Origin of the sequence: Paenibacillus sp. NPDC057934 (assembly GCF_042887565.1) — a bacterium.
Taxonomy (GTDB): domain Bacteria; phylum Bacillota; class Bacilli; order Paenibacillales; family Paenibacillaceae; genus Paenibacillus_AQ.
Window position 1 is genome coordinate 115,344 of sequence record NZ_JBHVPB010000004.1, and the last position, 57,671, is coordinate 173,014.

The 57,671-nt window shown below is 48.4% G+C and carries 45 protein-coding genes (2 of these 45 cut by a window edge); 29 read left to right on the forward strand and 16 right to left on the reverse strand.

What is annotated here, in order from left to right:
- Nucleotides 1-385, reverse strand: partial view of a helix-turn-helix domain-containing protein gene (locus ACFVRY_RS10480; protein WP_387499906.1) — the beginning only. It extends 1,406 nt beyond the left edge of the window; the window shows 385 of its 1,791 coding nt (coding positions 1-385); it begins with the start codon at nucleotides 383-385; the stop codon falls past the left edge of the window.
- Nucleotides 386-662: 277 nt separating this feature from the next.
- On the opposite strand from ACFVRY_RS10480, the gene ACFVRY_RS10485 reads away from it, so the two are divergent.
- On the forward strand, nucleotides 663-1,202 hold the full coding sequence (locus ACFVRY_RS10485; RefSeq protein WP_387499907.1) for a GNAT family N-acetyltransferase: 540 nt from the start codon (nucleotides 663-665) through the stop codon (nucleotides 1,200-1,202).
- A 215-nt stretch (nucleotides 1,203-1,417) separates the two neighbouring features.
- Nucleotides 1,418-2,620, forward strand: a complete 1,203-nt coding sequence (locus ACFVRY_RS10490) for a macrolide family glycosyltransferase (RefSeq protein ID WP_387499909.1) — start codon at nucleotides 1,418-1,420, stop codon at nucleotides 2,618-2,620.
- 409 nt (nucleotides 2,621-3,029) lie between these two features.
- Here ACFVRY_RS10490 and isdG read toward each other — a convergent pair whose 3' ends face one another.
- From isdG to ACFVRY_RS10505, 3 genes are read right to left on the reverse strand one after another with little or no spacing between them, the layout of a single operon-like run.
- Complete coding sequence (isdG, locus tag ACFVRY_RS10495) at nucleotides 3,030-4,175, reverse strand: heme oxygenase (RefSeq protein ID WP_387499911.1); 1,146 nt, start codon at nucleotides 4,173-4,175, stop codon at nucleotides 3,030-3,032.
- Nucleotides 4,172-5,170 carry a FecCD family ABC transporter permease gene (locus tag ACFVRY_RS10500; RefSeq protein ID WP_387499914.1) on the reverse strand — a complete coding sequence of 333 codons (999 nt, stop codon included), beginning with the start codon at nucleotides 5,168-5,170 and terminating at the stop codon, nucleotides 4,172-4,174. The genes isdG and ACFVRY_RS10500 overlap by 4 nt, the downstream gene beginning before the upstream one ends.
- On the reverse strand, nucleotides 5,167-6,129 hold the full coding sequence (locus ACFVRY_RS10505; RefSeq protein WP_387499916.1) for an ABC transporter substrate-binding protein: 963 nt from the start codon (nucleotides 6,127-6,129) through the stop codon (nucleotides 5,167-5,169). Before ACFVRY_RS10505 ends, ACFVRY_RS10500 begins: the two co-directional genes overlap by 4 nt.
- 451 nt (nucleotides 6,130-6,580) lie before the next feature.
- Here ACFVRY_RS10505 and isdC point away from each other — a divergent pair, with 451 nt between their 5' ends.
- From isdC to ACFVRY_RS10545, 8 genes are all read left to right on the forward strand, one after another.
- Nucleotides 6,581-7,522, forward strand: coding sequence for a heme uptake protein IsdC (gene isdC, locus ACFVRY_RS10510; RefSeq protein WP_387499918.1), 942 nt, complete (start codon nucleotides 6,581-6,583; stop codon nucleotides 7,520-7,522).
- A 21-nt stretch (nucleotides 7,523-7,543) separates the two neighbouring features.
- Nucleotides 7,544-9,613, forward strand: coding sequence for an NEAT domain-containing protein (locus ACFVRY_RS10515; protein WP_387499920.1), 2,070 nt, complete (start codon nucleotides 7,544-7,546; stop codon nucleotides 9,611-9,613).
- Nucleotides 9,614-9,706: 93 nt separating this feature from the next.
- Nucleotides 9,707-10,663 carry a heme ABC transporter substrate-binding protein IsdE gene (gene isdE / locus ACFVRY_RS10520; RefSeq protein ID WP_387499922.1) on the forward strand — a complete coding sequence of 319 codons (957 nt, stop codon included), beginning with the start codon at nucleotides 9,707-9,709 and terminating at the stop codon, nucleotides 10,661-10,663.
- A gap of 42 nt (nucleotides 10,664-10,705) precedes the next feature.
- A complete protein-coding gene (locus ACFVRY_RS10525) occupies nucleotides 10,706-11,689 on the forward strand; it encodes a FecCD family ABC transporter permease (RefSeq protein ID WP_387499924.1) in 984 nt (327 codons plus the stop codon).
- On the forward strand, nucleotides 11,679-12,461 hold the full coding sequence (locus tag ACFVRY_RS10530) for an ABC transporter ATP-binding protein (protein ID WP_387499926.1): 783 nt from the start codon (nucleotides 11,679-11,681) through the stop codon (nucleotides 12,459-12,461). Before ACFVRY_RS10525 ends, ACFVRY_RS10530 begins: the two co-directional genes overlap by 11 nt.
- Nucleotides 12,462-12,748: 287 nt before the next feature.
- A complete protein-coding gene (locus ACFVRY_RS10535) occupies nucleotides 12,749-13,120 on the forward strand; it encodes a hypothetical protein (protein ID WP_387499928.1) in 372 nt (123 codons plus the stop codon).
- A 126-nt stretch (nucleotides 13,121-13,246) separates the two neighbouring features.
- Entirely contained in the window at nucleotides 13,247-16,408 is a 3,162-nt protein-coding gene (locus tag ACFVRY_RS10540) for an S-layer homology domain-containing protein (protein WP_387499931.1), read from the forward strand.
- 249 nt (nucleotides 16,409-16,657) lie between these two features.
- Nucleotides 16,658-16,885 carry a hypothetical protein gene (locus ACFVRY_RS10545; protein ID WP_387499933.1) on the forward strand — a complete coding sequence of 76 codons (228 nt, stop codon included), beginning with the start codon at nucleotides 16,658-16,660 and terminating at the stop codon, nucleotides 16,883-16,885.
- 295 nt (nucleotides 16,886-17,180) lie between these two features.
- Here ACFVRY_RS10545 and ACFVRY_RS10550 read toward each other — a convergent pair whose 3' ends face one another.
- Complete coding sequence (locus ACFVRY_RS10550; RefSeq protein WP_387499935.1) at nucleotides 17,181-17,576, reverse strand: VOC family protein; 396 nt, start codon at nucleotides 17,574-17,576, stop codon at nucleotides 17,181-17,183.
- A gap of 490 nt (nucleotides 17,577-18,066) precedes the next feature.
- On the opposite strand from ACFVRY_RS10550, the gene ACFVRY_RS10555 reads away from it, so the two are divergent.
- Genes ACFVRY_RS10555 through ACFVRY_RS10585 form a run of 7 tightly spaced genes read left to right on the forward strand, consistent with a single transcriptional unit; the run spans nucleotide 18,067 to nucleotide 25,260 of the window.
- Nucleotides 18,067-19,689 carry an ABC transporter substrate-binding protein gene (locus tag ACFVRY_RS10555; RefSeq protein WP_387499937.1) on the forward strand — a complete coding sequence of 541 codons (1,623 nt, stop codon included), beginning with the start codon at nucleotides 18,067-18,069 and terminating at the stop codon, nucleotides 19,687-19,689.
- Nucleotides 19,686-20,675 carry an ABC transporter permease gene (locus ACFVRY_RS10560; protein ID WP_387499939.1) on the forward strand — a complete coding sequence of 330 codons (990 nt, stop codon included), beginning with the start codon at nucleotides 19,686-19,688 and terminating at the stop codon, nucleotides 20,673-20,675. Before ACFVRY_RS10555 ends, ACFVRY_RS10560 begins: the two co-directional genes overlap by 4 nt.
- Nucleotides 20,672-21,526, forward strand: a complete 855-nt coding sequence (locus tag ACFVRY_RS10565; RefSeq protein WP_387499941.1) for an ABC transporter permease — start codon at nucleotides 20,672-20,674, stop codon at nucleotides 21,524-21,526. The genes ACFVRY_RS10560 and ACFVRY_RS10565 overlap by 4 nt, the downstream gene beginning before the upstream one ends.
- Nucleotides 21,523-22,284 carry an ABC transporter ATP-binding protein gene (locus ACFVRY_RS10570; RefSeq protein WP_387499943.1) on the forward strand — a complete coding sequence of 254 codons (762 nt, stop codon included), beginning with the start codon at nucleotides 21,523-21,525 and terminating at the stop codon, nucleotides 22,282-22,284. The genes ACFVRY_RS10565 and ACFVRY_RS10570 overlap by 4 nt, the downstream gene beginning before the upstream one ends.
- On the forward strand, nucleotides 22,281-23,054 hold the full coding sequence (locus ACFVRY_RS10575; RefSeq protein WP_387499945.1) for an ABC transporter ATP-binding protein: 774 nt from the start codon (nucleotides 22,281-22,283) through the stop codon (nucleotides 23,052-23,054). The genes ACFVRY_RS10570 and ACFVRY_RS10575 overlap by 4 nt, the downstream gene beginning before the upstream one ends.
- Nucleotides 23,051-24,115: a pyridoxal-phosphate-dependent aminotransferase family protein gene (locus tag ACFVRY_RS10580; RefSeq protein ID WP_387499948.1), complete on the forward strand. Its 1,065-nt coding sequence runs from the start codon at nucleotides 23,051-23,053 to the stop codon at nucleotides 24,113-24,115. The genes ACFVRY_RS10575 and ACFVRY_RS10580 overlap by 4 nt, the downstream gene beginning before the upstream one ends.
- Nucleotides 24,112-25,260 carry an amidohydrolase family protein gene (locus ACFVRY_RS10585; RefSeq protein WP_387499950.1) on the forward strand — a complete coding sequence of 383 codons (1,149 nt, stop codon included), beginning with the start codon at nucleotides 24,112-24,114 and terminating at the stop codon, nucleotides 25,258-25,260. The genes ACFVRY_RS10580 and ACFVRY_RS10585 overlap by 4 nt, the downstream gene beginning before the upstream one ends.
- Before the next feature lie 58 nt (nucleotides 25,261-25,318).
- Here ACFVRY_RS10585 and ACFVRY_RS10590 read toward each other — a convergent pair whose 3' ends face one another.
- The 3 genes from ACFVRY_RS10590 to ACFVRY_RS10600 all read right to left on the reverse strand — a co-directional run bounded on the left by ACFVRY_RS10590 (nucleotide 25,319) and on the right by ACFVRY_RS10600 (nucleotide 30,268).
- A complete protein-coding gene (locus ACFVRY_RS10590; RefSeq protein ID WP_387499952.1) occupies nucleotides 25,319-26,038 on the reverse strand; it encodes an SDR family NAD(P)-dependent oxidoreductase in 720 nt (239 codons plus the stop codon).
- Between the two features lie 187 nt (nucleotides 26,039-26,225).
- A complete protein-coding gene (locus ACFVRY_RS10595) occupies nucleotides 26,226-27,977 on the reverse strand; it encodes a sulfatase family protein (RefSeq protein WP_387499954.1) in 1,752 nt (583 codons plus the stop codon).
- Between the two features lie 212 nt (nucleotides 27,978-28,189).
- A complete protein-coding gene (locus ACFVRY_RS10600; protein WP_387499956.1) occupies nucleotides 28,190-30,268 on the reverse strand; it encodes a serine hydrolase domain-containing protein in 2,079 nt (692 codons plus the stop codon).
- Nucleotides 30,269-30,606: 338 nt separating this feature from the next.
- On the opposite strand from ACFVRY_RS10600, the gene ACFVRY_RS10605 reads away from it, so the two are divergent.
- The 7 genes from ACFVRY_RS10605 (at nucleotide 30,607) to ACFVRY_RS10635 (ending at nucleotide 40,230) form a co-directional block, all read left to right on the forward strand.
- Nucleotides 30,607-33,393 carry a glycoside hydrolase family 3 C-terminal domain-containing protein gene (locus tag ACFVRY_RS10605; protein ID WP_387499957.1) on the forward strand — a complete coding sequence of 929 codons (2,787 nt, stop codon included), beginning with the start codon at nucleotides 30,607-30,609 and terminating at the stop codon, nucleotides 33,391-33,393.
- A gap of 63 nt (nucleotides 33,394-33,456) precedes the next feature.
- Nucleotides 33,457-33,645 carry a hypothetical protein gene (locus ACFVRY_RS10610; protein ID WP_066375425.1) on the forward strand — a complete coding sequence of 63 codons (189 nt, stop codon included), beginning with the start codon at nucleotides 33,457-33,459 and terminating at the stop codon, nucleotides 33,643-33,645.
- A 480-nt stretch (nucleotides 33,646-34,125) separates the two neighbouring features.
- Nucleotides 34,126-35,139, forward strand: a complete 1,014-nt coding sequence (locus ACFVRY_RS10615; RefSeq protein WP_387499959.1) for a LacI family DNA-binding transcriptional regulator — start codon at nucleotides 34,126-34,128, stop codon at nucleotides 35,137-35,139.
- 163 nt (nucleotides 35,140-35,302) lie between these two features.
- Nucleotides 35,303-36,226, forward strand: a complete 924-nt coding sequence (locus tag ACFVRY_RS10620) for an ABC transporter permease (RefSeq protein ID WP_387499961.1) — start codon at nucleotides 35,303-35,305, stop codon at nucleotides 36,224-36,226.
- 15 nt (nucleotides 36,227-36,241) lie between these two features.
- The gene (locus ACFVRY_RS10625) at nucleotides 36,242-37,126 is read left to right on the forward strand and encodes a carbohydrate ABC transporter permease (RefSeq protein ID WP_066375416.1); all 885 of its coding nucleotides are present in this window, start codon (nucleotides 36,242-36,244) and stop codon (nucleotides 37,124-37,126) included.
- A gap of 50 nt (nucleotides 37,127-37,176) precedes the next feature.
- Nucleotides 37,177-38,808 (forward strand): type 2 periplasmic-binding domain-containing protein, encoded by a 1,632-nt coding sequence (locus ACFVRY_RS10630; RefSeq protein WP_387499963.1) that lies wholly within the window; start codon nucleotides 37,177-37,179, stop codon nucleotides 38,806-38,808.
- 72 nt (nucleotides 38,809-38,880) lie between these two features.
- Complete coding sequence (locus ACFVRY_RS10635; protein ID WP_387499965.1) at nucleotides 38,881-40,230, forward strand: glycoside hydrolase family 30 protein; 1,350 nt, start codon at nucleotides 38,881-38,883, stop codon at nucleotides 40,228-40,230.
- A gap of 219 nt (nucleotides 40,231-40,449) precedes the next feature.
- On the opposite strand, the gene ACFVRY_RS10640 is transcribed toward ACFVRY_RS10635, so the two are convergent.
- The gene (locus ACFVRY_RS10640) at nucleotides 40,450-40,851 is read right to left on the reverse strand and encodes a hypothetical protein (protein ID WP_387499967.1); all 402 of its coding nucleotides are present in this window, start codon (nucleotides 40,849-40,851) and stop codon (nucleotides 40,450-40,452) included.
- A gap of 160 nt (nucleotides 40,852-41,011) precedes the next feature.
- Here ACFVRY_RS10640 and ACFVRY_RS10645 point away from each other — a divergent pair, with 160 nt between their 5' ends.
- The 3 genes from ACFVRY_RS10645 (at nucleotide 41,012) to ACFVRY_RS10655 (ending at nucleotide 44,175) form a co-directional block, all read left to right on the forward strand.
- Complete coding sequence (locus ACFVRY_RS10645) at nucleotides 41,012-41,713, forward strand: coiled-coil domain-containing protein (RefSeq protein ID WP_387499969.1); 702 nt, start codon at nucleotides 41,012-41,014, stop codon at nucleotides 41,711-41,713.
- Nucleotides 41,714-41,901: 188 nt separating this feature from the next.
- Complete coding sequence (locus ACFVRY_RS10650; RefSeq protein WP_387499971.1) at nucleotides 41,902-42,999, forward strand: polysaccharide deacetylase family protein; 1,098 nt, start codon at nucleotides 41,902-41,904, stop codon at nucleotides 42,997-42,999.
- A gap of 21 nt (nucleotides 43,000-43,020) precedes the next feature.
- Entirely contained in the window at nucleotides 43,021-44,175 is a 1,155-nt protein-coding gene (locus ACFVRY_RS10655) for an MFS transporter (RefSeq protein ID WP_387499973.1), read from the forward strand.
- A gap of 244 nt (nucleotides 44,176-44,419) precedes the next feature.
- Here ACFVRY_RS10655 and ACFVRY_RS10660 read toward each other — a convergent pair whose 3' ends face one another.
- From ACFVRY_RS10660 to ACFVRY_RS10685, 6 genes are all read right to left on the reverse strand, one after another.
- Nucleotides 44,420-45,751 (reverse strand): 6-phospho-beta-glucosidase, encoded by a 1,332-nt coding sequence (locus tag ACFVRY_RS10660; protein ID WP_387499975.1) that lies wholly within the window; start codon nucleotides 45,749-45,751, stop codon nucleotides 44,420-44,422.
- 5 nt (nucleotides 45,752-45,756) lie between these two features.
- Nucleotides 45,757-46,752 carry an N-acetylglucosamine kinase gene (locus ACFVRY_RS10665; protein WP_387499977.1) on the reverse strand — a complete coding sequence of 332 codons (996 nt, stop codon included), beginning with the start codon at nucleotides 46,750-46,752 and terminating at the stop codon, nucleotides 45,757-45,759.
- Between the two features lie 73 nt (nucleotides 46,753-46,825).
- On the reverse strand, nucleotides 46,826-47,815 hold the full coding sequence (locus ACFVRY_RS10670; RefSeq protein ID WP_387499979.1) for a LacI family DNA-binding transcriptional regulator: 990 nt from the start codon (nucleotides 47,813-47,815) through the stop codon (nucleotides 46,826-46,828).
- A gap of 133 nt (nucleotides 47,816-47,948) precedes the next feature.
- A complete protein-coding gene (locus ACFVRY_RS10675; RefSeq protein WP_387499981.1) occupies nucleotides 47,949-49,325 on the reverse strand; it encodes an ABC transporter substrate-binding protein in 1,377 nt (458 codons plus the stop codon).
- A 52-nt stretch (nucleotides 49,326-49,377) separates the two neighbouring features.
- A complete protein-coding gene (locus ACFVRY_RS10680; protein WP_387499983.1) occupies nucleotides 49,378-50,256 on the reverse strand; it encodes a carbohydrate ABC transporter permease in 879 nt (292 codons plus the stop codon).
- Nucleotides 50,253-51,146, reverse strand: a complete 894-nt coding sequence (locus ACFVRY_RS10685; protein ID WP_387499985.1) for a carbohydrate ABC transporter permease — start codon at nucleotides 51,144-51,146, stop codon at nucleotides 50,253-50,255. Before ACFVRY_RS10685 ends, ACFVRY_RS10680 begins: the two co-directional genes overlap by 4 nt.
- Nucleotides 51,147-51,670: 524 nt before the next feature.
- Here ACFVRY_RS10685 and ACFVRY_RS10690 point away from each other — a divergent pair.
- Both ACFVRY_RS10690 and ACFVRY_RS10695 read left to right on the forward strand, forming a co-directional pair.
- A complete protein-coding gene (locus tag ACFVRY_RS10690) occupies nucleotides 51,671-52,420 on the forward strand; it encodes a YdcF family protein (RefSeq protein WP_387500478.1) in 750 nt (249 codons plus the stop codon).
- Between the two features lie 157 nt (nucleotides 52,421-52,577).
- A complete protein-coding gene (locus ACFVRY_RS10695; protein ID WP_387499987.1) occupies nucleotides 52,578-53,675 on the forward strand; it encodes a threonine aldolase family protein in 1,098 nt (365 codons plus the stop codon).
- A 128-nt stretch (nucleotides 53,676-53,803) separates the two neighbouring features.
- Here the strand turns inward: ACFVRY_RS10695 and ACFVRY_RS10700 are convergent, their stop codons facing one another.
- A protein-coding gene (locus ACFVRY_RS10700; protein WP_387499989.1) for a S8 family serine peptidase crosses the window boundary here: on the reverse strand, nucleotides 53,804-57,671 show its 3' portion. Its footprint extends 365 nt past the window's final position; only the last 3,868 of its 4,233 coding nucleotides appear in the window; its start codon lies beyond the right edge, outside the window; it ends in the stop codon at nucleotides 53,804-53,806.

Genomic DNA, 57,671 nt, shown 5'->3' on the forward strand with positions numbered 1-57,671 from the left:
AAGGGGTCTGATATTTGATCAGCAGCAGTTTGGTCCGGTTACTATTAATACGATTGGGAAAAGTCTGCTCATTTACGATCAATGTGAGATGATTGCCGACAACGAACTGGTTAACGAAATGAGTAACATCATAACTTTCATGGCCATCGGTGTATGCTGCATAGAGAACAACCAATTGCTGAGGCATCAAAATACTGTCAATCGAGTGGCCGAGTGCAGTGGATAGTAGAGGTAGGGTGGCTGTTTCGGGCAGAGATTTTCCCGTCTCCCATTTAGAAACCGCCTGGGCACTAACGTTTAATTGCTCGGCCAGTTGTTCTTGCGATAATTGTTTTTCTTTTCGGAGCATTGAGATTCTGTTCCCGACTTTTTCGTTACTCAACATAGTTACATCTCCCAAAAAGTGTATTACGACGTCGTTACCTTTTATTATAAGAGCTTGCAATGGAAATTCCATTTATTCCAAGATGAGTGAATATAGTTTTGTTCAACCGTGGGTTGAATTTGAAAGGACCGTTGGGGTTAGGAGACACTAATGTTATGCCTATTTATTGAACACAACAGTATTTTAGGCTAGTATAAACATGAAGTTCTTGCAGACAATACGTCTATATATTGTGAATTGCTGAATCATCAGCTTTTATATAAATTGGAGGCATCATATGAGTACATTCGATGTAACTACAACAGAACGATTATTAATCAGAACGCTGGAAATGAAAGATAGAGAGGCTTTTTTTAGATATCGTGCGATGCCTGAGGTGTATAAATATCAATCATGGCGACCAGAGGATATTAATGAGGTTGAGAAGTTTATCTCAGACAATCTGGCTGTCGTACCGAATACCAGCGATTCATGGTTTCAAGTTGCTATTTGTCTGAAGGATGGGCAGCTTGTCGGTGATGTCGGCATTCATTTTATGGAGGATGGTTTTCAAGTTGAATTAGGATATACGCTTTCTCCTGAATTCCAAGGTAAAGGATATGCCTCTGAGGCAGTTCGGGCCGTGATCGATTATTTGTTCACTGGGCTGGGTAAGCATAGAATTACAGGATCAGTGGATCCTGACAATTTGAAGTCGATCAAGCTTCTGGAGAATCTGGGGTTTAGAAAAGAGGCGCATTTTATCAAAAGTTACCGAATGAATGATGCCTGGTATGATGATTGCGTTTATGCCATTTTGGCTGACGAGTGGAAGTGAATTATATGTTATTCCAGTGAGACCACCTTTGAAGGTGGTTTTTCTGCATGTTGTCAGTTTTTCGGAGGGAAAGTCCTCTCATGCGCTAAAATTTGAGATTTTTCAAGAATTGTACTATGATAAAACAAATTCCAATATTTGTTATATTGATAATATGGATGATGCCCCGTACTCTTACACAATTTAGAGAAAAGTACACCTAAGGAGTGGTAGAAATGGCGCGTGTGTTATTTATTAACGGTGGATCTGAGGGACATATCAATCCAACACTTGGGGTAGTGCAAGAGCTTATCACGCATGGAGAAGAGGTAGTTTACTTTGCTATAGAAGCTTATCAGGAGAGGATTGAGAAGACGGGCGCTTCAGTACGAACCTTTGATGACCAAAGATTTCTTAAAGCCTTTATTTCAGGTGGAAAAGATTATGTACTCGAAAGAATCAACGGCCTCTTACTTACGGCAGATATAGTGATACCAACCGTTCTTGAACAGATCGCAGGAGAGCATTTTGATTACATCATCCATGACTCCATGTTTGGTTGTGGAGGTTTACTTGCGCAAATTCTTAAGCTTCCTGCCATCAGCTCTTGTACTACTTTTGCTCAGACAAAAGAGGTATTCGATAGAACGTTGGAACAGTCTTTTACAGGGGTACCTGCACAAATAGTTCAACCTATATACGATAAATTTAATGACCTGACGGATATGGTGAAGGAAAAATATAATGTGGAGATCCTTTCTCCTTACGAAGTATTTTGTAATCCAGCACCACTTACTATTGTGTATACAACGAGGGAGTTTCAACCTTATGCAGAGGAAATCGACGAAAGCTATAAATTTGTGGGTCCATCCATTTCTTTACGATCAACACAAGAACACTTCGACCTTATGGCACTCATGGAGAAAAGTCCAATTTACATTTCCTTGGGTACTATATTCAACCAAGCCATTGATTTCTATAAGCTTTGTTTTGAGGCATTGGGGAATTCGGAGCATACGATCGTCATGTCTATTGGGAATAGGGTCCAAATTTCTGATTTAGGCGAAATTCCTAACAATTTCATCGTAAAAAATTATGTGCCACAAACGGATTTACTGAAATATACCAAATTATTTATTACCCATGGTGGAATGAACAGTACGAATGAAGGTCTCTACTATGGAGTCCCGCTAATCGTAATCCCACAAAGCGCAGATCAGCCGATCATTGCCGGACGGGTGGCTAGCATCGGAGCAGGAGTTAAATTACAAATGGAAAGCCTGACTGCCAAGCAACTACGTGAAGCCGTAGATCATGTGTTAAGTGACCCATCCTTCAAGGAAGCTGTTGCTGCTATTAGAGAACCCTTTCTAAAAGCAGGTGGGTCTCGCCAAGCTGTCGATGAGATTTTCAAATTTAAAAATCAACATCGCATCTAAGGGAGGAAGGTGATCGGATCTGAGAAAGATTGATAGTCTGTTACACGTCAGTATTGTAGGAGTCGTATTATTTGGAGGCCTATTTCTGGCTAGATACACAATAAAGAAAGAGTTTGGCGTAATAGAATTGTTTATATCATGCTTTTTCCTCGTTGTCGGCATATTTTTGATCTTTCGGAAAAGTAAAAATAATGAATCGAAATAAGGGTTCTCTTTTCCAAAAGAATGGCCGATTAATGGTTAAGAAGAATCTATAATTCCATCGTTCTATATCTCTAAAACAAGCAGGAGCGAGAGTCTAGGCCTCTAATATAAGGTCTTAGCTCCCGCTCCCCTGAATTATTACTTCAGCTCATACTGGCAATATAAAAGGCATTGGCGTGCGGGAATCCATTAGCTTATATCACGTTTAAGCACTAATCGGATTGCGAACGATTTTTACCTCGTGGAAGGAAATTGTATTAGACAAAATGTATTCCGGCGTCTCGCGGTGGGAATGGGATTCACGGAAGGCGTCGCTGCGAGTCCAGCCCTGGAAAGCTTCTTTGGATACCCAGCGCGTGCTGATCGTTACTTCATCGTATTCCGCCGGCTTCTCATTCAAGAGCACCTCAAGACCGAGAAAGCCTTCCATCTCTTCAACTTTGCCGACCTTATCAAACCGGTCAATGAGTAGTGAAGCCTGACCTTTCTTAATTTGCGAAGTATTGTTCACGATGATCATGTTACGTTCCTCCAATTTATAATAGGTTTTTGGAATAATTACTGGGTAATTCTCTACATAACTCACAGAAGCCTCAAGATCATATACTTTCTTTAAAAAGACATCGTCCAGTAATCCCCGCGGACTTCCCGCGGCCACAAGAGATCCGCGCCTTAGGGCCACCATATGATGGCTGAAAGCAACGGCCTGCGGCAGATCATGCAGTACCATCACTATTGTGATTCCGGTTCCGCGGTTGATGGATGCAAGCATGTTCATAACGTCGAATTGATGGGTAATGTCTAGAAAAGTAGTCGGTTCATCAAGAAGCAGAATGTCCGTATTTTGAGCCAGGGTCATAGCGATTCTGGCTTTTTGCTGTTCACCCCCGGATAAAGTATGGAACATGCGGTCAGCATACCTGGCAGTTCCCGTCAGCTGCAACGCATGATCGATCCATTGCTGGTCCTCGGCGTTTGCTGAGTAGTTCCAGGGACTTTGATAGGGAGAACGGCCGTAGGCTACCAGTTCGCGGACAGTTAAATTCTCTGGCACATGCTTGGACTGCGGGAGCATCGCTAGGGTGCGGGCTAATTTTCGGCGGGGGAACTTATGCAGCTCCTCACCAAGAATTCGCACTTCTCCTGACTCCGGGGCGGCAAGTCCAGCCAAGATGCGCAGTAGCGTGGATTTGCCAGAGCCATTGGGCCCGACAATCGCAGTGAGCTGTCCTGACGGAATACTAAGCTCAATATCCTTCAGCCTGAAGCCGCCGTGCGTATAATTTAGCTGACGGCATTCAATGGCCGGGTCACTTTTGATGGTGACGCTGTTATCACTGCGGGTACTCATGAAGTCAACCTCCTTCTGCGTAGCAGGTAGAGAAAGAAGGGGGCACCCACCCCGGCTAACAAAATCCCGACCGGCAGCTCCACTGGATCGAACCAAGTGCGGGCTGCCGTATCTGTGAAGACGACAAGCGCGCCGCCGCCGAGCATAGAGACTGGCAGCAGGAAGCGGTAATCTCCGCCGATTAGCAAGCGAACCGCGTGTGGAACGACCAGTCCGACAAAGCCGACCAGTCCGGCTACGCTGACGGCAGTTCCGGCGAGAAGTGCGGCCAGCAGAATAATCAGGAAGCGAGATACTTCTGCTCTTAGCCCGAGCAGCCGGGCAGAATCATCGCCGAGCAGCAGAAGATTCGCTGGTTTGATGGCCAGGAGTGACAAGACCAGCCCGATCAGGGCATACGGTGCGGCGAAACCGAGATGATGCCAGCTACGTCCGCTGAGTCCGCCGGACAACCAGGGGAGGACGGCCTGAACGCGGTCGCTGAAGACGACCATGAAGCCGTTCATCGCAGCACCGAGCAGTGCATTGATAGCTACGCCCGCCAGCACAATCTTCATAGGTGAAGCGCCGCTGTCCCAGGCCAGCAGATAGATCATGATTGCGGCGAGAAACGAGCCGAGAAATGCTCCGGCAGGTAGCAGATAACTGTACTGCGGCAGAACCACCATCGCAATGACGGCGGCCAAGCCCCCGCCGGCAGAGACGCCGATAATGCCGGGATCGGCCAAGGGATTGGACATCACGCCTTGCAGCAGCGCGCCGGACACCGCTAGGCAAGCGCCAACCAAGAGGCCGATCAGTACCCGGGGCAGCCTTAGGTCCATAATAATCAGCGACGATGTTTCCGGGCGGTCGCCCAGCAGGATGGCCCAGACTTCACCGGGTGAGATGGAGACGGAACCATAGGTCAGCCCATACAGGCAGGCCAGCAACAACAGGATAGGAGCAAGAATAAAAGCGAGAATTCTCCGGGTATTGCGTTGCTGTTTGTTCATTGCGCCTCCAACTCGGCGAATAATGATACTAGCAGCTGTAGGGCTTCAGTCACTCGTGTTCCGGGATTTGTGCCGAATAGGTCGGCGGGAAGTACGCGAACCCGGTTATGTACGACCGCATCAATGGAATTCCAGGCCGCGTTCTGCCGCATTTCCTGTTCGAAGCCTCTCTGCACTTCCTCGCCGTTGCCATGGGTCATGATAAGGATAATCTGTGGATTGGCCTCCATGACTCGTTCCGTATTCAACGTGGCATATTGCGGATAACTTTGTAGCGCTGGATAATCTGCAGCAATATTGACTCCGCCCGCAAGCTCCAGTATATTTCCGCCGAGTGAATTCGGCAGTGCCGCCATATAGGTGCCGGGAGCGCCATATACCAGCAGTACCCGCGGTTTCTCACCAGTGCGGGAGGACGCTGCGGTCTTTATCCCGGCTTCAATATCTGCGCTTAATTGCTGCGCCTCCGGTACCTTGTTCAGCATTTGGCCGAAAAGGGTGATCTGCTTTGTAATATCCGCCACCGAGTTGGCCTGGGTTAGTACCATCTTGGCTCCGATACTCTCGATAGCCGGGATATCCTTGGCATTCATCTGCGTATTGCCAAGCACCGCGTCCGCTTTGAGATAAGCGATCTTCTCCAGATCTACTTCGTGTGCCGTGCCGATCTGCATAATGTTCTCATTCCCCTTAAGCGTGGTGCCACCGCTTGAGGTTGGTTTGCCGACCAATGCTCCCCCGAGGGCGGTAATAATATCTGCCTCTCCATTACCCAGCGCCACAATATGCTGTGGCACAGAGGGGAATTTGACTTGTCTTCCTGCAAAATCAGTCAAGGTCAGCGCGGGTAAAGCTGCAGCCGCGTCAGTAACTTCCGACCGTCCCGCCGATCCACAGGCGGTGAGCAGGAGGGCGCACAAGGTTAGAAGGAGGAGAGGTGCATGCCATTGTTTGACCATGGATAACCTCCTGTTTGATTGTAGTTACCCTCATCATAAGCTTTCGGAAGAAGTAGCGAAATGAGGGACGAAAGAAAGGAAGATAATTGCTTTTCTCATCAAATGATAATGAATATCATTATCGTTGTCAAACAATATTCACATTTTCATGGCAGAATAGTGACATCCAGGTTTGGATTTCAGTGAAGAAGGCTTATTGGGAAGCGCAAAATGCGGGGTTACGCCGCTAAAATTGTATCCGTTTTGATTTGAAGAACAGAGAATTTTAAAACAAAAAATCTTAGAAGAGGGTTGACAAAGGTTAAAAAATCACATTATTATCATGTCAGCGTCCAACTTCTACATGTTTTACTGGAACATTACAAGAAATATTGGCAAATACAAGAAAAAGGGGAGCAGGGGTTGCTTTTTTTTTGCTGATAAGTTGATAATGATTATCAATGATAAATGAATGAATTTGGAAGGGAGGCAGATCGATACCGTGTCGATTCGAAGAAAATTTGGACTGGTATTCATGCTTGTACTGATGTTTGCCTACACTGTGCAGCCGTTGCTTCAGGCGTCCGCCGCTCTGGCAGAGGGGACCTATAGCGTCGATTATGTCATCAAGAAGGCTGAAGATGAATCCGTTTCCATGGCTAATGACTATTTTGAGAAGCCGGCGCAGCTGACAGTTTCCGGTGGAACGGTTAAAGTCCGCTTGCAGCTGAATCATAGCGAGTGGATCACTGAGTTCCAGGTCCCGGGCGGCAACGCCAAAGTTGTGAGCAGCAATAAGGCGGCAGATACTCGGGTTGTGGAATTTGAAATCAAAGACGTAGAAAAACCGGTGATTGCGAAGATTCATGTCACTGTGCCGTCTATTGATTACGATCATGACTACACAATCCGGTTTGTGTTTGAGGCTGGGAAATTAAAGGCGATATCACCAGTACCGGCGAAGAAACCGGCGGCAACGTCAGTGCCAACGAAGAAGCCCGCAGCAACGTCAGCGCCGGCGAAGAAGCCCGCAGCAACGCCAGTGCCGGCGAAGAAGCCTGCGGCAACGCCAGCGCCGACGAAGAAGCCTGCAGCAACGCCAGTGCCGACGAAGAAACCCGCAGCAACGCCAGTGCCGACGAAGAAACCCGCAGCAACGTCAGCGCCAGCGAAGAAGCCCGCAGCAACGCCAGTGCCGGCGAAGAAGCCGACGGCAACGTCAGCGTCGGCGAAGAAACCAGCGGCAACGCCAGCACCAACGAAGAAGCCGGCGACAGCATCAGCTCCTACGACAGCACCCGTTGTGGTAGCAGAAGAGCAAGCCGGGCCGAAGCTCATCCCAACGTTGAGTAGTGGGGCGACTGTGCTAGTTACGGCGGCAGGTTATGCGGTTTATAGAGCCAGAAAAAAATAAGTTCAAAGGGGAATGATCGTGTTGAATAAAGCAAGATTCGGATTAGTGTTAAGGATTATGGCATTCATTTTACTTATAGGATCCGTGATTCAGCCACTTGGTGGCGCGTACGCCGAAAGCCCAGGTTACAAGAACGGCCAGTATGAGCTTCCGTATTCCATCTTGAAGGATAGCACTACCAGCCCTTCTGTGATGGAGGGATTTGTCCTTAAGCCCGCTGCATTGGAAGTTAAAGACGGCAAGAACTATGTCTCTATTACAGTTACTCAGGACAAGGAAATTACCGGCCTGAAGCTGACAGCCGCAGATGGATCACTATCTGAAGGAACAGTAACTAATAAAAATGCAACTAACAACCAGAGAACAGTTAAATTCGAATTAGGTGATTTGAACTCCACGATTAAGGGATGGGTCAAGATCGAGTGGCCTGAAATCAACTATTTCAACGTGTACGACGTTGATTTCAAGTTTGATCCGAGCCAGATTCCAGCCGCTGAGCCTAAGCCCGAAACGCCTTCCGATCCGGTATTGAACGACGGACAATATACGATTGCCTATTCAGTACTACAGGCAACCGGGGACACCGAATCGTCGATGAATAAGTATTTCAGCACTCCAGCAGTGCTGACGGTAGACAAAGGACAGAAGAGCATCTCGTTTAGCGTAATTAAAGACAGCTCTACCATTCATGAAATCCAAGTCGCCGGCGATGGAACAAATCTTGTGCCGGTAACAACAGTAAGCGAGGATACAGCTGCTAATACGCGTGTGATTTCTTTTCCTGTGGAGCGGTTATCCGCTATTCTTCCCGGAACAGTCCGTGTTGTCGTAGCTTCCGCAAATTATGACAGATCGCATGCGGTGCGTTATAAATTTAATCTGGACTCCATCACAGCCGTAAGTAACGGCGGAGAAGAGACACCGACTCCAACTCCAACACCGACGCCTACACCAACACCAGGTACGGATGTTGGCGGAGGAGACGGCGGGGGAACAGCACCAGTCACTTCACCAAGCCCATCGCCAACTCCAACTCCGGGATCTTCCATCGCAGATGGTTATTACAGCATTGACTACAGTATTCTCAAGGATGGCAGCAACGAGGTATCTATGATGGATACATACGTGCAGCATCCAGGTACGCTGATTGTATCAGGCGGGCAGAAATATCTGGCTATTACACTAACGCAGAGCAAGGAAATCACTGGCTTCAACGTAGGACAGCAGTCGGTGTCTGTAATTGCTTCGGATAACACAGCTAACACTCGTACTGTGCAGTTCCCCATTAGCAACACCGGGGTCAGAGTTAAAGCATGGGTCAAAATTGACTGGCCTGAGTTCAACTACTTCCACACCTATAATGTGGATATCAAAGTAGGTAATACGGTGGGAGGCCAGACAAGCAACCCGGCTGGTCATGTTGATTCTGGCCCGGCCGCGCCAGCAGCTACACCAACACCATCGGCAACCGCAGTAGCCTCTGCTACTCCGACACCAAAGCCGACAGCAACACCAGCGGCTAATGGTGGAACGACGGGGACAGAGCAAGCAGTGCCGGTTAACCTGACTGATGTGAACGGTCACTGGGCACAAACTGCTATTGAGAAAGCAATCAAGTCCGGACTTGTCAAAGGATATGCTGATAACAGCTTCCGTCCGAACAACCCGATCAACCGGGCTGAGTTTGCTGTGTTGCTAAGCCGGGCACTGAAGCTTGAAGGCGGCGCAACGGACAGCAGTGGCTTCAGCGATGGAAGCAGCATTCCTGCCTGGGCCGCCGATGGTGTGGCACAGGTAGCTGCCCGCAAAATCATCAGCGGCTATGAAGACGGCAGCTTCCGCGCCGACCGCAAAATCACCCGCGCCGAGCTTGCGGTAATCATCGTTCGTGCACAAGGACTGAAGGTTGATCCGAATGCAGTGCCAACGTTTAGCGACATCGCCGATATTGCTGCTTGGGCACGTCCTTATATTGCAGCTGCAGAGCAAGCGGGCCTGATTAGCGGCAAAGGTGGTAATCGTTATGCGCCGGGTGAATATGCAACCCGTGCAGAGGCAGTAACGCTACTTGTGAAATTGCTGGAGCAATAAAATCCATTACACATAAGCACAGACTACCGGAGGATGCCGAATTTACGGCGTCCTTCGCAGTTTTGCAGGAAGAAAGGAGCGGACGTTCCTGTTATGAAAAAAATGATAGGGCTGATGGCCGTTTTATGCTGGGTCATCTTGATCGTGGGTTGTGCTGCAAATACGGAGAACGCAAAGCAAAAGAGTCCGGCGTCCACCCTGGCAGCCACGCAGCAACAATCAGCGGAAGTCACACCGGAGCCCACACCGGAGCCCACACCCACGGAGGAGCCGCGTATTATAGCAACTACGGTGTCAGCGACTGAGATTATGGATTTGCTCGATCTGGATCTGGTGGGGATACCGACCAGTGCGAAGAAGCTGCCGGAACGTTATGCGAATGTGGAGAAGGTCGGCAACCCCATGGGTCCAGATATGGAAAAAGTAAAATCACTCAAGCCCACTGAGGTTCTGTCGGTCACCACACTGAAATATGATCTGGAGCCGTTGTTTCAGAGCGCCGGGATTGAAGCGAACTTCCTCAACCTGACCAGCCTTGCGAAGCTGGAGGAGTCGGTAGTCCAGCTAGGGGAGAAGTATGATCGTAAGGCGCAGGCCGAGAGTGTAATTGCCCGTTATGAAAATAAAATCGTTGAAATTAAAGCGGCTATAGCTGGCAAGCCTTCGCCTAAAGTACTGATTCTGCTGGGGGTACCGGGCAGCTATTTGGTAGCGACTGAACATTCTTACATCGGTGACCTGGTGCGTATTGCTGGAGGCGTTAATATCGTCCAAGGAGAGTCGGTTGAATATTTGGCCTCCAATACGGAATATTTGCAGCAGGGCAACCCTGACGTGATTCTGCGCGCAGCACATGGAATGCCGGAAGAAGTGATTAAGATGTTCAACGAGGATTTTATTAAAAATGATATCTGGAAGCACTTCAATGCGGTTAAAAAAGACCGTGTATACGATCTGCCTGAGGAGCTATTCGGCACCACGGCGAACCTTGCAGCCGACGCGGCGCTTGGTGATTTGCTGCCGATGCTGTACCCGGAGCTTAATCAGTAGGGCAGGTGTGTATTTTAACAACAGACAGAGGATGAAGAGAACATGAAAAGATCGCTGTGGAGCTTTGCTGCTGTCTTAGTGTTGCTGCTGGCAGCAGTGCTCTGGTCAGTGCTCAGCGGCAGCTTGCAGGTTAGTTTGCTTGAACTGTTGCAGGGCTTGTTTACAGGCACCAATGAAAATGTAGCAATCATTCGCGATTTACGTTTGCCGCGCGTCATTGTGGCGTTGTTCTGCGGAGCTGCACTGGCTGTTTCCGGCGTACTGCTTCAATCTGTGATGCGCAGTCCGCTTGCTGATGCTGGGGTAATCGGTATTTCCTCAGGTGCAGGCTTTGTTTCGCTGACAATGGTTACGATTTTTCCGGCGCTGTTCTTCTGGATGCCGCTATTTGCCTTTCTGGGAGGAGCCATCGCTTGCCTATTAGTCTTCACTTTGTCTTGGAAATCAGGCCTCCAGCCTCTGAGACTGGTCTTGGTCGGGATTGCTGTGAATGCTACATTCACTGGGCTGGGGCAGTCTTTTAACTACAGGGGGAGCTATGCAGTAACGATGGTGAATATGGCGACGACTTCGATTTTTAACCTGAAAACCTGGGAAGATGTGCGGATCATTGTACTATATGGCGCGCTTGGTCTGATTCTGGCCTTACTGATTAGCCCTTGGTGCAATGTGCTGGTGCTTCAGGATAAGACGGCCCGCAATCTCGGTATGCATGTAAGCCGCGTGCGGATTGCTGTGTCGGCAGTGGCGGTCTTGCTGGCGGCAACGGCGACGGCGATTGGCGGATTGATCGCTTTTGTCGGCCTGCTGGTGCCGCATATTGCACGTCAACTCATCGGCTCTGACCATAAGGTGCTGATTCCCTTCTCGGCGCTGGCCGGTGCGCTGCTAATCCTGGTAGCTGATACGCTTGGCCGCACAGTGCTTGCACCTGTGGAGATCCCGGCTTCGATTATCATGACGGTGATCGGTGGTCCATTTCTAATCTTCCTGCTGCGTAAAGGAGAGGTGAACCATGGAGATTAAAGAACTGTCCTTCTCATATCACCGTAACAAAAAGCTGCTGGAGGAGCTGAATCTGACAATTCCTATGGGCTGCACGACTGCAATCATCGGTCCCAATGGCAGCGGTAAATCAACTTTACTTAGCGTGCTGGCTGCCAACTATACACCTTCCTCCGGTTCCGTCATTCTGGACGGGCAGGAGCTGGCCCGCCTTAAACCGCGAGAGATTGCCCGCAAGCTGGCGGTGGTGCATCAACAGAATACTGCGCCAGGTGATCTGACGGTGGAGAAGCTGGCTTCTTTCGGACGCCTTCCGCACCGTTCGCTGCTGGTACCGGAGCGTGAAGAGGACCGTGAAGCAGTGGATTGGGCGCTGGCCTGTACAGACATGCAAGATAAGCGGCTGAAGCCACTAGCCGAACTGTCGGGAGGCGAACGGCAACGGGTTTGGCTGGCGCTGGCTTTGGCTCAGCGGACACCGATTCTTTTTTTGGACGAGCCAACGACGTACCTGGATATTTTCTATCAGTATGAAATGCTTGATTTGATTCGGCGGCTGGGCAGAGAACATGGCCTGACCGTCGTGATGGTGCTGCATGATATGAACCAGGCGATTCATTACAGCGATCATCTGATTGCGATGAAGGCAGGACAGGTGGTGCTGGAAGGCCCACCGGAGGAGGTTATCACTGCGGACTCTGTCAAAGCCGTGTATGGGGTGGATGTCGTGGTAAAAAGGGAGCCGGAGACCGGGCTGTACATTGTTCCGAAAAGGAAGGATTTGAATGGATAGATTTATTATTAATTATTCAAATTTTATACAAAAAAGGGTTGACAAGGACTGGGATAAACAGGTAAGATCAACTCAATTAATTGATATTGATAATCATTATCAATTGAGAAGGCGATGAATTTACGGAAAGGCGGGATGATCTTAAGGAGTACAGGTTGAAGCTCAGCACATAATGAAGCGGCACCGCTGCTTTTGCCTAGGAAAGGTTGTTGCTCGTCGTAAAGTCCAGAGAACCAGGCAGTTAAAGCGTAAGCTCTAATATCAAATCATAGGGAGTGTGTTACTTAATGGTAAAAGCGAAGAAGACAGTATCCTTGCTGATGATGGTTGTACTTACACTGATGTTGGCCGTTCCGGCATTTGCAGCAAGCAAATCGTATCAATTCTACTACGGAGGATCCTACGATACCCATTCCAGCAGGTTTATTAGCGGGCCGGCTGAAGTGAACGGCAACGAAGTTACTATTAAGCTTAAAGGCGATTATTTCCCTTACCTGAGTGCAGAGAGTTCTACTTATTACGGTTCTTACGATGCTAGTACCGACTTGACCACCTTTACTTTTACCGCTACCAATCCAAACTCGGATATTAGTATTCAATTATACGTTTCCACCGTGTTCCACAGTCAGCTATACGATCTGGACATTCACTGGAATTAACAAAGTAGGCCAAGGGGCCGAGTACTTAAAGATTGCCATAAGGAAGAGAAGCGGGGCTCCGTTTCTTCTTCCTTCTTTTATATCAGGTACTAGAAAGGCACACTGAGAAGAGGAGAATGGGACGAAATGATGAAGTTGAAAAAATACGCAGCGCTGCTGCTGGCCTTGCTGCTCCTGGTAAATCCGTTCGATTGGGGCGCAAAGACAGCCGCGGCAGCAGGGGGGCAGAACGGTACATACGGCAATATCTTTTACCGTTATCTGATGGATAACACTTCTTCTGACTCCGCAGCGAATGTATTCCTGTATGTGGAGAATTCGGGCAAATTGACCGTGCAGAATGGCCAGGCGGTCTTCGAGCATGAGATCAAAGCAGAGAATGCAGCGCTGATCCCTTATATCGCCTTCCGTAAGCCGGGCGCGGCTAAAGCGGTTATTACCGGCAGCCATGTGCAAGGGATGGAGGGCTATCAGGAATACCAAGTAACAAGCGGCAACGATTCAGGCGGCAAGACTGTCATGTCTGTGCCAATTGCAGACATTCAGAAGCCTACGGATGTCCTGATGCATGTCATCATCAAGAACAATCCGACCTATCCAGGCCTGGATTATGATTACTGGTATAATGTGCAGCTTTGGCTGGATCCTTCCGGATTACCTGTGAATCCTGGAGACGGTGAAGGAGGAGAGCCGGGCGGCGGTGAAGGACCACCTGCAATAACACTTGTGCAACTGCAGGAACTTGTAACGGTGTCCCGTTCCGTGTACGACACTACGGTGGAAGGTACGGAATTTGGTCAATACCCGATTGGATCGCGGAGTGTGCTCTATTCGCATCTTAATCATGCGGAGGAAGTCGCGGTGCAACCAGATCCGTCTCCAGATGCTATTAAGTCTGCTTACCACGCACTCAATGTAGGACTTGTAGCGTATAAGGCTTCGGTATACACGGCTAATAAGACAGCACTGCGGTACATTATTGCTAAGGTAGAAGGTTTGTTGGCTGATCTGAAAGAGTTAGGAACGGCTGAGGGCAAGCCAGGGTATAATTTTGCGCCGGCCTCAGCAGGGGAATATGCAAAAGGGGTCTCGACCTCTCTAAACAGTGATGTTTTGAGAACAGCTGTATCGGTAATGGGGAATGACAGCGCCACGCAGACCGCGGTGGATGCATCGGTTCAAGCGCTCACAACCCGGTATAACAATAATAAAGACAGATATTATATTGCCACTACACCTGTTCCTGTCCATGTGATTGATACACTGGCGGAAACGGCGACGTTGTCTGTATATAACGCCGATTTTGGCCGCACAGCGGTTCTGCTTAAGCTCGCTTCAGGTGAATATGGTGATAAGGCGTATGCGAACCTTACGATTGTGCCCCAGGCCAAAGAAATGGTGCAATCTGTGCCGAACTTTAGAGGGGGTTTCTCTATTGACGGACTGGATTATTCGCAGGAGGCCTACCGGACTATCTCACTGAAGAACGGGCCAACAGAGACGGAGCAAGCGGTTCAGGTTACTATCCGCAGTGCTATGGGGACGGAGATGGCTGGAGCGAATTGGTTGGGTCTCTCTTATGTCCGCTATAAAGTAGGAGATGAAACCAGAGGCGTATATATCAGCTATAATACACAGCTTCTGCAAGACTTGAACAATTCGGTAGCTGCCGTTAAACAATTATTAGAGACAGCGTCAGCGCCGTCCGGCGCGGAAGAAGTATTCACCGCTGCCAAACAACAAGCCGAGCAAGCGGTGCAAGCCGCCGCTCAGACTGGGGCCAATCTGGCGGCTACGCAGCCGCAGATTAAGGCTGCCTCCCAGGCTCTGCAAGCCGCGCTGAATGAGTTCAAGAAGAATGCGGTATATGCCGTGAACATCTCAGTCGCCGCTGCTGACAAAGACGAGTTCTCCCCGGCGGGGGGCTTCATTTATAGCCCCGCACGGATTGCGACGGTGGCGGGGGATACCTACGCCGTCGTGACGTTGGATTCGGCTGTCGATGAACTTTCGGTGAGTGGTGGCACGGCCACAGCGGCACCTGGTGAAGAGACAAAGCCGAATACGCGCGTAGTGTACATCAAGCCGGTTAATCCGGCGAGATTGAATGACGCGCAGCTGCGGGTGGGCGGCACCGTGTATGCGGTGCGGCTGAACTTTGGCGCAGCGGATAACAGCCGCCTGTCGGCGGCGATTACAGCTGCGCAGCAGGTCTACGACGCAGCCGAGGTTGGCACGGCTGCGGGGCAGTACCCGGCAGCGGCTAAGGCAACGCTGGCCGCGGCGATTGCAGATGCACACCGCGCAGCGGTGCATCTGGGCGGCTCCCAGCAGCGATCGGATGAGCTGTTGCTTGGGCTGACGGAAGCCGTGGCGCAGCTGAAGGCTTCCGTTGTGAAGGACCCGGGCACCGGCACGGACCCGGGAACTGGCACGAACCCGGGGACTGGCACGAACCCGGGGACTGGCACGAACCCGGGGACTGGCACGAACCCGGGGACTGGCACGAACCCAGGGACTGGCACGGACCCGGGGACTGGTACGAATCCAGGGACTGGCACAGATCCGGTCACCGGCACGAACCCGGGAACTGGCACGAACCCAGGCACCGGAACGGGCTCAGGGTCCGGTCCGGTAACCAGCCTGGGCGGCGCTGCTTCTAGCGGTGCCGTAACAGGTACTATCATCGGCGCAGCAAACGGCGAGGGCAGCTCTGCAGGGGCATCGCCTGCAGAGCCGACAACGGAGCCGAAGAGCTTCCGCGATGTGCAGAACCACTGGGCACAGGACGCAATCCGTCAGGCTGCCGCGCTGGGAATTGCACACGGCTTCGAGGACGGTAGCTTCCGGCCGGATGGCATCGTGACCCGGGCGGAGTTCGCCGTTTTCCTGAGCCGTGCCTCAGAGTTTATCCCGGCAACAGCCCCGGCGCCGGCCTTCAAAGATCAGGACAAGATCCCAACCTGGGCTGCTGAAGGGGTGACGGCACTTAGTCATGCAGGCTTGCTGAACGGATATACAGATGGAACGTTTAGAGCAAACGGGAACATCACCCGTACAGAGATCGCGGTTATTGCCGCCCGCGCAGCGCAGCTTGCGGCGGAAGAACAGCCGCAGTTGACCTTCGTAGATGCAGCCGGCATTCCGGCTTGGGCGAGGGGCGAACTGGCCGCTGCTGTTAAGGCAGGGCTGGTGCAGGGCAAGGACGGCAACCGTTATGATCCGCTTGCACATGCCACGCGTGCCGAAGCGTTAACACTGATCCTGCGATTGTTGAATAATAAGTAGATATCATAAGTTTGTCCAATCAATAGTTAACCCAGTTGTAAGAAGAGAAGAAGCGATCTTGAGGGAGCGACCTTTGGGGTCGCTTTTTCTTGTGTTTTTGTTCTGAATGGGCGCGGGTTTGATAATTAATGAATACCTTTGTTCGTTTTTTATTTTCCATGTGTGATAAATGTCATCGAAAAAATATAGTTAAAATTTGAATAATAAAGGAGAGAGAAATATATTTAGAGAATCACTTTAAGAAGGGGTGTGGGATCGTTGGCAGCCAGCCGCGAATCTGTGGAACAGGATTTTATGATTGAACAATTAAAAGAGAAATTTCAAATCACGGTATTATGGTCCGAAGGGCGTGCATGTCTGGAGTACGACACGGCGGAGCAACTAGAGAAAGTATCAGACTATGTTAGAGAACATTTTGACAGAGACCTCCTGGATGTGTTTTTTACAGCTGTGGAATGCCTTCCAGAAGATGAATAATAAGATCAAAGGAACGTACTCCATATGAGTTTAATGAGGACTAATGTCTTTACAAGAGCAACTTTTTACGGGATAACTGGGTGGTTTTTTGATGCCAGTAAGGTCGAATAGTAATTGATTTCTACTATTAAGTATTTAGCTACATAAGTAGACGTATTGTGCCGCGACTTTGGGACAGGGTGAGATCTTCCTCGGCTTCATAAAATAGCAAAGGAAAAGACACCAGCTAAGGTGTCTTTTTTAATTCCGATCTTGGGTGTTTTACTGCTTTTTGCCTGTCTAACGGTTCAATTTACTACTTTGCATGCTCGTCCGGCTGATGAATACCAAAAGTATTTCCTTCAGTGTCTATATAATACCCTTGCCACGCCATTCCAGGCAGTGCATACTTGGGCAAAGCTAACTTGCCTCCATGATTAAGAATTTTGGTTTCAGTAGAATCGTAGTCCCCCACCCCAATGGTACAGGCATATCCATTTATAGGTTGGCCGGGCTGTGGAGAAGCCCCTTGACGTTGCATCAGAGCCCCATTAATGCCGAGGTCATTTGCAGCCCCTGTCGTAGCTCCCCAATAAGGCATGCCAGCATAATTACTCCAATCCTCAAATGCCCATCCAAATATCTCGCCATAAAACTTTTTAGCACGTTCCATGTCATCTACATGAATTTCGAAATGAACTAGTCGACCCATAAGCTCCTCCTATTTTTTTGACTTCCTGCATTTCCCTCTTATTATACTTTCCTATTTCGCTAAAAATATAAAATTGAATTGAAAATAGAGGGCTAGTTCTTGCATAAGTGTTGCGAAAGATAAAGCTTTAGACTATATTTTTGAAAAAAGAAGAAATCGATGCTGCCCAATAATTATATGATGAGGGAAGTGGATGACGTAGATCAAGCGGGCATTAAGGATCATGGCTAGCTTGAATCTGCTATACATAACAAGTATCCCTCGGGAGTATTTAGTACACAATAATCAGTAAAGGCACCCTGAAGGATACCTAATTTCACTTAGCGGGCTGCTTGTCTACAAGTGGTCAGATGTTCTGCTATATGACTATTAACGAGGAGGGTTTATCACCTTTTTTTGGGATTTAATTTTGTTTGACAGAAGGGGGACATTCATACATAATCTATTCATACTAAGCGCATATGTTTTACTGCATAAGAGGGGGATTGACATGTCAAAGTTTAATGCATTTCAAAGAAAGAAGTCGTTCTGGGTTGGATCTTTAGTGGTTCTGTTAATGGTTGTTCTGGCAGGATGCTCCGGATCGAATAATGATACGGCTCAAAATACAGGTGCTAATCAAAGCACGAACCAAGGCGCGGATACAAGCAAGAACACCGAACCACCCGCAACAGGCGGAACGTTTACCTACGGACGCCCGGCTTCTGTTACCTCGTTTGACCTGCACAATCAGATTACTGCAAATAACGCTTTTGCAATAGATAAAGTTTTTGAGCCACTGGTTGCGTTTGATAGTGAAGGAAAGATTGTGGATTGGCTAGCCAAGTCACATACGATTAGCCCAGATGGGTTAACCTATACTTTTGTTTTGCGTGATGGGCTCAAGTTCTCTAACGGAACTGAAGTGACTGCAGAGGATGCAGTGTTCTCCATCCAACGGCATTTGACTGTGGGTGGCCCTCTGGCTATCGCGGCACAGGTTGCTTCTCTTAAGGCCCAAGATGCCAAAACGTTCGTAATTACACTAAAAGAGCCGTACACGCCATTTATTTCGGAGCTGACGAATTTCTCCAACGGTATTCTACCTAACAAATTTGGCGGTGTTACTGAAGAGGAATTCTTTAAGAACCCTATAGGTACTGGTCCGTTCGTGGTTGAAAAATGGGACCCAGCAGGTGATCTGACGTTCAGCAAAAATCCTAACTACTGGCAGGAAGGCAAGCCATACATCGATAAGCTTGTTTACAAGCTGATTGAAGATGATAGCCAAGCAATCAACCAGCTTAAAGCTGGTGAGGTAGATGGTATTGAGACGCTTGCGCTGGGGAATGCCAATGAATTGAAACAAGGCGCTGATACGACAGTAGCGACTAACGGCAGCTGGGTAACGGAGCAATTGTTCTTCAATACACTCGATAAACATTTCTCTGATATCCATGTTCGTCGTGCTCTGGCGTTGGCCCTGGATCGTGATGGATTGACCAAGGCGCTTACCTTTGGTTATGCGCAAGTAGCGAATTCGCTGTTGCCACCAGCCATCCCTTATAACACTAACGATACGATTAAAGCACTCAATCATGATGAGGCTGCGGCTAAAGCAGAGCTTGCCAAGTCGAAGTTCCCGGATGGCTTCACTACGAAGCTGCTAGTTGCTTCCGGAAACAGTACAAGAGCGCAAGAGGCACAAATCATTCAGGCCGCTGCTAAAACCATCGGCATCAATATTGAGATTGAATCGGTTGAGCTAGCTTCATTCCGTGAGCGTTTCTTTGCTTATGATTTCTCGGCTATGCTTAATAGCGGTCAGGCGGATTCTCCGGAAGCGAACTCGATCCTTGCCTTCCAGACCGATCCGAACGGCTTCAGCAAGTCGTACTGGACACATTACACCAATGATGAAGTGACCAAACTTCTGATCGAAGGCCAAAAAACACTGGATGGGCCAGAACGCGGAGATATTTACGCCAAGCTTCAACAAATCCTGGCTGATGAAGTACCTTACATTCCACTGTACTACCCAGACATCATTACAGGTGTTCGTTCTTCCGTAGAAGGTCTGGTTGTGCTCCCTAACGGCAGTCTTCGCTTTGAAGATGTTCGTATTAAAAAATGATTAAATCTAACAGTCTATTCAAAAAAATTGCCGACAACGATTCACCGCGCAGGTGGCTCGTGCTTGCTCTTATCAGAGCGGCAGCCGTTATCACCTGTGTGGTGGCGGCTGTCTTTTTCCTTATCCGGATTGTACCTGGAGACCCTGCTAAAATGATCCTGGGGGAACACAGCACCCCTGAGGCCATCCAAGCTTTGCACCATTCACTTGGGCTGGATCTTCCGCTAGGGGAGCAGTTCACCCGATTTATACAAAATCTCTTCACACACGGCGATACCGGGGCTTCCATTGCTTGGGGAACCTCGAGTAGAGAGCTGATTGCGGAGCGCGCTCCGGTTACGCTCTTGTTGATTGTGATGGCCAGTGTATTGGCAATAGTAGTGGCGCTTGTGCTTGCTACGCTTGCAGCAACGAATAAAGACAGATTGCTCGATCATCTGATACGTATCTTTCCAACGATTACGCTTGGAATGCCGGTCTTTTGGGTGGGCCTGCTGCTGATTTTGTTCCTTAGCGTTCGGTTGGGTTGGTTCCCCGTAGGGGGAGTTGGGGAAGGGGTGGCTGGAACCTTATACAGCCTCACACTTCCTGCGATTACCGTCGCCTTTTCACAAATTCCTACCCTTGTGCGTTCCTTAAGAGCGCAGATGCTGGAAGTGTTGGAATCGGATTTTGTTGTCACCTTGAAGGCGGCGGGAATCCCTAACCGGGTAATCCTGACCAAGCATGTTCTGCGCAATTCTGCGCTGCCTACGCTGATGCTGCTTGGTGTAAATATTTCTTATCTGATCGGCGGCACCTTGGTCGTTGAACAGGTGTTTGGTATCAAGGGGATAGGCAGCCTGCTATTCTCAGCAATCTCCAAACGGGATTTTCCAGTCATCCAAGGAATAGCTCTGTACTGTGCGATATCTGTGGTCATCATCAGTCTCCTGATCGAGATATCTTCCTGGCTGCTTGATCCCAGGACGAAAGGAAAACAATGAATACTACACTACTGGACCTACAGCAAGAGAATCAAAGTGTCCTGAAAAAAATACTGAACACACCATCACTGCTTGTGGGGAGCATTATGTTTTTACTCCTCATAGGCATAGCTGTGTTTGCACCGTTCATCACTCCCTTTGAGCCTTCCGAGCAGAATCTGTACGCCATTTTGCAGCCTCCTTCCCCGGAGCATTGGCTGGGGACAGACCAACTGGGGCGCGACTTGTTTACAAGACTAATCTATGCCGCACGGACGGATCTGAAAATCATGGTGCTGGCGGAGATCATCCCTTTTTGCACAGGTATCTTTTTGGGGATGCTGGCAGGGTATTACGGCAAATGGGTGGATACTATTATTTCATTAGTGACGGATACCTTTATTGCCTTTCCCTTCTATTTAATTGTTATTATTGTGGCCTTTGCCAGTGGCGCGGGTCAAAAGGGGATTTACATTACCTTTATCTTGGTAGGCTGGATCGTCTTTGCACGTGTGACGAGAGGTCTCAGCGCATCGTTTCGCAAGCAGGAATGGGTCGCTTCTGCCCAAACGATGGGGATCCCAGGGGTGAAAATCATTCTGCGGCATCTTTTACCGAATGTATTGCCTCAGGCCGTGGTCGTATTAATGACCGATATGGTTGGCTTGCTGGTGGCGATCGTCACATTAGGTTATCTGGGTATCGGTATTGCACCGCCAACCCCGGATTGGGGAACGATGATTTCAGACGGACAATCCTTCATAACTACAGCCTGGTGGCTATCAGCTGTTCCAGGAATTGCGGTTGTATACACAGGGATCGCATTATCCCTTGTGGGTGATGGCCTGGCAGACCTATGGAGGAGAAAATGATGGCTACGAATCCTATTTTGGAAATAGAAAATCTCTCGCTCGCTACAACCTCAGGCAAATCACTCGTCGCCGATGTGAGTTTCTCGCTTGAAAAGGGCGAAAGCTTGGGACTTGTTGGTGAATCGGGCTCCGGCAAATCGCTCACTTTGCGCTCCATTCTGGGTTTACTTCCCCGTGGGGTTGAGCAAGTGGGTGGAGCCATTCGAAGTGATGTCAGAAGCGCCATGATCTTTCAAGATCCCAGGGGTGCTCTGGACCCGCTTTGCCCAGTGGTTAGGCAGCTTGCCGAGGTGGTGTACTACAGACAGAACGTAAGCCGGAAGGCTTCCCGCACCCTTGCGCTGGAGTTACTGGAGATGCTCGGGCTTCCGGATTCCCTGAAGCAGAAGGACCGGTATCCGAGCCAACTGTCAGGCGGTCAATGCCAGCGTATTGTCATCGCGATGGCTTTAGCGTGTAAGCCGGGTATCCTTCTGTGCGATGAACCGACAACTGCGCTTGATGTTACCGTGCAGAAACAAATTATTGAGACGATTACGAATCTTCAAAAGGAACTGGGCTTTGCCATGGTCTTTGTTACGCATAATCTTGCGATTGCTTCTTCGATGTGTTCTACGCTGTGCGTGATGAAAGAGGGGCAGATCGTCGAACGCGGCGAATCTTTGAGTCTTCTGCAAAACCCGCAACATTCCTATACGCAGATGCTGATCCATTCGGTGCTTTCTTTGCCGGAGCTTGAAAGGGGTGCGGGTGCATGAAGACGGCCTTGCAGATAGAAGATTTAACAGTGAAGTACGGTGAGTTCACTGCGCTGGATAAGGTAAGCTTAGCAATACAACCGCACACTACACTCGGTCTCGTAGGCGAATCGGGTTCAGGAAAATCTACACTCGCGCGAGTCATCGCGGGGCTGATTGCTCCAAGTAGCGGACAAGTTTTGCTGGGTTCGCAAGTTTTAGGTAAGAAACGTAGCCGGGAACAGCATAAGGAGATTCAAATGATCTTTCAAAACCCGGATTCTTCGCTCAATCCTAAGCATACGATCCGAAAGATCCTTTCCGAAGGGCTGCTATTTCACAAAATTGTAGATCGTGCTGGAGTGGAACAACGTTGTAAGGAACTCCTGGCGCGTGTCCATCTTGATGAAAGAGCTCTTGGTCGATATCCGCACCAATTCTCTGGTGGTCAGCGTCAGCGGATTGCGATCGCTCGGGCTTTGAGCGTGGAACCAAGTGTGATTATCGCGGATGAACCTACGAGCGCACTGGATGTTTCGGTACAACGGAGTATGCTTGAACTGTTTAGCACGCTTAAAGCGGAGCTTGATCTTACGATGCTGTTCATCTCTCATGACCTGGGAGTGATCCATGCCATAAGCGATATTGTAGCTGTTATGAAGCAGGGGCAACTTGTGGAGGTTAATCCCAAGGATCAGTTCTTTTCCCGCCCTGAAACGTCCTATAGCCGCGAATTATTGTCCGCTGTTCCCAAAATGCCAATATCCACTACAACAGGAGGTTTGTCATGAATCAAGTTCATCAAGGATATTCGCCGCTTACGATCGCGGAGTTCGATACGCTCACGGGGTTGCTCTCCAAGCTCCTATCCACACAACAATCTCCGGTCATCATACCGGGTGAGGCTATCTTGGGCATTGAGGCCATCGCAGCAGGGATCTCTGCTCCTGGTCGTAAAATTTTAAATGTTGTGACCGGTCCCTATGGAGATATTTTCGGAAAATGGCTGGAGCGCGGCGGCGCAGAAGTTATTGAGGTTAAAGTACCTTTTGACGAAGTAGCTACTGTTAATGAAGTTGCCGCAGCGATTGAACGCCATAAACCGTGCGCTATTTCCTTTGTTCAGGGAGAAGCGGTTACTGGGGGTTCTAATCCGACCAAAGAAATACTGGAGATCGCGCGCCAATCTAACCTGATCACCGTGATCGATTCCGTGTCAGCCGTCGGGGCTGAACCGGTGCTTATGGACGAGTGGAGTATTGATTTTGTAGCGATTGGTGCGCAAAAAGGGCTGGCTGGACCTAACGGGGTCAGCGCTGTAGGTGTCTCCCAGCGTGGCTGGGCGTTCCTGGAGTCCAACGAACGAGCACCGCGCAATTCTATTCTATCGTTGCTTGATCTTAAACGTCCTGATAATAGCACGGCTCCTGTGCGTGTTCCGGCCAATATCCCTACGTTAGAAGCCAGGGATCTTATTGTATCTCTAGAGCTTATTGAACAAGAGGGCTTGGAGGCGGTCAACCGCCGTCATCAGTTAGCGTCATCGGCTATGATCGCTGGCACCCAGGCTTTGGGGCTAGAACCTTGGCAAAGAAATAATAATGGGTACTCCTCGCTAACCACAACGGTCCGGGTTCCTGAAGGCAGCAATCTCCATATCGACAAGCCGATTGGAATTGTGGCTCCTGGAGATGGAGAACTGCATGATAAGCTCTGGCGTATCAATCATTTTGGTGCAAATGCCAGTCAGCAAGGCGTTGAACAAGCGCTTGTTACACTTGCAGGATTTGTGCAAAAAGATCCTTCCAAGGCCATTGCTGCCCAAAAGGCCATCTGGGAGAATGCCAAATGACCAATGAAATTCAACAAGACCAGACCTTTAATAATATTTTTATTGCCGGGACTAAGGGCAAAAGATTCGATATTACGATACGTGGCGGTCGTTTCTCGTCCATTGTCGAATCTAATTCGCCTGTTGCGGAGGATGAGAACTCTGGCAGCGATTTATGGATCAGTCCTGGTGTAATTGATCTTCATACGCACTTGGCATGGACCGATTTCGATCATGATGACCAGTTGAAGCGTGATGCCTTAGAGGTAGAGGTGCTGCAAGCACAAGCCTTTGAGGCAACGCTCCGTACTGGGGTGACTACAGCGCGTGATGCAGGCGGGCTTCTGCCAGGTGTAGTGAAGCATATCGCTCAGAAGTATAACCAGCCTTTAAGCGTACACACCTGTGGTGATATGCTCGGGGCCGGAGACGCACGAGGGATTAAGTATCTGGAGCAGCGGGTAACGGATATCATCCATTCCGGGGCAACCTGGATTAAGATCCTGGCCACAGGCGGACTGGGCGCAACGCCGGATACAGTGCTGAACCCGGCGTTTTCGGAGGAAGAATTCGCTTATATTGTTCGTACTGCCCATGCGCTGGGCGCTAAAGTATTGGTTCATACTTGGGGCGGACCGACAGTGGACTGGTCTATTGATACTGGCGTCGAGTCTGTTGAACATGGCATGTATTTGACGGAGGAACAAGCTTATCGGCTTGCTCAGTCCAAGACGGCGTTCGTACCTACGGCTTCGATCTATCGGATTGCCGCAGATCCTGTCGGCGTGCTTGGCCTGCCTGAGGTCATTCGTGATCGGGCGGCACGCGCTGCCGCAGCTCATCCGCAAGCGATCAGCTATGCGAGAAGAGCTGGTGTACGCATCGGCTTCGGTACCGATTATGCAACACCTGCACTCCACGGGCACAATCTGGGCGAGCTGGATGTGTTAATGGACTGTGGGTTAACTCGTGAGGAAGCCTGGCAAGCGGCGACATCGTCCGCCGCCGACATTCTGGGCTATGGCGACAGCTTGGGTCGTATCCAAGAAGGCTTCACTGCCGATGCCATTCTTTTTAATGCAGATCCTTATCAGTCACAAAGTGCACAGGACCTACAGAAAAGTATCGTGTCTGTCATTAAGGGAGCCGCGGCTTTAGGTTCATAAAGAATAGATACAGAAAAAGCTCCTTGGAAATTTCCATCTCCAAGGGGCTTTTTGGGCATCACGCATTCGTATCCAGCATGGCGGGCATATGAATTTCTTTCACACATGACGCTCTAGATAGCGTGATCACACATTTTACGAGCGAAACGATATCTTGGACTGGAATCCTGGCACCATCATACAGTGCGATCGCTTTGTCCGCACCTTCCTCGTAAGGAATTTCTGCGGCAATTTCCCCGGGATTGATACAGGTGACGGGGATGCCGTATTTCCTGGTATGTTCACGTAAAGCACTGCCAATCCCCCGCAATCCGAATTTGGACGCCACAAAAGTCACTTGATCATTATTCGTATGATCGAGTCCAGCCGTGGAACCGATGAGGATGATCTTCCCGTTGTCCGATTGCTTCAGATGGGGTAGCAGCTTCTGGATGCAGGTAATGGGTGAGGAGAGATTGACCTGAATCATCTTCAGGATCTCCGTTGGATCATCTTGCTCAAAATTGTACTGCTCTGTAAAGCCTTCCTTTTCCCAAAGCCCCACATTGTAGATCAATACATCAAGCGGAGTTCCTTCCATCTCAGCGGCTATCTTCTCAGCTGAAGAAGGTAAGGATAAATCAGCCTCAATCCAATAACGGTGAACCCCGTTGTTCAAATCTACGCTTGGCGGACGAGTTCTGGAGACGATCCAGACACGGTCACCATTCTCTGGCAAGCCTTTTACGAAGGCGTCTCCCAAACCTTGGCTCGCGCCGAAAATTATATAATTTTTCATATGGCCTCCTGAATTGAAAAATAATCGAACACACTTATCCGCTGGGAAGTTGTTTATAAAATACTTCATAGGCGGTACTTTGTAAACAAAAATGTTTATAAAGTTTAATGATTAACAAAAAAGTCTTCCCAAATGGGTCGCTTTGCTATTTCTATAAATCGCCTATGGCAGTGTCCATAGCCTTGATTCATATCGTAGGCTGGGAAGGGTAGAGACGTTTTCTTTTACGCTGTTCCTCCAATACAGACATCATGATTTTCTGGACCTCTTTAGTTTGTGTTGTGGCAAGTGTGGGATGGGCGAGATTGTTTGCTTCCAGAGGGTCTTCGGTTAAATTGTATAATTCATATTCATCAGGAACCGGCTCAGTTTTGGTTGAGATAACCCATTGTTCGACGTTGCTGTCCTCACCGGGTTGCACTGTGACGTCCTGAACCCCCGGCTGGCTCCAGAATTGACTATTATCAAAATAGCGGGAGAACTTCCAGATATGCCGTTGCTTCCCTTTATAAAGGGGTGTGATTACAGTCTCGATATGGTTAGGCTGAACAACCGATGCATAGGGGTGGCCCAATAGATTGACCTGATGCTGACCACGTGTAACATCATCGTCGGTCATGAAATAGAGCGTCTCATCGGCAGGGGAGATGTGATGATTCTCTAAAATTAGAGGTGTGAGGTTGCGGCCGACTAAAGGACGGGCTTCGCTAAATTTGCTCTGTAGATCTCTCTGAATGTCAGTCAGGTTCACATTCGCTAGTCCTAGCATGGTTGGCAGAAGGTCTAAATGACTGGTCAGCGTGTGGATATTTTTATGCTGCGGGAATAGATGCTTGTTATGAATAAGAAAAGGAACATGAAGAAATTCTTCATAGGCACTGTACCATTTCTGATGAAGATTACCGTGTGACCCCAGTAGATCCCCATGATCGGACGTGAAAATAACAATGGTATTGTCATAAAAAGACGAGTGAGTCAGCGCTTTGAATACTTTGAACATTTGCCGATCGGCATTTTTTTGCAGCTGATAATATAACTGGCGGTAGAACGGACCATTGCTAATGGGTTGCAAAGCCTTCGGGTACAGGTCTCTATAGCTAGCTTGACAGCGCGGTTTCGTGCTTAGTTGTTCGTTTAGCGTCGGAGGTGGGGGGACGTCCGGTATGTTGTCGATCTCAAATTTAAAATTAGGGAGTCTTGCAGAAATATCTCCGTAGAGCACAATGTCGTGCGGGTTCACAAAGGAAGAAACGATTAACCATGGAGAGGTGTCCTGGTTCTGACCGCAGTTTTGGTCTAACGCTTTGATCAGTTCAACGGTCTCTTCTGCGTAGACTACGTCTCTACCACTTAATCCAATAGCAGCGGAGGAGGCGGAGTTCCGGGGATTTTTGCCTACAGGATCAGGCCCGACCCAACTGAAAAAGCCAAAGTCGTCTAAGCGATTGGCATTCAGGTATAGCTCTGTCCGTCTCTGGTCTGGTACTCCGGTTAACGGATCATAGCTGGGCAGACTGTTGTGGGTACCGGGAGCAATAATATCCTCATTGGATATATGCCATTTTCCTTTATAATAAGTCTGATATCCGGCAGAACGGAAGTAATGTCCCATCGTGGGCACAGTGTTGCGATTCAACCAGAACATGTCGGAGTCAAAGGATTCTTTGGCAATACCAACCGTTTGGCTGACTCCATGCAGGGATGGGTATTGGCCTGTGAATAACGTAGCTCGGCTGGGGCAGCAGGCAGTGCTCCCGATATAATGCCTATGAAATTCTAAGCTATGAGCTTTAAGAAGTTCCTGTGTGATGAGATTCCGCTTACGCCATTCTTGGATTTCTTGACCCTCATAAACAGGAGGATAACGCTCCTCATCTACTAGGAACACAAGAAAATTAGGTTTCTTCATGTGCTGAGATGACACTGGGATATTATTCATGGGTTACACTCACCTTTGGTTAGGATTTGCATTTTACTTATATGCATACATCCTATGTGTGGCTTGTATCGAATATCCTCGATTGAAATAGAGATACAAGATAAACCCCAAAAGGGCCGCTGATCTGAGATGATCTGCGCCCTTTTTTTGCTGGTTAACTGAAATTAGTTCTACGAAAACTGTTACAGTGAAGCCTATGAGCTGGCTACAATCTACTTCCCGCTCTTCAACGAAATTTCAAACTTCGCACCGGCGTCACCGGCGAATACAATGGTGCCGTTCTTCGGTAGTACGACCGTATTTTTACCGCTAACTGCACTATCGTTCACGCAAATCCCTGATTCATCATATACGATAACTGCGCTGTTTGTAGGCAGCTTGACGGATAGAATTTTCCCTTTGGCAGTAGCAGGAATGGTGAACCATCTCGCAAGGCCGTCGGCTTGGATGGTGGCTGTGGATTGTTTACCGGCATAGAGCGGCTTTAAAATCTCTTCGCCAGCATACAAGTATCCGCCCGTTGTTTTAACATACTCAATGCCATCCTCGGTATAAAAGTTGAATTCCATGTTATCTCTTCCAGCTATAGTGGGAATTTGCAGTTGACTGATCGCTTTGTTTGCATCTACGATTTTATTATTAACGATATAGCCAGGAGCTTCTTTGCTCGTCACAATTGGAAAAGCAGGCAAACCCGAGAAGTAGGATAACGATGAGTATTTCTCGTTCATCATGTAATAGGTTTTGCCCTCACGTTTGTTCCATGCGGCAGCTACATCTTTGGATAATGGATTGGCCTCAAGTTGCTCGGCGGAGTATTCAGAGAATACGGTCTGCCCAAGCCCAGGTACCGTTGCATAGGTGCTGGACCACAAGTAAGTGCGCCCATTTTTCTCGACAACAAATTTGAACTTTTCCTTACCATCCTCACTCTTAAAAGAACCATCGGCAGTATACACATACTTTTGGCCAGGGTCGCCCGGGTATAGAAGCGAGGTCAGTACCATCTCACCAGATGGATGGATTGCTATCTTCTTCAATGAATTAGAGGCGCCATAAATGCCTGCATAACGGGACATCTCTTGCGGCATTTTTGTCTTCACAGGGAGGCCGTGCGACTTCTCTGCCATTCGTTCTTTAATTACACCCTTCGCTTGCAGTGCACTAAGCAGCAGTTCATTCGCGAGCAATTGATCCGTTGTGCTGGAGCCGCCGGATGAGGTCACAGCCGCAGCCAAATTATACTCTGGGAGCACGACCAACGATGAATGGAACAGAGTCGTATCTCCCCCTTTGGTCAGCGCCTGAATACCATAATTATTGAATGGGAAAAGATCTACGCTATCCCAGCCTAGCCCGTAGCCAAAGGTCGCATCGGTATTTTTCGGCCACATGCCTTTTTTATATTCTGCTTCGGCCATTGCCTTGACGGATTGGACAGACAGGATGCCTTCCACTTGACCCGTGAAAATCTGCGAGAATTTTACCAAATCCTCAGCCGTGGAGCGAATCCCTCCAGTTCCGATGACATTATAATTCTCTAAAGGGAGTGGCGTCTGAGAAGAATCAATGAAGGTCCCGGCCATTTTGGCTTTGTCTATTGGATCTATAGGCGTTTTCGTGTTCTTCATTTCTAGAGGCTCCGTAAAATTCTTGTGTATAAATGTGGTAAAGTCCAGCCCGCTAACGCTCTCCACGAGGATTTCAGCTAGTGTGTATCCGTCGTTAGAATAGACCGAGAATGCTCCCGGGTCCGCTTTTAAGCTTTGGGTAGCCAATTGTTCTAATAGATTATCGTGGGCATAGGTATCATTATCATTGAACAATAGCGCACGGTTAAAGGAAGAACCTTCAATACCGGCAGAATGATTTAGCAGCATACGCGGCGTAATCTGCCCGTAACGTACATCTTTCATTGTAAAATCAGGAATATATTTCGTAAGAGGTTGGTCCAGGTCTAGCTTGCCTTCATCGACTAGCTTCATAACAGCCGCGGCTACAAACATTTTGCTGGTTGATCCTATGCCATAGATCGTATCGGCGGTTAGCGGGACATTCTTCGCCAGTTGATTTTTGCCAGAATGTCCGGAAATGACAATATTCCCTTGGTCAATCAGCGCATATTGCAGACTTGTGGTACCGTAGGTATCGGTTAGTAGTGCAGCCTTCTCTGCAGTTAATTTCTGAGTAGATGCATAGTTAGGTTTATTGCTATCGGCCATCACACTCAGCGGAGTTAGCAGTGTTAGTGCGAGTGTCGTGCTTAATATTACAAATCTTTTTCCTCTCATGCTCATTACCCTCTCTCTGTTCATTTCTATATGCTTGTTCTTTGGTGTTGTGTCAGCATAATGGTGTGAGATGAATTCTACATAAACGTAACTTGAACAGAATCTTAACTGGAGCCCGAAGAACGGAGTTTCTTTGTGATGAAGCCGTATTATTTACAATTTGTGGTTCGTTAGAAACGTGGAGTTTCATTTATAGTTCACAAACAGCAGATTATAATTGAATATTGATTTTGTTTTTTGCCAGCGGGACTTGTATATTAGTATCATAGCCTCTATTCTTGAAAGAGCTTCATATTAGAGATATAGAGAATAGGAAATGACATTCAGGAGGAAAGAAATTGAGTACACAAAACGTGGGAATTCCATTGGAAGGTTTTGCTGAATTTAGCCGGACAGTAGCTGCAGAAGGCGCTGTTCTATTGAAAAATGATCATCAGGTGCTTCCGCTTCGCAGCGGCGACAATGTTGCTGTTTTTGGCAGAACCCAAGTAAATTACTATCGCAGTGGTACGGGTTCGGGCGGAAGTGTCCATGTTGCTTATACGACCAATTTACTGGCAGGCTTACGCAGTAAAAACGATTTTATTGTCAACGAAGAGCTAGCCGGAGTCTATGAGCGGTGGATTGAACAGAATCCATTCGATAACGGCGGCGGGGGCTGGGCAGCTGAGCCTTGGCACCAGAAGGAAATGCCTTTGACGGCTGAGCTTGTATCTTCGATCAGAAGTCAATCGAACAAAGCCATCGTGGTTATTGGACGTACGGCGGGTGAAGACCAGGATAACGCTGATGCTCCAGGTAGTTACCAACTAACAGCTGACGAAAAAGAAATGCTGAAGCAGGTCACTGCTCATTTTGAGAAGACCGTGGTTGTACTGAATGTATCGAATATCATTGATATGAGCTGGATGAACGATGAAAGCTATGTCCATCCGATTGCAGGTGCAATCTACTCTTGGCAGGGCGGGATGGAAGGCGGTAACGCTATTGCCGACGTACTGAGCGGAGAGGTAACACCGAGCGGTAAATTAACCGACACCATCGCTTATTCGATTAATGACTACCCGTCAACTAGCAACTATGGCAATGAGTTCAAGAACTTTTATCAAGAAGACATCTATGTGGGCTATCGTTATTTCGAGACATTTTGTCCGGATAAAGTTCAATATGAATTTGGATACGGGATCTCTTATACCAGCTTTAAAGTTGAGCCGGCGGCAGCTACGCTGACCAGCAAAAACGGTCAAGAGCATATTGAGATTAGCGTAGATGTAACGAATACAGGAGACACTTTTGCCGGAAAAGAAGTCGTACAGGTCTATTACGAAGCACCACAAGGAAAGCTGGGCCAACCGGTTAGAGTACTGTCTGCATTCGGAAAGACTAAAGTTCTTCAACCGGGAGAGTCTGAGACTCTATCCATTAGCGTCCCTGTTCATACCATGGCCTCCTACGATGATGCTGGAGTGACCGGACACGCTTCTGCTTATGTACTGGAAGCCGGAACGTACCACATTTATGTGGGAACCAGTGTTAAGAAGCTGGCGAAAGTAAGCGTGCAAGGACAAGATGGCTACGTAGTGGAAGAGCTACAAGTTGTGGAACAGCTGCAAGAGGCGATGGCTCCTACTGAAAGCTTCACCAGAATGCAACCGGGTGCACGTAAGGAAGACGGCTCGTATGATATACTCTATGTAGAGGTGCCTACACGCAACATTTCCATGGCGGAACGTATCGAGAAGAATCTTCCGGAAACCTTGGTGCAAACGGGGAATCAAGGCTACAAGCTAAGAGACGTGCTCGACAAGAAAGTCAGCATGGAGACCTTCATTGCCCAGCTCAGTGACGAGGATTTGGCTACCATCGTTAGAGGCGAAGGCATGAGCAGCCCACTGGTTACTCCGGGTACAGCTTCGGCGTTCGGTGGAGTTAGTGATCAGTTGTTTAATTACGGAATTCCGGTTGCTTGTACAGCTGATGGCCCTTCTGGTATTCGGATGGACAGCGGCCAAAAGGCGACTCAGGTTGCCATTGGTACCTTGCTTGCAGCTACTTGGAATGCTGAACTGGTAGAAGAGCTTTATGTCATGGAAGGTCAGGAATTGTTGAGAAATAATGTAGATGCTTTGCTCGGACCTGGTCTGAATATCCGCCGTAGCCCGCTGAATGGACGCAACTTCGAATATTTCTCTGAAGATCCGCTGATCTCCGGTGTGTTTGCTGCGGCATGCACTAGCGGGATTATGAAAGGCGGCTCTAATGCTACCCTGAAGCACTTTGCCTGCAACAACCAGGAGAAGCACCGCAGTAAGGTAGATGCGATCGTGTCTGAGCGCGCCCTGCGTGAGATTTATCTGAAAGGCTTCGAAATCGCGGTGAAGCAAGCCGGAGCCAATTCCATTATGACTTCCTACAATCCGGTTAACGGGCATTGGGCAGCATCCAACTATGATCTGAACACAACGATTCTTCGCGGTGAATGGGGCTTTAAAGGCATCGTGATGACAGACTGGTGGGCGATTATGAACGATGTTGTCCATGGTGGACCTGCGGATCGGAAGAACACGAACTGGATGGTTCGCGCTCAAAACGATCTGTACAAGGTAGTTCCTAACTATGGTGCCGAGATCAACGGCTGGGATGATAATACCATGGAGTCTCTGGAAAATGGTTCGGTTACCCGGGGAGAGCTTCAGCGCTCTGCCATGAACATTTGTGAGTTCATCATGCATGCACCGGTCTTCTCCAGAAAACATGAGATTAACGAAACCGTGGAAGCCTTTAAGGCTAATCCAGCGCTTTCTCTGGAACAGGTACACGTTCTGTCGAGCAATGCAGAGGTTAAACCTGCTGTATCCGGCCCGACCTTTATCCAAGTGGATACGGCGGCGCAATATCGGATTATTGTTCACATTATGTCACCAGAATCCGAGTTGGCACAAAGCGCTTGTAATGTGACCTTGAACGACCAGCCTATGACGACTATTCAAACAAATGGTACAGAAGGCAAATGGATCAAGCAGAAGCTTGTGAAGATTGAACTGGAAGCCGGTCTGTATGAATTGCAATTGGACTTCGTGAAGCCAGGTCTGCAGATCGACTGGATCGAATTCAAGCAAGTATAGTTACAAAGTACAGAAGCAGTGGAAGTATTGGTTTGTCAAAAATAGGTCGGGAGTGTTGCAGGGATGAGAGGATATAACATCTGGCGTCCGATCATGCTGATCTTGGTCGCACTGGTTACGAGAAGTCTGGTCACTAATCTGGGCGTCATGTTTGGGATGTCGCAAAATTCTGCAAGTAGCGTCGCTGTCATTGTCATGTTGATTGTGGCGCTCACGATGTACAACCGAATGATGAAGAACCGTCGTAGATAAAAGAAAGCCAGCCTTTGGCTGTATGTGGAATAGTAGAGAGTGTCTGGCAAGGCACTCTCCGATTGTTGAGAAACCCAGGTGATGTATCTTGGGTTTCTCTTTATGTCCGTCCAAGCGATTTTGAAAGGATATAGATTGAACTGGGGAATTTAACATATGGGGAGCGGAATGGAGGGGAATTTTGGAACTGTAGGAGCGGTAGCGACCGCCTAAAAGCTTTCCGAAGGAAAGCTCGCAACGGAAGCATAAGCTCTCCGGATTTTATCCGCTAATAGCGGCATAATCCCAAGAAATCCGGAGACAACAGCGGCCGGAAGTCCAAACATTCTCCGCAATGACAACTTTAACCCATGTAAAAATCCTAAGTTCAGTCTATATCCTCGGAATCGACAAATTTTTTAGAAAAGAGGATTGTAATGAAAACGGTTTTATGTTAATTTATATTTATATTATAAAAACGTTTTTAGCGAGGGATGCCTTATGGGCAAGATAACCATTAAAGACGTAGCACGAGAAGCAGGCGTCTCTATATCAACAGTGTCTAACGCGCTTAATGATGTGGATGTTCTCAATCCTGAAACCAAATTACATGTGTTGCAGGTCGCTCAGCGGTTGAATTATGTCCCGAATCTGAACGGCAAGCTATTGAAGTCTGGAAAGACGCAAATGCTGGGCTTTTTCACCACAAGTGTATCAGGTCCCTATTTCTACAAACTGGTGGAGTCCATGGCCAGGGAGTGCGACCATATGGGGTACGGGTTAAATGTCTTTGTTACCAAAGACAAGCAGGTCATCATGAACAATATCATGGGTCGTCGTGTAGACGGTGTCATTATCTATGAAGAGTTTAAGATTGATGATAATGATATCGCTATTATGGAGAAGGATCGGATCAAGGCCGTGTTTCTGGATCGGGAGATTCAGAGGGAAAACATGGGCAGCGTGATCTTCGACTCTTTTGTGGCTGGATACGAAACAACCAAATATTTGATCAGCCTGGGCCATAAGAAAATTGCTTATATCTCCGGTGTCGACACGATGTTTGACAGTGTACAGCGGAAGGAAGGCTACCTAGCTGCACTTCGTGAGTATCAGCTTCCGGTAAAAGAAGAATATATTTTGCAAGGGTTTTTCGAAGAAGAAGGTACATATAACGTTGTGAAATCGTTCATACGTTCGAGCTCAGATATCTTGCCAGATGCGTTCCTTGCTGGTAATGATGTAAGCGCCATCGGTTGTATGCAAGCTTTGAAAGCACACGGTTATGATGTCCCTAATGATATTAGTGTCGTAGGATTTGATGATATCGACATTGCGCAATATTTCTCGCCGCCGCTCACGACCGTTCGTAACCAGATTGCTAGGCAAGGCATTCTCGCCATTGACCATTTGGTTCGGATGATTAAGAAGAAGGAGCAGGGCAGTATTCAGAAGCTTCATGGAGAACTGGTAGTAAGAGGTTCGAGCCAGGTAAAGCTCAATCGAAGAGAATAAAAGCAAGATAGCTTGAATGTTTTCTTCGTTTTTTAAAAATGTATAGAACAAGGGGGATTGTGCTCTCAATAATAAAAACGTTTTTATAAAGAGATTAAGGTCAGAGGAGAGAGAAGGAACCATGGCTAAACCAATAGTAATGCCATCATCCGGAAAGAGACCTATGGGAGAGAGAATACAAGAATTTTTTGCAGGTTTCTGGAGACAACGGGAACTGCAAACCATGGTCCTGCCGGGTATTATTTTCATGATTATCTTTTGTTATATTCCCATTTACGGACTGACCATTGCCTTTAAGAACTACACGGTCATCGATACATTGAGTTCAGCGCCTTGGGTGGGATTTGATAACTTCAAAATCATTTGGTCTGACAAATATTTCTGGGACGCGGTCGTGAATACACTGGGCATCAGCTTCCTGAAGCTGGGGATCGGATTTGTGATTCCAATTATACTGGCAATCATGATCTATGAAGTCAGCTTGACCCGATTCAAGAAATTCGTACAAACGATCTCGTATATGCCACACTTTCTGTCATGGATCGTGCTGGGCGGGATGTTGATTAACTGGTTCTCTACTACAGGGCTCTTTAATCAGATTCTACTGGATTTGGGTCTGATTTCGAAACCATCTAACATTTTGCTGGACCCAAGTAAATATTGGTGGATCGCCACCCTCTCTGATATTTGGAAAGAGGCGGGCTGGGGAACGATCCTGTATCTGGCTATTATGTCTAAAATTGACCCAACGTTCTATGAAGCAGCCAAGATTGACGGGGCAGGTCGTCTTCGTCAAATTTGGAACATTACCCTTCCCAACATGAAGCCTATCATCAGCTTGAATCTGATCCTTACTGTAAGCGGTTTGTTTGGCTCCAATCTGGACCAGACGCTGGTGCTGATGAACACGCAGAACCGTGAAAAGGCCGAAGTCATTAACTCTTACGTGTATCGTATGGGGATGACACAGGGAGACTTCTCCTATGCAACGGCTGTAGGTCTCGGCGTATCCATCGTTTCTGTCATCTTGCTGGTGATTGCCAATAAAGTAACCACCAAGCTGAATGATAACCAATCCGTTTTATAAGAGGAGGCATTTTCCATGAATCGAAAGGCGATAAAGGGAGATCTGGACAGTCGGATCTTTAATGCCTTCAATATTGCAGTGCTTGTAATTGTTTCACTGGTCATTATGATCCCGTTATGGAATGTTATTATCTCCTCGCTCAGCTCTGGCAGAGCGCTGGCAGAGGGCGGTTTTATTTTCTGGAGTAAAGAGTTCTCGCTTGAGAATTATCGTGCTGTGTTTCGGGACAGCAGCATTTGGCAGGCGTTCTTTATCTCTGTATCCAAAACAACGCTCGGTGTAATCACCCACGTCTTCTTTTGCGCAATGGTCGGTTACGCTCTTAGCAAGAAGCATCTTCGTGGCCGTAAGTTGTATGTCGTTATGGGTGTTATTACGATGTTCTTCTCTGGCGGTATGATTCCTACGTACTTGCTGATCAAATCTTTGGGTCTATTGAACAGCTTCTGGGTGTACATTATCCCGGCGCTCTTCAGTTACTACGATGTTGTCATTCTCATGAACTTCTTCCGGAATGTACCGGACGCTCTTGAAGAATCCGCCAAAATTGACGGTGCGGGTGAATGGCGGGTGTTCCTGAAGATCTTTATTCCACTGTCCATGCCGGCTATGGCGACCATCGCCTTGTTTAACGGAGTGGGGCAATGGAACGACTTCATGACAACAAAGTTATATATCACTGACCAAGCCTTGTATCCGCTACAGATGAAGCTGTATGAGGTTATCGTGCAGTCTCAGACACAGTCCATGCAGAATATTGGCTCAGTCATGATTGAAACCACCACCAAAGGGGTTCAACTCGCGACCATTGTCATCACCACCCTGCCGATTGTGCTTATGTATCCATTGCTGCAGAGATACTTTATCTCCGGTATGATGCTCGGCGCTGTTAAAGAGTAAGCTTTCTAGCTAGCAAGACATGTGTATTTACCAAAATGGAGGTTACTAACATGAAGAGATTTGCAAAAGGAATCAAACTCAGTTCGGCTCTCCTTGCCGTTGCACTGACCGTTAGCGCGTGTGGTGGTTCAGGTGGATCAAACACGGCGAGCAGCGAATTGCCAGCACTTGGTGATCGCTATACGCCAAATGCGGATACCCCTGCATGGCAGTTGGATACAAAAAAAGAGACAACTGACCTGACCTGGTATGTGAATGCAGATTGGTGGAATACCGATTTTGGCAAGGATTTGGTGACGAAGAAGATTAAAGAAGACTTGAACATCAACATTAAATTCATTACGGGTGACGATACGAAGCTGAATACCTTCTTTGCCGGAGGAGATATGCCGGACGTGATTACCGTATTCGATTCTAACTCAGCGATAGCGCAGAAGGCATCTACTTGGGCTTGGCCTTTGAACGATCTGGCTGAGCAATATGATCCTTACTTCAATAAAGTAGCTGCTCAAGATACGATCAATTGGTTCCAGCAAAAAGACGGAAAAACTTACGGATATCCAGACTATTCCAACACACAGGCTGATTATGACAGCGGCCAGATTCCTGCCAAACAAGCCTTCATTATCCGCAAGGATGTGTATGAGGCCATCGGCAAACCTAGCATGAAGACACCGGAAGAATTTATCACAGCTATGAATAAAATCAAAGTCCAGTTCCCTTCCTTGACTCCGTTTGGCTTCAACGCTATCGGTACTGGTTCCGGCTCCTTGGGCGATGGATTCCAGGATTACCTGGGCGTACCGCTCGAAGACAAGGATGGCAAGTTCTACAACCGTAATCTGGATGAAAGTTATTTGGCTTGGCTGAAAACGCTTAATGCTATCTATCGTGATGGTGATATTAGTGACGACAGCTTCGCAGACGACGGTACTGCTTTTGATGAGAAAGTGAAATCCGGTAAATACGCAGCTATATACGTAGATGGTACACCACAACAAGGTGGTAACCTGCAAGTCTTCATGAGTGCGAACCCGGGTAAAGAGTACATCGCTATTGATGGACCGGAGAGCACCTTTGGCAACAAGCCGATCCTTAATCAGACCGGTATTACCGGCTGGATGATCAGCTACATCACCAAAAAGGCTAAAGATCCAGCGAAAGCAATGCAAATCTTCACCTACCTGCTTAGTGATGAAGGCCAAATGCTGATGAACTTCGGGATCGAAGGCGAAACTTACAAGAAGAATGCTGAAGGTAAGGTAGAATTCCTGCCAGCAATCAAAGATCTTCAGGAAAACAACGCAGATAAGTATAAAAAAGAGTACCGGATCGGCGAGTTCATCTTCTTTGGACATGACCGTTACAAAGCTCTTAGCGATGATTCCTTCCCTGAATCCATCCGTCAGATGCAAGAGTGGGGTAAAGGCAAGCTGACACCACACTTCATTCTGGAAAATATCAATCCAGATCCAGGTACACCAGAAGCACGTTCTTTGACAGCGATCGACACGACTTGGTATTCCACAATGGTCAGCCTGATCCGCTCGAAGAGCGATGATGATTTCAACAAAACGCTGGACGCTTACAAGAAAGTCCTTGACGATAACAATTGGTCTAAAATTGTAGAGATTCGCAGCGAGAAAATGCAGAAGAACAAAGAAAAGCTTGGCATGAAATAATCAGGATATAACAAAAGGTGCCCCTCTTAAGGGGCCCTTTTCATAACTTGAAGGGTTGGAGGGATACGGAAAATGACTGAACTTATCATTTATGAGTCCAAAGGAGAAGGCAATCTGTTCGTTGAACGGACCGTGGAGGCCTTGACTCCGGTTACAGCGGGAGCGGGTCAGACGGAGATTAACCTGGATGTGAACCAAACCTATCAGGAGATGGACGGCTTTGGTGCCTCCTTCACCGATTCATCCGCCTATCTGATTCACCAAGTGCTGAGTGCGGAGCAGCGGTCAGAAGCGATGACTCGTTTGTTCGATGCCCAGAAAGGGATCGGCCTCTCCGTTCTGAGAAACCCGATGGGTGCATCAGATTATGCCAGAATGTTCTATAGCTATGACGACAGGCCAGAAGGTGAGACCGACCCATCACTGGAGCATTTCACCATTGCTCATGATGAAGAGGATGTCATTCCGCTGGTGAAGGAGGCCTTGAAGCTGAATCCAGCCATCAAGCTGTTCGCCTCGCCATGGAGTGCGCCTGCATGGATGAAGACCAGTGGCTCTATGAAGACCGGTGAACTGAAGCAAGAGTTCTACTCTTCATATGCGGATTATTTTGTGCGTTTTATTCAAGCGTATAAGAATAAAGGTCTTCATATTTACGCGGTAACCCCGCAGAACGAACCTTTATATGAGCCGGCTCACTATCCGAGCATGCTGATGCTGCCGGAGGCACAGGCTGATTTCGTTAAGAATCACCTGAAGCCGAGCTTTATCAAGGGTGGTTTGGACACTAAAATTCTTTGTTACGATCATAACTGGGACCGTCCGGATTACCCGCTGACTGTAATGGAGCAAGCTAAGGATAGTGTGGACGGTGTGGCCTGGCACTGGTATGGTGGTAAGCCAGCGGCGCAGAGTGACGTTTTCGAGGCTTTTGCGGGTAAAGAAGTACATTTCAGCGAAGGCTCCGGTGGAGAGTGGATTCCTCCATTTGAAGAGGCGTTCTCCAACGTGATGCGGACGGGAATTGAAATTCTCCGCAATCACAGTAAGTCCTTCATCCTGTGGAACATGGCGCTCGATGAGAAGAACGGTCCGACGGTACCGGGCTTTGGCAACAGCACCTGCCGCGGCATCCTGCTGATTAACCAGCAGACCGGGGAACTGGAATACACTTTGGACTACTATGCGCTGGCACATTTCAGTAAAGTCATCCGACCAGGGGCGCTGCGAATCGGCTCAAGCGCAAGTAGCGAGCATATTCGTTCCGTAGCGTTTACCAATACGGACAACTCTGTTGCCATCGTGCTGTTTAATGATAGTGACGAAGCGGAGAATGTTATTGTAAAGCTGCAGGGACAAGAAATTCTGACTTGCAATTTGGCAGGCAAAAGCGCGGTTTCTATTCTTGTGCCTCATCAATAATCATCTAAACGACTAGTTTTGGCCGTATAACTCAGTTGAACAGAAATGCCCTCGGGACCGCAGGCACAGCGGGGACGGGGGCATTTTTTTGAAATAGTCTAGTTTGGTTGGTTTGATATATATCAAAATCAATTCAACGTACACTTTTTAAGTGCATTAAAAAAGCATCGTAATAACCCTTCTTAGGTTAATCCGATGCTTTCTAGAGTGATTTTGTAGTTAACCCATTAACCCCTTCAGTTCACCAATGAAAGGCCGGATCGTTTTGATCATATTGTAGCCCATCTTCATCACCGGCATCGTTTTTTGCATCATACCCATGAGACTGCCTAATCCGCCAAATCCGCCGAATCCACCACCACCGGTCCCACCGCCGCCAGTTCCTCCGAAGCCAAATAGTGAGCCTAATAAAGGCATGAACCCGGAAACATTAGCTTTACGCGAACGAGAGTGAGCCTTCTTTTTGGATTTTTTGCTTCGGTTTGGTCTGGAGAGGATTAAGGCTTCCTTTTCAAGTCCTGTGATCCACCCCACATAAGACCGACCATCGTGCAGCGTTATACAGACCGGCTTGCCCTTCAGTTGTGTAGCCCGCTTGCGCATCTTTACCGAACTACCCATTCGTCATCACCTCATTATTCTTTTTACTATATATTACTCAGGTTTTGAGCCACTGCTTGTGCGAAGTCACTATCTTTCCAGGCGGTTGCATTAACTCTATCTTTGACCAGTCCCTGCGGTTTATAATAGATGGGTTAATCAACCAAAAATGGGGTGCATCATGAAAGTGAAAAAGATGAGTATGTTAATGAGTGCGATTGTCCTTGCTGTGTCGCTCACCGGATGTTCTAGCAACAATACTAACGCTGCAGGAGAAGAGGCGGAGCAGTTGAAAACCCAGATTGCGAAGCTCCAAGAGAAGAACAAGCAATTAACAGAAGAGAACAACAAATTAAAGGAGACCGCGACTGCAGTGGCCACCACTTCAGAAGAAGAGACTGTGAAAGCCCAGCCGGATAACGCAACTCCTGCGGAGGAAGAAGCGAAGGTCATTGTAAAAGGACAACCGTTAGTGCTGGACGGAATGGCGGAATACACGGTCACGAAGACTTCATTTACAAAGAAAATCGTTCCTTCCAAACCGGGTACGTTCTATACATACTACGAGGCCAAAGAGCCTGATACGACTTATCTGGCTATTACGCTGAAAGTGAAGAATCTGGGTGGTTCAGGCAAAGGTGCGGATACGTTCGCCGATATCACTGTCAAATACGATAACCAGTATGAGTACAGAACCTCCTCGACGATTGAAAATAAGGGAGGGGAAGATTTTACCTACACTAACATTACGAGTGTCGAGCCGTTAAAATATGGAACGCTGGTGTTCTTCGCCACAGTGCCTACGGAAGTGCAGACTAGTGATAAACCACTCTATGCCGACATTAATATTGAAGGTCAGTCATACAGATACACAATACGCTAATCAGTTGTACCGAGCAAAAGTGAACTGATGCATGCACTCAAAAGTCCATAGAAGACAATATCAAGATGCCTGGGAAAACTTAATGTTCCCGGCATCTTTTTGTCGTGAAAAGGGCCCACTAATACATGGAAAAGACCCCCATCCTCCACTATAATAAATGTATATAATCATAGAAATGAGGCGGCAATATGTCAGCTAAGGCGGTTTGGAGTGGAGATGCCAATCAGGCGATTTGTGCATTTACGTTCGACGATGGACCTTCCCGGCTTCCACTTGAATTGTGGCTGGGTGTTCTGGAGGAAGAGGGCGTTGTAGGCACCTTTTTCTTCACAGGAGAATGGATGGATCGCCACCCGGACAAGGCGAGGGAGATTCTATCCAGAGGACATGTGCTCGCTCCCCATACCTACCATCACCGGCGGATGGTTCAAGTTCCGAAACCAGTGTTTCTGGAGCAGTTAAAACTGACTGAGCTGGCATATCAGGATGCAACCGGTCTGGCGTGTCCCAGCTTCATGCGTTTTCCGTATTGTTCGTTCCGCGAAGAGAATCTGGATTGGTTAGCCGAATGGGGCGGGTATCTGGATATTGAAGGCGTGGATTCAGGGGATTGGGCAGGGATTTCTGCAGAGGAGATCGTGGCGCGGGTCGAGCCGGAGCTGAAGAATGGCACAATTGTAGTCATGCATAGCAATGATATCGCGATAGGCTCACCAGAGGGGCTGAGACAGCTTATCCGCATTGCCAAGCAAAAGGGGCTACAGGCCGTAGGTATTCCTGAAATTCTGGACTCCATTGGTGCCCAGACTGAGTATAGACCTTGGAAAATCACTGTGCAGGTTCCGGCTGAGCTGGATCATCCGGTGGAAAAGTGGATATCGCTTCAGAACGATAAGCAGCTTGCTGATCTGGCTACCCAAACGATCCAGTGGAATGCTCCGCAGTACACCCTTCAATTCTCCTCGGAGAGTGAGTGGCTGGAACACCTGAAGACGCAGCTACAGGAGTTTGGTGTGACAGAGGACAGAGAGATGTTCACTCTCAGAGAGTTCGATGGCAGCTATTGGGGATATCTGCGTGCTGGAGCCCGTGGTAGTACGTTGGTGTTACTAGACTTCGCGGCTAAGGAGGCTCAGGCTGATACACTGGTGTATGTGCTTCGCTGGGCAGCGGAAAAGGCGATGTCCCTCGGATTAACCCATATTGAAGCCAGACAGGATCTTCGCAAGATACACGAGATGTGCAGACAGCTCGGCTGGGCAGCAGAAATCGAAGAGGATCGTTAAGAAAGAGGAGCAGTGTCATTCGTGAGGACATTATCAAGCTATTATTTTTTATATTACCTAGCTATGTCTGTTCTGATGCCATATACAAGTCTGTATTTCAGTGAGAGAGGCTTCAGCTTCACTGCCGTAGGTTTGATTCTGTCCTTATGGGCACTGGTCAGTGTGGTTGCTCAGCCGGTCATGGGGCTCATTAACGACCGTTTGGGCAATCCCAAACAAATCATGCTGATCTCTTCGATCTTGGCTGCGGTGCTGGGCTTTGGCTTTAACTTGATGGAAGGATTGGCTGGGATCATTATCCTATCTTTGTTCTTTGCTTGGTTTCAATCCTCTGTTGGACCAGTAGGCGATGCGCTCTCTGTGGAAATTGCCAGTCGTGATGGTTTTTCCTTCGGGAATGTGCGGTTGTTCGGGGCATTGAGCTATGCAATTGGTACATTCACTACAGGGATTCTGTATGAGCGATTTGGTTACAGTCATATTTTTGTCTATTATCTAGTTATCAGCATGTTCGTTTGCGTGACGATTCTGTTTCTCCCCACAACGAAAGTGACCCGCAGCAGAAAGATGACGCTCTTCGGGCAAATGGGTGAGGTTGTCCGCAATAAACCGTTTATGATATTTGTAGTCACCAGTACGTTAATGATGATGTCCGCTTCTATTAATTTGAACTTTCTACCACTGTACTTCAAGGAAATGGGCTTCAATAAAAGCTGGATCGGCAGCGCCTTTGCCATCGCCGCTATTATTGAGGTGCCGATGTTCTGGGTAGCCACCCGGCTCAGCAAGGCTATCGGAAGATACCCGCTACTGTGTCTGGCCGCTGCGATCTATGGCAGCCAATACCTGGCCATGTTCCTATTCTCTAATGTATCGCTTACGCTTGCGGTTCAACTGTTGAACGGTGTTGCCTTTGCTTTTGCCGCAGGGACAGCTGTGGAAGTGGTTCAGAGCTATGCTACAGAAGGGACCAAAGCGACATTGCAGACGGTTTATGCAGCGGTGACCTGGGGTCTCGGTGGCATTGTCGGAAATGCTGTCGGGGGAGTCGTCACGGATCACCTGGGCGCGAAGTTCCTATATCTGATCCTCTTCTGCCTGTGCGTAGCAGCCTCAGTGTTGTTCATCGTGAACAGGCATCATCAGCCGTCGATTAACCAAGAGCTTGCCGGGTAGGAGAGTAGCTGGGTAACGAAGAACGGTGGATATTAGCTTAGAAATAGCAAAGATTCATCCCGGAAGACCGGCTCCCTAATAAGGGGGTGCGGTCTTTTTTTTAACCCTATTTTTCGCATGAAAAAACCACTGCCCGTAACGACAGAACATTCTGCGTACGGGACAGTGGTTTGAATAAGGGGATCTAGCCCTCCTCTATAGTGCAAAGAAGCCCCGACTTTAAACCGTAATCATTATTTATAGATTATTGTGCAGCAGGTGCAGTTTCTTTGGTGAAAAAGTTTGGCAGGTACTCTTTGTTCGCTTCCAGCATCTCGTCTAGCATCTGGATCGCGACTTCCACGGACGGAACCAGTGGATGATGGGCCAGTGCCTGAATCGCTAGCTCGCGGCTGCCGGTTACAGCGGCTTCAATCGCCAGCTGTTCGTAGGTTTTGACTGCATGAATGAGTCCTTTGGCCATAGGTGGAACAGTAGTCAGTGGGAGTGGCAATGGGCCATTCTTCGTAACGACACAGTTCACTTCAATGCTGGCATCATCCGGTAGGAAATCCAAAATACCGTTGTTGGCAACATTCAGCGTCTGGATATCATTCGCACCGTTATATAACGAGCGCATCAGGTTGACAGCAGCCTCGGAATAAAAAGCACCGCCGCGTTGTTCCAACTGCTTCGGTTTTTCTTTTAGCTCCACGTTGCTATAGATTTCGAACAGCTCTTCTTCCACACGCTTAACCACCTCAGCGCGGTTGCCGCCTTTCTTGAAAGATTCCAGCTGTTCTTCCAGCATAGCATCGGTCATATAGAAGTACTTTAGGTAGTAGGAAGGCAAAGCGTGAAGGGAGTGCAGGAATTCCGGATTCCATTCCCGGGCAGGTACGTTCTTGGCGCCATAGGCAGTTGTATCGGCCAGCATTTCATCAAGTTTGCTCTCGCCCTCAACATCAATACGGGTGATCCAGTGTAGGTGGTTGAGACCCACAAATTCGGCGTATACCCGATCAGGGGCTACGCTGTATTTGGAGGAGACTTGCTTGATCAGGCCGATAGGAGCGTTGCATAGGCCGATGCTTTTGACGTTGGAGTATTTCAGGACAGCTTCCGTGACCATTCCTGCAGGATTGGTGAAGTTGAGCAGCCATGCGTTCGGAGCCAATTCTTCAATATCGCGGCAGACGTCAAGAATCACAGGAATCGTGCGCAGGGCTTTCATCATGCCTCCGGGACCGGTAGTCTCCTGGCCAATAACACCATATTTGAGCGGGATGGATTCATCGCGGGCACGGGCATCCAGCATGCCGACACGCATCTGCGTGCTGACAAAGTCAGCGCCTGCGATGGCCTCACGGCGATCTGTCGTCAAATGGACTTCGATTGGGAGTCCGGATTCTGCAACCATCCGCTTCGCTAAATTGCCGACAATGTTCAGTTTGCGCAGTCCGGGCTCAATATCCACCAGCCATAGCTCACGAATAGGCAGTTCCTTATGATGAAGAATGAATCCTTCTACGAGTTCCGGTGTGTACGAAGAGCCTCCGCCGATGACGGCGATTTTCAGTCCTTGATTAGCTGTCACAATAATCACTCCTGTCGGGTAGTTTGTTTAATGGATTCGAATTCCTGAAAACCCTTCATCTTGTCATAGACTTCACTACGGATTGTCATCCCATCACTTTCCATGGCTGACCATACCGCACCAACCACGGGTTCGGTGGTTAGGGTAACCACGGTTGCTTGTGGAGCGGCAATGGCTACGGCCTGTTCGATGGGGCTACGAATCCAGCCCCGGTCTCCCCGCGTCAGCAGGCTTCCGGCCAGCACGACATCGAAGACGTCCTTCTCCATGCCTAGCCTATGGATGACAGCGGCAGCAGACTTGCCCAGCTCCACACCTTGCCGGTGCAGAATCTCCAGAGCAACAGCATCGCCCTCAGCTGCAGCCGCGAACAGTAGGCGGGCAGCATCTGTGGGCACGTATTTCCCATGGTCCAGAAAATCATTGAACATGTGCTCCACAGTCTTATACCCCAGCAATTTTAGCAGCGGGGCAGTTAGGAGAGTGGGTTGTTCCCGCCCGTCCCAAGCCCGGATGACCGAACGAAAAACTTCAATGTTGAGCGAGCCGCCTCCGCCAAAATCACCATACATATAGTCGAAGCCACCGCATTGATAATGCTGTCCTTGTAGATTTCGGCCAGCCGAATTGGTGCCTGTGCCACAGATTAGAGAGACGCCATATGGACGGTTAGTGCCTGCCCGTAGCCCGATCATGGTGTCACAGTTGATGGTGTATCTAGTAAAACCGATATCGCGGATGATTGGGTGCAAAATCTCATAATCGGCATCACGGTCAGCACCTGCCAATCCCAGATAGGTGTGTTGAATGTCGTCCAAGCTGAGTCCGGCATCCTCCAAAGCGCCGAACGTGGCTTCACGAATACTGCTAGCTGCGCGGGCCGCATCTACCTGATGATTGCCGTTGCCACTCTTGCCTTTCCCCAGCACATTGCCCTGTTCATCACTGAGCAGGGCGTAGGTTTTGGTTCCTCCCCCATCGAGTCCCAAGTAGTAAGTCAATGGCCTTCACTCCTAAGTGAATATATATTATAGAAAACAAAAGATTGCAGCCGGCCTGCAAATGGATACCCGTCTAGATGGAAACTGTAGATTCACGGATGATCAACTCCGGATCAATCCGTATGCCGGACCCGCGCTTCATCTTGCCAGAGATGCGCCGCAGCAGCATATCCGCTGCCGCCTGCGCGATTCTGTCCGCAGGCTGCCGGAGGGTCGACAGATGCGGACGAAGCTGTGAGGCAATGTAATGGTCATCATAGCCGACAACGGAGACCTGCTCCGGTACGGATATCCCCGCCTCCATAAGGGCGTTGATCACCCCGAGGGCGATATTATCATCGCCGGTGAATACGGCGGTGGGGAGTTGTCCTTCGCTTAACCAGCGTTTACAGGTGTCATAGCCGAATTCTATTTCGAAATCACCCTGTACGATTTCGAATGGGGTGATCCCCTTTTCCTGCAGCGCCAGTACGAACCCGTTGCGCCGCTCACGCGTACTGCGGAACATCTCATGTCCGCATAAGTGCGCGATAGAGGAATGCCCGAGCTCCAACAGATGACTTGCTGCCGTGTAGCCACCTTTGAAATTGTCGATCGTGATCGAATAGGTGTCGTTCTCCGGCTCTTGGTTATCAATCAGTACATAAGGTATGCCGCGCCGCTTCAGTTGCATGATATAGTTCTCTTCCCCGATCGGCGAGAGCAGGATCATACCGTCTACCCGGTCTTCCTGAATGAGATAGTGGTCTTCATCCGATTCAATGCCTCTGGAGATCGCGATTGCCAGGAAATAACCATGTAGTGCGAGCACTTCATTCAGTTCTTTGACAATGGCGTCAAAGAATGAGTCGTCCAGGGTGGTTACTACGAGGCCTATAATCCCCGTTTTTCCGCTAGCCAGGCTGCGTGCGGCCGCATTGGGCCGATAATCCAGTTCCTTAATCGCATCCAGCACTTTCTGCCGATTCTTCTCGCGTACCGATTCAGCACCGTTCAACACCCGTGATACCGTCACGACAGACAGACCGGATTTTTTGGCTACATCAAATATGCTCACTTTCATGTCTTGTGCTCCTTGCAGCAGATTTTCCGAATGTATTGTCTACCATTAGTATACAGGCTGGAGAGTCGGTCCGCTAAACAATAAGATTCCAAGCAAGGATATCGTCCCCTCCGGGACGGTATACCGACTATTATTATCGTTTGATGATCTCGGTCACTTTTTTCTGAATAGTGCTCATGACTTCTTCAAGCGTCTTATGTCCGGTCTCTACGGGCTGCATTTCATTGATGAACATGTCATTGATTTGCGAGTAGTGGGTGACCAGATGGTTGTAGGATTCATAACCGTATTTCACGGCCCCTTCGTACACCTTCTTCACATCTTCAGGATCAATGCCGTCAAAATGCTTGTAGTAGGCTTCCGCCGCTTCCGTGTTGACCGGCGGGTTGCCGCCGCTCAGGTCGATGGATTTCTCCTGAATTTCGGTGCTCACTAAGAACTTGATCCATTCGAAAGCTTCCTTCGGATGCTTGGAATCCTTCAGAATCAGCAGCGGGTCAACAAACAGGGTACTGCGTACCTTGTCATTGCCGCCCCATGGCACAGCGGATACGCCGACTTTGAACGGAAAGTCGTTGGCGCCAGCAAGGTTCCACGAACCGCCGACAGACATGCCGATTTTGCCTGCTACGAACGGATCGCCATTCTGTCCGGCCACACTTTTGCTCCATTCAGAGGTCGGGGAGACCTTATCCTTGAACACGAGATCGAACAGCTTTTGATAGGCTGCAATGACTTTCAGCGAGTCAAAATGAGTCTCAGAGGGAACGCCGCCATTGGTCCAGGTATCCTCAGAATAAGGCTCTGCTCCAAAGTAGAGCGGCCGCATATCGCGTTCAGACCAGGTGAAGTCTACGCCGTACTGTGTTTTGGAAATGTCGCTGGAGACGACGGTCATCTTCTTGGCGTCCTCGACCATTTTGTCGAACGTCCAGCTCTTGTCCTCGTAGTCGCTTGGCGGATATTCCAGCTTCGCTGCGTCGAACATGTCCTTGTTGTATAGCATCAGGGTTACATACATATTCACCGGAATGCCGTAGGTCCGGTCTTTGACTTTGTAGATCTTCATCAGGTTGTCAGGGATGTGATAATCATCAGCATTGAAGCCTTCTTCTTGAATCAGATCCGTCAGATCTAGCAGCATGCCTTTATTGTAGTATTCAGCAAACCCGCCGTAACCGTAGTGGCTTGTAACGTCTGGCGACTTGCCACCGGCAATCAGCGTTTGCAGCTTGCTGTCAAACTGCTCATAAGGCGCTTTTTCCACTTTCACCTTAATGTTCGGATGCTCTTTCTCGAAGTCGGGGATCAATTTCTCAACAAAGGTGCGGTCCTCTGAATCAATCGTATAGTACGTAATCGTCACGGGATCGCTCTTGCCACCAGAGCCTTTATCTGATCCAGATGCTACATTTCCTGCCGATTTGCCGCCGCTACAACCTGATAATGTCGTGAGGAGCAGCAAGCTTGCCGTGAGTAGAGATACTACGTTTTTCCTGTTCTTCTTCATGAGCTAATCCCTCCAGGATTCAGTGTATGATTCCGCCAGGATAGGCGGTTTATTACTTAATGCCTGTAAGTACAATCCCTTCCACAAACTGCTTCTGTGCTACTGCAAACAGTGTCACGATTGGGACCATTGCGAGCACGGAGGCTACCATCAACAGATGCCAAGGCGGAATACGGAACCGCGATGAGGTCAGGGAGGCCATACCGACGGGAAGTGTGAATTTCTCTGATGAGCTTAAATAAAGTACAGGTGTGAGCAGATCATTCCAGCTATAAATGAAGGCGAAGATCGCAACGGTTGCCAGTGCTGGTGCAGAGAGTGGAAGGGCAATCTGGCGCCACATTCGCAGCTCTCCGCAGCCGTCAATCCGCCCAGCATCGAACATTTCCTCCGGGAGCGTAGTGAAGAACTGGCGAAGCAGGAAAATGTTATATGCCGAGCCGAAGAATGCAGGAACGATCAGCGGCAGGAAGGTGTCGATCCAGTTCATTTTGGAAAATAGGATAAACTGCGGGATCATGATTGCCGGATAAGGGAGCATCATCGTGCTGAGCAGCATCATGAACCAGAACTGATTGCCCTTTCCTCTGAATCTGGCGAATCCGTAAGCTACCAGCGCCGAGGAGATCAGGGTGCCGATGACACTAAGGACGCCGATAATGAGACTGTTCTTGTACAGGGTTCCGAATTGTAGGGTATCAAAAATCTCCGTATAGTTGCTCCATTGCCAGCTCTTTGGCAGGAAGGTAGGTGGAAACTTCAGCATCTCCTTCTTGGATTTGAGCGAAGTGGAGACCATGAAGAACAGCGGAAGCAACATCAGGAATGTTGTGATGACCAAAGTAAGGAAGCTGATAATCTTGACCGGACCAACCTTGCGGCGTGGACGTGAACCCGATGAACGGGGCGTAATGCTAGGGATGGTACTCATTTGCGTACGCCTCCTTCATAGTGAACATAACGGTTGGACAGCTTCATAATTAGGGCTGTGCACAGCATGACTACGATCAGCAGCACCCATGCCAGGGCGGAAGAGTAACCTGCACGATATTCTTTAAAGGCGCTGGTGTAGAGGTTATAAACGTAGAACCAGGTGGAGTAGTTCGGCCCGCCCTGAGTCATGACAAAGGCTTGGGTGAATACCTGGAAGGAATCAATCAGGCCCATAATCAATTGGAAGAGCAATACGGGTGAGATCATTGGCAGTGTGATGTGTCGGAAAATTCGAAGGCGTCCCGCGCCATCCAGCTTTGCGGCTTCGATGAGACTTGACGGTACGCCTTGCAGTCCTGCAAGGAAGAGGATCATCCCAGAACCTGCGGTCCAGAAGGACATAATAATCAGTGCGTACAGTGCGGTGTCGGGATTCATTAGCCAGGACGGACCTTGGATGCCGAACCAGGAAAGAATGTAGTTGAACAATCCGATCTGCGGGTTGAAGATCCAGTACCACAGGAGGGACATCGCTACACCGGATACCATGCTGGGGAAATACATGGCTGTTCGAAAGAAGCCGCGGAGCGGAATGGTTTGATGAAGCAGTAGTGCGAAACCGAGGGAGAGCAGCAGTTGAATCGGTACGCCAACGAAAGTGTATCTAAGCGTGACAACTACTGATTTCCAAAAGAGTTCATTGTGAAACATTTCCTTGTAATTGGCGAGACCGACGAACACAGGCGGGTGAATAATGTCATAATCAGTAAAGCTGTAGTAAAACGATGACAGGATAGGATACAGAGCAAAAACAAAGAAGCCGATTAGCCAAGGTGAGATAAACAAATACATAAAGAATGTCTGCCGCCGGCTCTCGCTATTGATCATGATCACACCAACCTTTCTGATTTAAAAGTATAAGCGCTTTAACTTTAGTGCGTGAATTGTTTTTAAAAATCAAATTTTAGAGGGTTTGTTCATACAAAAGTTAAAGTGCTTTAACTTTTAATTCCTCTGATGTCATTATCATAGAGGATTGAATCGAAATAATCAATACCTTTTTTCAATAATAAAGCGCTACCAGTTATATTATATGACATATAATCTGATCTATTTTTATTATCAATGCAAGAACAGACAGTATTTTTGAATTTTGTGTAAAGTAATATTACATTATTAACTCTTATTTTGATTTTACCAATAAAGTTAGCTGCTGTAATGATGGCGTTTGCAAAAAGGTGTGGCAGGTTTTGTGCGGTGAGGAAATCGAGAAAAATTTCGAATAACCTGAAAAACCCTTTTTCAAGGGATGAAAAGGTGTGTGAAGTGAGAGGGGGTCCGGTTATAATTATCCTGTGGACAAGGGGCCATAGTTCAAACCGGATCTGGTCCGGTTAGGAGGTGCAATCGGTCTGATTTATGTAATTAAATTTATCTATAGTTTCGTACTTCCGCCGGGATTGTTCGTACTGCTGCTCCTGGTGCCAATTATTTGGCTGTGGAAGCGTGAGCGAAGGGCGTCAGTATTCCTGCTCATCGTTACTATGTTATTCTATTTATCCTCTACGTCACTTGTCAGCGATCTATTCATACGCGGACTGGAGCGGCAATATGAGCAGCCGCAGGCTGTGCAGGGAGATGTTATCGTTGTGCTTGGCGGTGGGGCCACGCTTACAACACCTGACTTGAATGGCAAGGGCAATATGCTGGGTTCAGCGGCGAACCGACTGCTGACTGCCGTACGGCTTCATAGAACCACCGGCTTGCCAATTCTGTTCTCTGGCGGCCAGGTCTTTGCCGATAGCGGCAATGAAGCGAATATTGCAAGACGGCAGCTGCTCGGACTTGGGGTAGCGGAGAGCGACATCCTTATCGAGAACCGCTCACTGAATACTAAGCAGAATGCGGTTAATACTGAGCTCATTCTGAAGGAACGCAGGTTTCAGCACCCGGTGCTTGTGACCTCTGCATTCCACATGCCACGGGCAGTGGTGGAGTTTGGTCAGGCCGGGCTCTCGGTGCAGCCTTTTCCAACCGATTATGTATCGGATAGCAAGTTCGCTTTTTATCCGGCCAAGCTATCCCCGAATGCCGGCGCGGTTAGCACTACAGGGCTGGCGTTGAAAGAATACTTGGGTCTTTTCGTAGCCAAGATTCGTTGAGTTATATAAGACGAACTTAAGATGCGAACGTAAGGCTCGGTCGTCACTTCGGCGGAATGTTTGAACTTCCTCCTTCGTTCCTTCTCGCTTTTGTTATTTCTTTTGTTCGTTTTATATATGAGTTATTAAGTTTTTTGTGAGAGGAGTAATGAAGTTCATGCAAAAGAAGTTGTCATTAGCAGAAGCCTTTAAAGAGGCTACTTATCCATTGCCGGCTCACGGTAAACGGAATGTGCAAGTGCTGAAAGAGGTTTTCGAGCAGGTAGAGGGTCACCTGGATTCCGACATATATGGAACGGGAAAGGTTATTGAGGATTTCCAAGCGAATATGGCAGAAGTGCTTGGGAAGGAAGCGGCAGTGTTCTTTCCAAGTGGGACTATGGCACAGCAGATTGCCTTAAGAATATGGAGTGATCGCAAGGGTTTGAGCCAGGTGGCGTACCATCCGCTCTGTCACTTGGAGATTCATGAAGAGGATGGTTTGAAGCAACTGCATCATATTGAATCTGTGCTGCTCGCTGATAAGAACCGCTTAATTACACTTGAGGATGTCCAGGGGATGCCGGAGGAGGTTGCTTGTCTGCTGCTGGAATTGCCCCAGCGTGAGATTGGCGGACAGTTGCCAGACTATAGCGAGCTAGAAGCCATTTCTGCCTATTGCCGAGAGAAGGGGATTTATCTTCATCTGGATGGCGCAAGATTGTTCGAGGTTCTGCCTTATTACCAGAAGAGTGCTGCAGAGGTTTGTGCGCTGTTCGATAGTGTGTACATCTCTGTCTACAAAGGGATCGGTGGGATTGCTGGAGCTGTTCTGGCTGGCGCAGCGGATTTTACAGCAGAATCGAAGGTCTGGAAGCGGCGGCATGGCGGGGATTTGATCAGCTTATATCCTTATATCGTTCCTGCCGACTTTTATTTTAAACAAAGAGTTCATAAGATGGAAAAGTATTATGAAGAGGCAAAGGTGCTGGCTGCTTTATATAATCAATGTCATGCGGTTACTACGCTTCCGATCGAGCCAGTGTCTAATATGTTTCATGTACATGTATCCCTGCCCAAAGCAGTAGTTGAGGATGTCCTGATTGATCTTTATCAAGCCACGGGGATCGGACTCACCTCTTATGTGAGGGAAATCGGCCAATTTTCTTCCTACTATGAAGTGAGCATTGGAGACAATTATAGCGAGGTTCCCCAAGACAAGCTGCAATCATTATTCGTTATGCTGAACGACAGGCTGCAGCAAGCATCTTCTTAGGGGACGGCGCGAAATTTAGGTGTGTGTTCAGGTGACTACCTCCATATCTTTCGTTGTGAAAAAGAAACGCCCGTCCATTTCCCTGTTGGGAAGTGGACGGGCGTTTGATGTTTCTGGCTTGACTCGAATTAGTCGATCAGGCCAGTTTTGCTCAGCAATTGATGCAAGGTAACTGCTACTGTCTCACGGGTAGCTGCTGTTGTCGGGTTGAAGCTCGATCCGACTTCGCTGCTAATGATACCCGCAGCAGACAAGGATTGCACGCTATCTTTGGCGTATGGAGCGATCTTCGTGCTATCGGCATAAGTGGTGAACGACGGATTGGAGGCTTTCAGTTCCACACCAGTCAATTTCACGGCTCTTGCCAGGATGACAGCAAGCTCTTGGCGCGTAACTTGGGCGTTCGGGGCAAATTTGCCATTGCCGATTCCCAGAATCAGTCCTGCCTCGGAAGCAGCAGCAACATCATTTGCATACCAGTCAGAGGACTTCACATCTGAGAAGGTAGAAGTCGAACTGGAACGTAGTCCGAGCGAGCGGGACAGCAGGGCTGTGAACTCGGCACGGGTCAGGTTGCTCTTCGGCGAGAATGTCGTTGCCGAAGTACCTTCAATAATCAGTTTGTTAGCCAGCGCTTTAATATCGGCAGCAGCCGGGGAGTTGGCGATGTCGCTGAAAGTGACAGGGCGGCTCACCGCAGCATAGACCGAGAATCCAGGGCGGCTGACCGTAACAAGAGTCGTGCCGTCTGCTTGTACTTTGAATACGGAAGATACCGGAGTAATCTTGCCGTTCGATTCAAATAGAACACCTGCAGTGTTAGGTTCGATTTTGCCTGGCACAGTGAAGGATCTCTTGATGAAGACATCATTCGGTACCTTCAGGGCGGTGCTTCCGGAAGTGGTAGTCCAATTAGCTTCAAAGGATACCGGAGACCCAACAACTGTTGACCCAGCAGTTGTCGAGAACTTGGCGGATTGGTCATCTGCTTTCTTGATGATCAGATCCAGACTGGCATCAGCTGCGCCGCCAGTCAGCAGGCTTACTGGCAAGGCGAATGCGGAACTTGCTGCATTTAAAATAATTGAACTCTTCGCTGGTGCACCAGCGAGCAGCTTCACTTGCTCAGCTGTCAGAACCACTTTGGCTGCAGCGTCGGTCGTAGCTGGAACATTGATTACAATAGCTGCCGGAGAAGCTGATGCAGAGGCGATGGCTGCCTTCAGATCATCGTTAGTTACCGTAACGGTTGCTACACCATTGCTGGAAGCTACAGCAGCCTTCACAGGCGCCTGCTTCAGGCCTTGCTCAATGACTGCATTGGCAGCGCCGCTAGCTGGAGCAGGTGTTGCGGATGGTGCTGGTGTGGCAACTGGGCCACCACCGCCACTGCTTCCACCGCCGCCAGTGTTAGGTTCAGGTGTAGCTGTCGGAGATGGAGATGGGGTAACGCCGCCTTCTCCGCTGCCTTCACTAGGTGCAGGCGTTGTTGTAGGAGATGGAGATGGAGTTCCGCCTCCATTATCCGTGCCTGGGGTATTATCCACTCTGAAAGATGTATAGGCTTTGTACAAAATAGGATTGCCTTGTGCATCATTAACGATTCTGTTGTTCTTCAATTGAGCAGCTACAATGTTGATTTTATACACACCATCGTCCAGCTTCTTAATAACAAGGTTACCATTCTCGTCTTCGAGAGGTACGCCGTCTTCATCAACTGCAATATAAGTTCCGTCAATGCCCTTCAGACTGTATCGTCCGGGTGCAAATAGTTGATTGGCACCTACTGGAGTCTGTGCATCAAGAATACCGATCTGTTGATCTTCCAGATTGATAAGATCTATTTCATAATAATTTGTATTTTTAGCTGACAAATTGAATGAAAGATCAGTAGTTTGTTTGCTGGTAGCATTAGGAGTAATCTTAGGGTTGGTCAGCTTCACTTCCTGAATGCCAAACGGATTCGCTGGAAGATCATCTACTACATACAGACTGAATGGTAAATGCAGGGTAGGAACACCATCGGCAGTCAGGTTAACCTGTCCTTCATAGAACTTCCCTTTGACTGGATCAGTTAAGTCCAGATTCAGGTTAAAGGTCGTTGTTTTACCCCCTGCGGCAGTGATATTACTGCTGCTCAGCGAAGCGGTAATTCCGTCATGATCGGCATTGTGCCACTCTACAGAAGCGGAGTAAGTTAGGGACTCACTGCCAGTGTTTTTGAGCTGCAGATTTTTGGCGACGGATTGTCCGGACAGAACTGTCCCAAAGCTGGCGGAAGAATTATAGTTGATAATATTTTGTGGATTGTAATCCTTGTCTAGGATGGTAATTGGTTCAAGGGCTTGTAGCAGTGCATTAGTCAAAATAGCACCTTCTACATTTACGCGTCCGGCACCTTGTTGGAAAACATCATATTCTTCGTTAGGCTCAGCGGTATTAGCCAGCGCTGCACGAATATCGAATGGCGACCAGTCGGGATGGGCCTGCTTGATCAGCAACGCCAGTCCTGCAACGTGTGGCGTGGCCATACTTGTACCATTCAGACGCTCATATGCTTTGGCGTAAGAGACGTTAGGATCATCTTTGCCATAAGCGGGATATGTGGATAGAATGCTCACCCCTGGTGCAGTAACATCAGGCTTGATACTCAGTTTGTCGTCTGCATTTGGTCCCCAAGAGGTGAAGCTGGCAAGCACATCGCCTTTGTCTTCTTGAGGATGGTAATCCGAATCAAATTTGAATTGAACCGTTGTACCTGGGTGACTGAGGATGCCACGCGCTAGAGCGCGACCTTCTTTACCTTTGATATCGAAAGTTGGAATGTTATCAAACCCGTCTCCAAGAAGGGAATTGATATAATCATCACGGTTAGCAATACTTTCGCGCAAATCGACAGCTCCGTTTGCATCAGCGTTGCCGTTAAAGATCACGATAGCTTTGGCGTTGCGAGCTTTAGCGTTGGCGATCTTATCTGTGAACGCCAGCTGTCCACGGGATAACAGGACAATTGCTCCGTTCAGATCCGTTTCACCGTGGTAATCTGCTTCAGCGCCTAGACCTGCGTACACTACCTTAACTGGCTCGGTGCCGATAATGTCGGCGAAGTTTTCTTTGCCAAGCTCCCAAGCCATCACTTTGAAATCACCATAAGTGCTGTAAGTGGCAGTTGAAACCGTATCTCCTACGAATTCAGGAGTGAAATGTCCGGAATACTGCTTGCTTGGACTAGTTACTGCTCCGACAGAAATGCCTAATTGGGAAGTGGCAGGCGAGCCGAGGGTATATTGACCCGGTCCAGCATTACCATTGGCAATTACCGCTGTAACGCCCGAAAGCACAGCGTTGTTAATAGCGATGGCATCCGGAGAATTTACATCCTTCTCTTCATCGGAGCCCAGCGATAGGTTAATAACGTCCATATGATCTTTGACAGCGCGTTCGATGCCATCAATAACCTGTGCGGATGAGCCTGAAGCGGAAGAAGGGTTGGCTGGATTGTATCCGAGAACCTTGTACACATAGAGATCGGCATCGTATGCTACACCCTTCTGGGCAATTTCCCCTTGGGTATTAGCGAATTGTCCGATGATAGTACCGGAAACGTGTGTGCCATGAGAGGTGCCGGGGAAATTCTTGCTGGGATTCGGCAGTTCTTCATAAGGGTCGTTATCCTTGTAAAAAGAGTCATAGCCACCTTTGTATGCGTCTTTAATATCAGGGTGGGTATAATCTACACCGGTATCAATTACGCCGACTTTTAGGCCTTTACCGGTAAAGCTATGCTCCCAAGCCCAGTCTGCGCGAATCTGCTTCAGAGGACCAGTGTCATTTTTCGGAACGATTGCATCCTGAATGGCTGCATCAGCCTGTTCAACAGGCACTGGATACCAGGTGCTGTTCTTATGGATAGAAATGACGCCTGGGATTTTAGCAAGATCAGGGATTTCATTCGCAGGAATCGTGATCTCAAAACCGTTCAGTACCGTGTTGTAC

Excerpts from the sequence above, each read along its gene's own strand:
- ACFVRY_RS10485 (WP_387499907.1), top strand. The coding sequence starts at position 663 with ATGAGTACATTCGATGTAACTACAACAGAACGATTATTAATCAGAACG.
- ACFVRY_RS10490 (WP_387499909.1), top strand. The coding sequence starts at position 1,418 with ATGGCGCGTGTGTTATTTATTAACGGTGGATCTGAGGGACATATCAAT.
- isdG (WP_387499911.1), bottom strand. The coding sequence starts at position 4,175 with ATGAGTACCCGCAGTGATAACAGCGTCACCATCAAAAGTGACCCGGCC.
- ACFVRY_RS10500 (WP_387499914.1), bottom strand. The coding sequence starts at position 5,170 with ATGAACAAACAGCAACGCAATACCCGGAGAATTCTCGCTTTTATTCTT.
- ACFVRY_RS10505 (WP_387499916.1), bottom strand. The coding sequence starts at position 6,129 with ATGGTCAAACAATGGCATGCACCTCTCCTCCTTCTAACCTTGTGCGCC.
- isdC (WP_387499918.1), top strand. The coding sequence starts at position 6,581 with ATGAATTTGGAAGGGAGGCAGATCGATACCGTGTCGATTCGAAGAAAA.
- isdE (WP_387499922.1), top strand. The coding sequence starts at position 9,707 with ATGAAAAAAATGATAGGGCTGATGGCCGTTTTATGCTGGGTCATCTTG.
- ACFVRY_RS10525 (WP_387499924.1), top strand. The coding sequence starts at position 10,706 with ATGAAAAGATCGCTGTGGAGCTTTGCTGCTGTCTTAGTGTTGCTGCTG.
- ACFVRY_RS10530 (WP_387499926.1), top strand. The coding sequence starts at position 11,679 with ATGGAGATTAAAGAACTGTCCTTCTCATATCACCGTAACAAAAAGCTG.
- ACFVRY_RS10535 (WP_387499928.1), top strand. The coding sequence starts at position 12,749 with ATGGTAAAAGCGAAGAAGACAGTATCCTTGCTGATGATGGTTGTACTT.
- ACFVRY_RS10540 (WP_387499931.1), top strand. The coding sequence starts at position 13,247 with ATGATGAAGTTGAAAAAATACGCAGCGCTGCTGCTGGCCTTGCTGCTC.
- ACFVRY_RS10550 (WP_387499935.1), bottom strand. The coding sequence starts at position 17,576 with ATGGGTCGACTAGTTCATTTCGAAATTCATGTAGATGACATGGAACGT.
- ACFVRY_RS10555 (WP_387499937.1), top strand. The coding sequence starts at position 18,067 with ATGTCAAAGTTTAATGCATTTCAAAGAAAGAAGTCGTTCTGGGTTGGA.
- ACFVRY_RS10560 (WP_387499939.1), top strand. The coding sequence starts at position 19,686 with ATGATTAAATCTAACAGTCTATTCAAAAAAATTGCCGACAACGATTCA.
- ACFVRY_RS10565 (WP_387499941.1), top strand. The coding sequence starts at position 20,672 with ATGAATACTACACTACTGGACCTACAGCAAGAGAATCAAAGTGTCCTG.
- ACFVRY_RS10570 (WP_387499943.1), top strand. The coding sequence starts at position 21,523 with ATGATGGCTACGAATCCTATTTTGGAAATAGAAAATCTCTCGCTCGCT.
- ACFVRY_RS10575 (WP_387499945.1), top strand. The coding sequence starts at position 22,281 with ATGAAGACGGCCTTGCAGATAGAAGATTTAACAGTGAAGTACGGTGAG.
- ACFVRY_RS10580 (WP_387499948.1), top strand. The coding sequence starts at position 23,051 with ATGAATCAAGTTCATCAAGGATATTCGCCGCTTACGATCGCGGAGTTC.
- ACFVRY_RS10585 (WP_387499950.1), top strand. The coding sequence starts at position 24,112 with ATGACCAATGAAATTCAACAAGACCAGACCTTTAATAATATTTTTATT.
- ACFVRY_RS10590 (WP_387499952.1), bottom strand. The coding sequence starts at position 26,038 with ATGAAAAATTATATAATTTTCGGCGCGAGCCAAGGTTTGGGAGACGCC.
- ACFVRY_RS10595 (WP_387499954.1), bottom strand. The coding sequence starts at position 27,977 with ATGAATAATATCCCAGTGTCATCTCAGCACATGAAGAAACCTAATTTT.
- ACFVRY_RS10600 (WP_387499956.1), bottom strand. The coding sequence starts at position 30,268 with ATGAGAGGAAAAAGATTTGTAATATTAAGCACGACACTCGCACTAACA.
- ACFVRY_RS10610 (WP_066375425.1), top strand. The coding sequence starts at position 33,457 with ATGAGAGGATATAACATCTGGCGTCCGATCATGCTGATCTTGGTCGCA.
- ACFVRY_RS10615 (WP_387499959.1), top strand. The coding sequence starts at position 34,126 with ATGGGCAAGATAACCATTAAAGACGTAGCACGAGAAGCAGGCGTCTCT.
- ACFVRY_RS10620 (WP_387499961.1), top strand. The coding sequence starts at position 35,303 with ATGGGAGAGAGAATACAAGAATTTTTTGCAGGTTTCTGGAGACAACGG.
- ACFVRY_RS10625 (WP_066375416.1), top strand. The coding sequence starts at position 36,242 with ATGAATCGAAAGGCGATAAAGGGAGATCTGGACAGTCGGATCTTTAAT.
- ACFVRY_RS10630 (WP_387499963.1), top strand. The coding sequence starts at position 37,177 with ATGAAGAGATTTGCAAAAGGAATCAAACTCAGTTCGGCTCTCCTTGCC.
- ACFVRY_RS10635 (WP_387499965.1), top strand. The coding sequence starts at position 38,881 with ATGACTGAACTTATCATTTATGAGTCCAAAGGAGAAGGCAATCTGTTC.
- ACFVRY_RS10640 (WP_387499967.1), bottom strand. The coding sequence starts at position 40,851 with ATGGGTAGTTCGGTAAAGATGCGCAAGCGGGCTACACAACTGAAGGGC.
- ACFVRY_RS10645 (WP_387499969.1), top strand. The coding sequence starts at position 41,012 with ATGAAAGTGAAAAAGATGAGTATGTTAATGAGTGCGATTGTCCTTGCT.
- ACFVRY_RS10650 (WP_387499971.1), top strand. The coding sequence starts at position 41,902 with ATGTCAGCTAAGGCGGTTTGGAGTGGAGATGCCAATCAGGCGATTTGT.
- ACFVRY_RS10670 (WP_387499979.1), bottom strand. The coding sequence starts at position 47,815 with ATGAAAGTGAGCATATTTGATGTAGCCAAAAAATCCGGTCTGTCTGTC.
- ACFVRY_RS10675 (WP_387499981.1), bottom strand. The coding sequence starts at position 49,325 with ATGAAGAAGAACAGGAAAAACGTAGTATCTCTACTCACGGCAAGCTTG.
- ACFVRY_RS10680 (WP_387499983.1), bottom strand. The coding sequence starts at position 50,256 with ATGAGTACCATCCCTAGCATTACGCCCCGTTCATCGGGTTCACGTCCA.
- ACFVRY_RS10685 (WP_387499985.1), bottom strand. The coding sequence starts at position 51,146 with ATGATCAATAGCGAGAGCCGGCGGCAGACATTCTTTATGTATTTGTTT.
- ACFVRY_RS10695 (WP_387499987.1), top strand. The coding sequence starts at position 52,578 with ATGCAAAAGAAGTTGTCATTAGCAGAAGCCTTTAAAGAGGCTACTTAT.